Here is a 57,671-nt window from a genome sequence, read left to right as displayed (position 1 = left end):
CTTCGGCGGTCAGTTCGCCGGTGGCGCGCAGCAGTGCGCGCAGATGGGCACGCAGAGCGGCATCCACCGAGCAGTCTTCTGCGAGGATGTCCAGCGCCCCGTCCAGTGCATCGCGTGCGGTATCCACACCGGATTCTGCATTGACATAAGGTGCGGTCAGCTGTTCGGCGGACAGGTCTGTGCCTTTTTTGAGCGCTTCTGCAAGTGGTTCGAGTCCTTTTTCGCGCGCAATGGATGCGCGGGTGCGGCGTTTGGGACGAAAGGGGAGGTATAAATCTTCCACTTCGGTCAATGTCGCCGCTTTTTCAATGGCGGTGCGCAATGCACCGGTCAGTTTGCCCTGCTCCTCGATGGCACGCAGGACATCCTCCTTGCGTGTTTCCAGCCCGCGCAGATATGCGAGACGGTCGGCGAGCTGGCGGATGACCTGGTCATCCATTGTGCCGTGCATTTCCTTGCGGTAGCGCGCAATAAACGGCACGGTATTGCCCTCATCGAGCAGGGCAATGACATTTTGTACATGATTGACATTTAAATTCAGTTCCTGTGCAATTCGTTCGGGAATATTCATAGGGTGTCCTCTTCCGGCGGGGAATCAGAACAATCCTCCGCCTTTCGCAGAATAAATTTTGTTTTTCTAATGGAAATGGTAGGTTTTCTTTGGTAAAGTAGTTGATTTCCGCAATGGTTACTCTTTTTTTTGTTTCCTTGCGTGTGGAATTTGCCTATCGTCCGGCTGCTGCTTTTAGTATACTCAAATTTTGCGGGAAAGGGAACCCAAATCCGCATCAATGTAAATAAAATATCATATCTTCGGGGGAAACTAAGATGTTTGTAATAGATGGTTAAAATGTTTGTAAAATGCGCTGAATTTGCAAAAATGCAGTGATATACTGCGCTTGAATCGGTTCAGAATTGAAAAATGTGAGAAGAAAATCGAATTGTTTTTGGAACAGGAGTGACAGTTTTGAGCGTAAAGAAACAGATTGCCGCACTCGCGATGACTGGTGTCATGGCGGCAGGCTGTGCGGTTCCGTCCCTCGCGGCGGCAGCACCGGACGGACATACCAATGCAGCGGATACGGATGCGGGTGCAAATGGCGTATATGCACAGTGGCAGGAGCAGTGGGAGACCATAAAGAACGACTGGACTCAGGTATCCCTTTCTCCTGGTGCAGATCAGACAAAAATGAATTTTGCCTGGTACTCCAAGACACAGAACGTGGCATTCCGTGTTGCGGCTGATGAAGCGATGACGCAGTCCGTACAAGAAGTGACCATCGAGGGAACTGAGGGTCCGACGGATAAGGCGGGCACGCAGTATTATGTGTGCAAGGCGACGGCCTCTGACCTGACACCGGGCACCTATTATTACCAGATTGGCGATGCTGAGCCGGTGGCATTCGAGGTACAGGACAGCAGCGACGGATTTTCCTTTATCTATGTCGGCGATCCGCAGATCGGCTCGTCCAATGAGCTGAAGGGCACGGATACGGCGGAGTTCTATGAGGCACAGTCTGCATCTGTCTGCAACGACTCGTTCAACTGGAACAATACGCTGGAAAAGGCACTGGCACGCGACACGGATGCAAGCTTTGTCCTGTCCGCAGGTGACCAGATCCAGACGACCAAGAAAAAGGCACCGAACAAGGACGCAACCAACAGCGAAATCGAGTATACCGGTTATCTGTGCCCGGAAGTGCTGGATTCCACGCCGGTTGCCACAACGGTTGGCAACCATGATGCGGATAACCCGAATTATACCTATCATTTCAACACCGCAAACAACAGTGAGCTCGGCTCGAACGGCATTGCCGGCGGCGACTATTACTACACCTATGGCAATGCGCTGTTCCTCATGCTGAATACACAGAACACCAATGTTGCGGAGCACAAGCAGTTTATTGAGCAGGCTGTTGCGGCATGTCCGGATGCAAAGTGGCGCATTGTTACGCTCCATCAGGATATTTACGGTTCCGCAGAGCATTCCAATGAGCCGGAAATCACCAATCTGCGCTATCAGCTCGTCCCGTACTTCGAGGAAAATGACATTGACGTTGTCCTGACCGGTCATGACCACGCCTATTCCCGTTCTGAAATCCTCAAGGGCGGCGTGAAGACAACCGAGTATACCAACGATGAGTTCGGCGATATGCTGGATAAGGATATGGATGCGGGCGAAAATCCGGAAACGCGCACGGTTGCACCGGGCAATATCATCCCGACAACCACGGATCCGGCAGAGCAGGCATATCTTGCCTACCTCGATGCAGTCATGGACAAGGATGCTGTACAGGAAACCGAAGGCAATACGGCTGTCAATCCGGAAGGCATTCTGTATATGACGGCAAACTCCTCGTCCGGCAGTAAGTATTATGACCTTGTTCCGCGTATGCAGACCTATATTGCAAACCGCTGGCAGGAGGATGTTCCGACCTATTCGGTCATTGACATCGATGATGACAGCTTTACCATCAATACGTACCGCACCGATAACGACGAGGCAATTGACGACACGTTTACGATCGTCAAGACCGATGAGGATGCGATCCCGTTCACCGATGTCAGCAAGGATGCATGGTACTATGATGCCGTTGTAAATGCATACCAGAACAAGCTGTTCAGCGGTATGAGTGAGACCACCTTCGGTCCGGATATCACGATGTCCCGTGGAATGTTTGTACAGGTACTGTACAGCATGGCCGGCAAGCCGGAGGTCAGCGGCGAGATGGCATTCACCGATGTGAAGACGGATGACTGGTATTGTGATGCCGTCAAGTGGGCAGAGCAGAACGGCATTGCAGCCGGCACAGGCGACGGTAAATTCTCCCCGAATGCCAGCGTAACCCGTGAGCAGGCAGCTGCACTGATGAAGAAGGTTGCGGAGAAGATGGGCAAGGATACGTCTGCACGCGCAGACCTCAGCAAGTACACCGACGCAAACCGTGTATCTGACTGGGCGAAGGATGCTGTCAGCTGGGCGGCAGCCAGCGGCATTATGACTGGCACCGGCACGACTACGCTGTCGCCGCGGAGCAATGCGACGCGCGCACAGGTCGCACAGATTATGATGCGCTTTTGCGAAGCAGTAAAGTAAAATAACTCCTCTCTTACCGATAGATCAGAAAAAGCCGGAGAACTGCGGTTCTCCGGCAACTTTTTATGGAGCAAATATGAACAGTAGAAAAATACAAAAAGGATTTTGGAAGCGCCTGGCGGCGCTTGCCGTCATGGCCGTCGTTTGTATCGGGCTGTATACCGTTTCACTGGTGGACAGGCATCCGCTGATGGAGAACGAAGGGCGTGAATTTGTAAAGGCACGCGTGATCGAAGTCATCGAGGACAACCAGCAGTCAGGAGGCGTGTATATCGGCGATCAGACGGTTGAACTGGAACTTCTGTCGGGTGCGCATCAGGGAGAGCACATACAGGCGCAAAGCTCGTCCGCTTATCTGTACGGCACGCATTGTACGCCCAATCTGAAGGTTGTCGCCATTGTCAGTGAATCGGACGGTGAGCTCGTCGGATCGGTATACGGCTATTACCGTGAGCCCGCGCTGCTCGGCATGATTGCACTGTTTCTGCTGACGATTATTCTGATCGGCGGACGACGCGGCCTGTATTCCGTACTCGGACTGGCGTTTACGTTCCTGTGTATTTTCTGGTTTTTCCTGCCGATGGTCTATCGCGGCTATTCGCCGGTTATCGCGGCGATTGCTGTTGTCATTGCCACCACGCTGGTCACGATGTATCTGGTCGGCGGCTTTACAGTCAAGGCGACGGCATCTGTGCTCGGCACGGTGATGGGCGTGCTGGTAGCCGGTCTGCTGGCGTATCTCTTCGGCAAGCTTGCACGGGTCAGTGGGTACAATGTCTCCGATATCGAAAGCTTGATCTATATTCAGGAGCAGCTGGATATTCAGGTCGGACAGCTGATGTTTGCAGGCATCCTGATCGCCGCACTGGGAGCCGTCATGGATGTGAGTATGTCGATTGCGTCGACCTTACAGGAACTGCACGACAAAAACCCGCAGCTGGACACCAGGCAGCTGTTCCGCTCCGGCATGACGGTCGGACACGACATGATGGGTACGATGTCCAACACACTGATTCTGGCATTTACCGGCGGTTCCATCAACACAATTGTGCTGTTTTACGCCTATGGATATTCACGTATGCAGCTGATGAACATGTATGACATCGCCATTGAGATCATGCAGGGGATATCTGCGAGTATGGGTGTTGTGCTGACCGTTCCGTTTGTGTCGCTGATCGGTGCGTGGATGATTGTCCGGGCAGCGCGGAAAAGCAGCGCCGGGAATGGGAAAACACTGTAACAATTGCCCGAAACGTGGTATACTGTTATCAGTGAAAGGATGTGGACAGCCATGAATCCAACCTATGAAAAACTGATGAAATGCTATGACAGCCTGCGGACAGTGACGGACTTTCAGCCCCGGCTGGCACTGATGCTCGGCACAGGGCTGGGCAATTTTGCCGACCGCATCCGTGTGGTGCAGACGGTGGATTACAGTGCCATAGAGGGCTTCCCGACCTCGACGGTTGAAGGGCATAAGGGGCGCTATGTATTTGGCTATGTCGATGCAGTCCCTGTCGTTGTCATGCAGGGACGAGTGCATTACTATGAGGGCTATGACATCCCGGATGTCGTGCTGCCGATCCGCCTGATGAAGCTGATGGGAGCGGAAATCCTGATGGTGACCAATGCCTCCGGCGGAATCTGTGAGCACTTCCATGCGGGCGATCTGATGCTGATTTCCGACCAGATCTCCTCGTTTATTCCGTCACCACTGCGCGGTGCGAATATTGACGAGTTGGGGACGCGTTTCCCGGACATGACGGACGCCTATGATCCTGCCCTGCGCGCGATCATCCGCACGGTGGCGGTAAAGGAAGGCATTCCGCTTCAGGAGGGAGTGTATCTCCAGCTGCCAGGCCCCCAGTTTGAAACGCCTGCGGAGATCCGTATGGCACGCGCGCTCGGTGCAGATGCCGTCGGCATGAGCACGGCCTGCGAGGTCATTGCGGCGCGGCATATGGGCATGCGCGTGTGCGGCATTTCCTGTGTCTCCAACATGGCGGCGGGCATGACCGGCGGCCCGCTGCTGCACGAAGAGGTGCAGCAGAATGCAGATCTGGCTGCCCCGCGCTTTGAAGCGCTCGTCTGGAAATCCATTGTGGCGATTGCACAGAGTATATAAAAAGGGAAAGCGCATCTGTCCGGCCGGACAGATGCGCTTTTTTCGCGCGGGAGGGTTACCGCGCTGAGAAAGGGGGGCAAGGAACATATTGTTCCGGAGTAAACGATGTTATCTGGAAGAAACGGCTCTCCGAAGCTTGGCTCGAGTGGTAGCGGCAGTGCGCAGGAGGTTTCCTACGTTTTCCGCCTCGTCTGGAGACATGTTTTCCGTGAGTTGGGCACTGCATTTTCTGGAGAGTGAATCCAGTGCGAAAATCATGTTTGTAATTTCTTCCCGGTAAAAGCAGTCAAATACCTGCGACTGAACCTTTTGCTTGGCTGATGCAAGCGCCGTGCGCTTCATATAATCTTGATTGGAATTGGAAGCTTTTTTTATAATGCTGGCTTCCATTTCCGACAGGCATTGCAGGAGCATTTCAGATTCTGCCGGGGAAAGCGGAGCTTTCAATTGCAACATAAAAAACACCTCGATTCAGGAAAAAGTGAGACAGTGGTTCACCAACCATGCAAAGAAAAGGAGGGGGAGAGGAGAGCCTTTTCTTCGGGATTTACAGCGCATTTTTTCTTACCTAGATTGTAACATTACTCGAAAAGAAAAGCAATAATTTAACAGTTTTCATCCTGAACAAACTTTTTTTTGCACATTTGTTCAAAATGTTCAAAACATGTCTCAAAATAGACGGCAATATCATCAATTTAACCTGTGGGCAATGAGAGGGGAGACAGCGTTCCGGCGCGGCTTCACAGGTCGGAGGAAAAGGAGAGAAAAAACGTGAACTGGAGTGAGCAGAAAACGATATTTCTCGGTGACAGCATTACTGAGGGCTACGGCGTTTCCGATGGGGAATGCTGGGTGGACGCAATGCCCGGAAAGAACAGAAACCGCGGCATCAGCGGCGACACGACAGCGGGGATGCGCAGGCGGTTTTCCGCACATGTCCTGCGGGATGCGCCCGACCGTGTGGTCATCATGGGCGGCATCAATGATTTGAGCGAGGGCGGCACGCTGGCGGGCGTGGAGGAGAACTTATTTTACATGTATGAGCAGGCACAGCGCAGTGGCATTGTACTTGTGCCGGCGGTATGCGTGCAGCCGGATTTCAATGAATTGCTGAACAATGACTGGGCGGCGTTCCTTCCGGGACTGCATGGCCTGCCGGAAAAACTGGATGCGCTGGCGCAGTGGATTCGCGCCTATGCGCGCGATAACGGATGCATCTGTCTGGATTTTGCCCAGAAATTTCCGGAATATACACACGACGGCTATTGCCGGTATTTTTCTGACGGGGTACATCCCAACGCGCGCGGCCACGCAATTATGGCGGACATCGCGCGGAAGATCCTGTATCCGTGAGCAGCTGTACAATCATTTTACAAAGAGAGATGAAAATTTTACACAGAAGTGTGCAGGGAATTTACATCTCACTGATATGATACAGGCAGAGCAAAAGAGTGTTACGATACAAAAAAGGAGAATTTATCATGGAAAACACCCTTGATCGATATATCTGCTATGATGATGACGGTGAGATGAAGCTCAACCTGCCAACCACGCTGTTCGGGGGCTATGACCGCGATGAAACCTGTCGAATGGTGCGCCGTATGTCGGATTATTACCGCGGGCGCATCATGAATCTCATGGATCAGCTGTCGGAAAAGGACAGGGAAAATGAACGCCTGCGCAGCGGCGCAAAGGTATAATGAGTGTGTCTCACGGACATGACAAATGCAGACGGCAGAACGCATGGAGGAAACATTCCCTCTGTGCGTTTTTTTTGGACAAATACGCACATATGTCGAAAGACAGATTCTGAACGATTTGTAAAAAAACTGCGGCACATGAATAAATTGTAAAAATTAGCGCGGCGGCATTGTTTTTGAAAAAATCTGCGTGTAATATGAATTTGTACTGTATCTTGATGCAGTGATTTTTTGTGTCTATTTCCATGCAAAAACGCAAACAATAAAGCAAAACCATATAGGGAGTGAAGCGATGGAACGAAACAGAATCAAACAGGGTGTCATGGTTATCACCTATGCGGCACTGCTGGTGCTGCTTCTGGTATACTGTAAAGATATCCTGCATGGTGTGGCGGCGATTATTTCGCTGTTCAAGCCGTTTCTGATCGGCATTGCGATTGCATTTGTACTCAATCAACCGTATGGCTGGTTCAGGCGTATGTATACGGAAAAGCTGCATATGAAGGATAAGACGGCACATTATACCGCAGTCGCGTCCGCCTATCTTCTGGTTATCGCCATCCTGGCGGCAGTGATCGGCGTTGTGATTCCGCAGCTGGTCAGCAGCGTGCGTATGTTCGCAATGAATCTGGACAGCTATCTGGGAAATCTCCAGCAGGAGCTGAATGTGCTGGCGGGATACCTGCATATGGAAACGATTGACCTGAGCAGCATTGCGCAGCTGGTCAGTGACAGCATCGGCCAGATGGATGAAGTCGCGGGCGAAATTGTGCCGAAGGTTGTCTCTGCAACGGGAAGCATGGTCAGCTCGATTGCGAATCTGTTTATTGCGCTGGCATTTTCGGTTTATATGCTCGCCGGAAAGAAAAAAATCCTGTCGCAGTTTGACCGCATCCTGCGTGCTTACCTGCCGGAGCAGCATTACGATCATCTGCGCTATCTGATGGATGTCATCATTACTTCGTTTCAAAATTATATCATTGGACAGAGCACCGAAGCGGTCATTCTGGGCAGCCTGTGCTGTGTCGGAATGCTGATTTTGCGGTTGGATTATGCGGGCATGGTCAGTATGGTTGTGGGTGTGACGGCCCTCATCCCGATTCTCGGCGCATATATCGGCGGTGCAGTCGCTGTCATCCTGTTGTTCATGGTATCGCCGTTTAGGGCGCTGCTGTTCCTGATTTTCTTTGTCATTCTACAGCAGGTGGAAAATAATGTAATTTATCCGCGTGTGGTCGGTGGACGTCTCGGTCTGCCGGGCATCTGGGTGCTGTTGGCGATTACAGTCGGCGGAAAGCTCGGCGGCGTGATCGGCATGCTGTTTGGTGTCCCGACCACAACGGTGATTTATACGCTGGTAAAAAACAGCGTTCGCTCGCGTGAAAAAAGAAAGGAGCAATTGTCGTGCAAGAAGTAAAAGATCCAAAAAAACCGCTCATATACTATTCGTTGATCGTCATTGCCATTTTAGGCGTGCTCAACGGGCTCATTATGCCGTATCTTGCGGAAAGCAGGGTGCAGGAGGTAGATTACAGCACCTTCCTCCAGATGGTGGAGGACAAAGAGGTGGGGAAAGTCAATGTTTCCTCCTCACAGATTACGTTTACCAATAAGGACGATACACAGTGTTACAAGACCGGTGTTATGAATGACCCGGATCTGGTCAACCGCCTCGATGAATCCGGCGCACAGTTTACGACGGATATCGTCAAGGAAATGTCGCCGATGATGAGCCTGTTGATCGGCTATGTCATCCCGATCGTGATATTTATTGCGCTCGGCAATTACATGATGAAGAAGATACAGCAGAAAAACAGCGGCGGCAATTCCATGATGTTCGGCATGGGCAAGAGCAACGCAAAAATCTATGTCAAGTCGACGACCGGTATCCATTTTGACGATGTCGCAGGCGAAGATGAGGCAAAGGAACTGTTGCAGGAGATTGTCGATTTCCTGCACAATCCGCAGAAATATACGGAAATCGGTGCGTCCATGCCGAAGGGCGCCCTGCTCGTCGGCCCTCCGGGCACCGGCAAGACACTGCTTGCCAAGGCGGTCGCCGGTGAGGCAGATGTGCCGTTTTTCTCCATTTCCGGTTCGGAATTTGTTGAAATGTTCGTCGGCATGGGTGCGGCAAAGGTGCGCGACCTGTTCAAGCAGGCAGCCGAAAAGGCACCGTGCATTGTCTTCATTGACGAAATTGACGCAATTGGCAAAAAGCGTGACGGACAGATCGGCGGAAACGATGAGCGTGAACAGACGCTCAATCAGCTGCTGACCGAAATGGACGGCTTCGACGGCTCGAAGGGCGTTGTCATTCTCGCGGCAACCAACCGTCCGGAGTCGCTCGACCCGGCGTTGCTGCGACCGGGACGCTTTGACCGTCGTGTACCGGTTGAACTGCCGGATCTCAAAGGACGTGAGGAAATTCTCAAGGTACACGCGAGAAAAATCCGCACGTCTCCCAACATTGATTTCAATGCGGTGGCGCGTGCGGCATCCGGTGCCTCCGGCGCGGAGCTGGCAAATATCGTCAACGAGGCGGCGCTGCGCGCCGTGCGCGACGGCAGAAAAATGGCGTCGCAGGCAGATCTGGAAGAGAGCGTCGAGGTCGTTATCGCGGGTTATCAGAAGAAAAACCGCGTGCTTTCCAACAAGGAAAAGCTGATTGTATCGTATCATGAGATCGGACATGCGCTGGTTGCGGCCAAGCAGACCGACTCTGCCCCGGTACATAAGATCACAATCATTCCGCGCACTTCCGGCGCATTGGGCTATACGATGCAGGTCGAGCAGGATGAGCATTTCCTGATGAGCAAGCCGGAGATCGAGAATAAGATTGCGACGTTTACCGGTGGCCGCGCGGCGGAGGAATTGGTGTTTGACAGCGTCACAACGGGCGCCTCCAACGACATCGAGCAGGCGACCAAGCTGGCGCGCGCAATGATAACACGCTTTGGCATGAGCGATGAGTTCGGCATGGTTGCGATGGAAACCGTCAACAACCAGTATCTCGGCGGAGATACCTCGCTGGCATGCTCGGCAGAGACACAGACGATGATTGACAAAAAGGTCGTCGAGATTGTCCGCGAGCAGCATGACAAGGCGAAGCAGATTCTGCGGGACAATATGGGCAAGCTGCATGAGCTGTCTAAGTTCCTGTATGAAAACGAAACCATCACCGGAGAGGAGTTTATGCGCATCCTCGAAGGCGACAACTGGGCTGGCAGCTTCTGATATTTCTTTTAAGATGTGATAAAACAAGGCAGCGCCGCAGGGAGGAAAATCTCTGCGGCGCTGTTTTTGCGGTTATTTGTGTGTAAACGGCATCGTTCAGACAAAGGTAAGCTCATAGATATTCAAGTGCAGGCGTTTCCCGAATTTCGTGCCCGCATTGCGGATCTGTCCGCAATAGGAAAAGCCGAGCGTTTCATGCAGATGGATGCTGGCAGCGTTGTCGCTGGTGATAAGCGAAACGACGGTTTCGATGTCGTCGCGCTGCCGTGCATAGCGGAGCACGGCCTGCATCAGCTGCTCACCGATGTGCTGACCGCGGAAATCCGGGTGCAGATAAATCGAAAGCTCCACTGTTTGATTAAACGCAGCGCGCTCACGGTAACGGGAGAGCGAGACATAGCCCGCAATTTCTTTGCCGTCTGTCTCATATACCAACAATAGATAGCGTCCCTGATGTGCATCAAACCACGCACGGCGGTCGGCATCATCCTTCGGTTCGAGGTCAAAGGTTGCAGTCGTGTTGATGACAGCATCGTTGTAAATCGCTTTCAGCCGGTCGAGATCACATGCCTTTGCGCGGCGGATTGTGCCCATCAGTGGCACAGCCGGGGCTCATAGCCCAGTTCGCGCAGCATTGCCATATCGGTTTCGATTGTAATGCCGGAGGTGGTCAGCATGTCGCCGGAAATTGCCGCGTTTGCACCGGAACAGAAGCAGGCGCGGCCTTTGTCAGGCAGAAGACCGCGTCCGCCTGCCAAACGGATGGATGCGTCCGGGATCAGAAAACGGAACACGGCGACAATCCGGCACATGTCATCATTTGTCAGCCTTGGCAGTGTTTCATACGGTGTGCCGGGGATCGGGTTGAGCATGTTGACCGGAATGGAATGTACGCCCAGCTCACGCAGCTGGAGCACCATGTCGATGCGGTCTTCCATGGTTTCCCCCATGCCGACAATGCCGCCGGAGCAGACGCTCAGACCGGCTGCCTGTGCCGCACGGATTGCCGCACATTTTTCATCAAAGGTATGTGTTGTGCACACGCTGGGGAAAAACCGGCGGGAGCTTTCCAGATTGTTGTGTACGCGCGTCGCACCGGCTTCTTTCAGTTTGCGGTAGGATGCTTCGTCCAGCAGGCCGTTGGAAATACAGACCGCAATGCCGGTCTGCGCACGCACAGCGCGGATGCTGGCGCATTCCTGCTCAACCTCCGCCGGGGTCAGACGTTTGCCGGAGGTGACGAGAGAAAAGCGCAGTACACCCCGTTCATCATCGTGCTTTGCCTGCGTAACAATCGTATCGGTATCCAGCATTGGGTATTCCTCTGCGCCGGTGTGATAGTGCGCGGACTGTGCACAGAATTTGCAGTTTTCCGAGCATTTTCCACTTTTTGCATTGATAATTGTGCAGATATCAAACCCGTTCCCGCAAAAATGACTGCGCAGTGCATCTGCTGCCGTGCACAGCTCTGCGAGCGGCAGTTCGGCAAGTTCCAGTGCCTGCGCACGGCTGATGGTACCGCCCTGCCTGACATATTCTGTATATTCCTGTATGGTCATGGATCTGTTCCTCCTGTATTGTGTTCTGTCATATTGACACCTGCTCTATTGTACAGCAAATCACTAGGAATGTAAACTGAAAAAATAAAATGGTTGACAAACGCCCGCATAAAAATTTTTAACTGGCAGGATTGGGATTGGTCATTTTACCGGTATTTTTTCTGCTTCGATAGAAGCATATTGAAAAGTAGAATAGAAACACACGAAAGAAGTATGAACAGAGAAAAAATGTGCGTGTACACGTGGATTTCAGTAAATGGAGCGGAAAATGTGCGGGAGGGAATACGGTACAAAAGGTGGAAAAAAGAAGTATGAACTGCAAAAAATGTTGCGAAATCACACGGTATTTTGTGAAAAAAGCTGATTGCATCCCGGAGAAAAATCGCATACAATACATACAACAGATGAATTGAATCACAGACATTACAATGGCGTAATCAGATCCTTCGGGCGAGGGGTATGATTGCGCTTTTTTGTCGTTTTACGGAAAAGGAGCTTGTTGTTATGACGATCAACAAAAAAATGGCTGTACCGTTTCAGACTATGCTGAGAGATGTCCTGAACGAGTACATTGCAAATGGTGAGCTGAAGAAGGCCGCCAAATCCAGCTCGATGGCAATGCGTATGGTAGCGGCATATGTCCGCGGCGCACGTATCTTTGAAATCGATCCGACTTATCCGGAAATGGGTGAGCTGGACGGTGAGGTATTCCGCATGAGTGATGGCCCGTCCCTGATGACGGAGACCGATGACTATATTAAGGCATGGTTTCTGATGGAACTGATTTCCCGCGAGTTCGGCATTGAGGGCGCTGACCGCATTGAAATGCATATCAATGTGTCAAGCGAAAAGGCAAAGGCATATCCGCGTCTGATGCAGGAACTGGTCGATGCCATGAGCAATGCCTCCAAAACACATACCTGGAAGAAGTGCCGCTGTGTTGCACTGGATCATCTGGACTGGTTCGAGCATGTCGATCCGATTTTCATTTACTCTCTGACCAATCTCGACGGCTCGGTTCAGCGCCTGAGCACCCCGGCATAAAATGTTCTCCTGCGATACCTGTGACATAGTATTATTTTCCCCAAAAAGGACGCGGCCTGTGGGCTGCGTCCTTTTGCTGTCTTATTCTGCTGTGTTGTACTCATCCAGAAAGGTATGGCGTTCCGTTCCCTTATGCCAGCCGAGGATATCATCCACGTTGACATTTTTCACGCTGTTGAAAATATTTTTGGCAACCTGATCGTTGTCCTGTTCCAGTCGGGCAATGATCTGCTTGACCTCATAGCGCTTGGACGATTCGGGGCTGTTTTCCCGGCGGGCCTTGGCGGCAAATTCGCATGAGCAGGCGAGGAATGTCAGCCCGCAGGCATCGCGCCAGGCGAGGATATCGCGTTCACGCACGAGATACAGCGGGCGGATGACCTGCATGCCGGGGTAATTTTTGGCGTGCAGCTTGGGCAGCATGGTCTGCACCTGGCCGCCGTACAGCATGGAGAGCAGCGTGGTCTCGACCACATCGTCGAAGTGGTGGCCGAGTGCGATTTTGTTGCAGCCCAACTCCAGCGCCTTTTCATATAGGCTGCCACGCCGCAGGCGCGCGCACAGAAAACAGGGATTGTCGGTCTCCTGATTGACCGTCTCGAACAGGCGGGTGCTGTACCACTGCGTCTCCAGCCCGAGAGCCTGTATATTCTGCTCGATCTGCGCACGGCTCTCCGGTGTATATCCGGGGTCCATAGACAGTCCGGTCAGCGTGAACGGGATGTCGGATATTTTTTGCAGCATGGTCAGTGCACAGGCGAGCAGCATGGAGTCCTTGCCGCCTGAGATGCAGACAGCAATGTGGTCGCCCGGCTGGATCAGCTCATATTCCCGGATTGCTTTCCGGATGGGCTTATAGATTTTTCGGCTGAATGTTGTAGTAATCGCCCTCTGGGCGGGATTTGGTGCGGACATAAAAACAACCTCCCCGGTACATGCCTGAGGGTATCATAGCATGGAACGGGGAGGTGCGTCAAATATCAGAGCTTTTCAAATTTGCTGGCGGGCTGCTTGCAGACCGGGCAGCGGAAATCATCGGGCAGGGTGTCAGATTTGTGGACATAACCGCAGATGGTGCAGCGGTAGCCGTAATGCTCGTCCAGCGTGCGGTAAACCGGCGCATTGGCAGGAATGACCTTGCCGGCGTTCTTGAACATTTCAACGGTGAGCACGGCGCCGGGCAGAAGTACCTCAGCCTCAGTGACTTCCGCGATAAACATGACGTGGGAGCCGAGATCGACCTGTTGGGTGACGCGGAAGCTCATGCGTACTGCCATGCCTTCGGTGATGTACGGGCAGCCGGCTTCGTCGGTCTTGGTGTCATATTCTGCAAATTTGTCGGTGACGCGGCCGGATTTGTAGCCGAACAGCTTGATGATCGCTTCCGGGCAGTCTGCTGCAGCGACGGTGGCACAGAACGCGCCGGTCTGCTCGACAGCGGCTTCGGTCACATTGTATTTGTTGAGAGTCACGGCGAATTTCGCCGGCATGGAGGATGTGAGCTGCTGGAGCGAGTTGACTGCGCAGCCACGGAATGCGCCGTCGAGGCAGCTGCCGATGATGGCGATGGAATACGAAATGCTGTCAAAAGCTTTTCTGTCTAACATGTGGAGCCCTCCCTAAAATAAGAATCATTATTATTATAATACGGTAAAATCATCTGTTTGTCTACCATAAAATGTTACAAAAAGAAAGTGGAAATTTTGGACATCCTGTTCGGCATTTACGCACATTGACAGGAAAACGACGGCATGGTATACTGAGCCAGAACCGACCGGTCGGTCGGAAAAGAGACTTGCAATTCTGTATAGGAGAACAGTTATGTCAAAATTAAGCGTCAAAAAACCGTTTACGGTTTTGGTCGGTATCATACTTGTGCTCGTTCTGGGCGTGGTATCGTTTACCAAAATGACGACAGACCTGTTGCCGAATATGGATCTGCCATATATGGTTGTATATACGACAGATCCGGGTGCGGCACCGGAATCAGTGGAATCAGAGGTTACCAAGCCGATGGAATCGGCACTCGGTACGACGACGGGCATCAAGTCGGTCAGCTCGGTTTCCAATGAAAATGTCAGCGTTGTCATTCTGGAATTTGAGCAGGGCACCGACATGAATGCAGTCAGCATTGAGATGAGCAATACCATCGATCAGGTCAAGGGCTCGCTGCCGGATACCTGCGGCACGCCGGTCATGATGCAGATCACGCCGGATATGATGCCGGTTATGGTTGCCAGCGTCGATGTCGACGGCATGGAATCGGAAGAGGTGTCCGATTATGTCAATGATACGCTGCTCAGCCGTTTTGAGCGTCTGGACGGTGTCGCATCGGTAGACACCACCGGATTGATTGCATCCAAGGTCAAGGTCACGCTGGATCAGGACAAGATTGATGCACTCAATGACAAGGTGCTGGCTGCGGTCGACAGCAATCTGGCGGAGGCAAAAAAACAGCTGGATGACGGACAGGCACAGCTGGATGCAGCAAAGGCGAAAATCAGCAGCGGGAAGTCCAGCCTGAGCGGTTCGACGGATCAGCTGGCAGGACAGATGGCGGATGCGAGCGCGCAGGTCGATGCGGCAAACGCGCAGTTGAATGCCATCCTGAGTGAGGAGACAACGCTTCAGGCAAATCAGACAGCGTTTCAGACTGAGCTGGAACAGCTCCAGAAGTATGCGGATCAAAATGACCAGATCCATGCGCTGTCCGTTCTTATTGTCGCCTATAACATCACCGGATCCATTCCGGAGGTCAGTTTCCCGCTGACGGCGGAGGATATCAACAGCATCGCAGGAACTTCGGCACAGCTGCTGGAGGCACTCAAAGATCCGGCGACCTATATCGGGAACATGTCTGATGAAGCATTTGCCGAGGCAGTCACTGCGATTGCGAGTGCAATGCCGGATGGAGTCGACCTGTCACAGCTTTCGGGGGTTTCTCGCACAGACTTTGTTTCGCTGGCTACGGCAACGTCCTATGCATCGACCCGTGTCGACGAGATTCAGACCGAACTGCGCAACATCAGCACGCGGCTGGCAACCATCGGCGCAATGAAGCCGCAGCTGGAAGAGGCGCTGAAACAGGCACAGGACGCCTATGCAAAGCTGGAATCGAGCAAGATTCAGGCGACGCTCAACATCGCACAGGGCTCGACCCAGCTTGCGGTCGGCAGTGCATCGCTGGAGAGTGCGCAGCAGCAGCTGGATGAGGCAACCAAAGAATTTGAGGATGCGCGCGATGAGGCATACAAACAGGCGGACATCAGCGGCATTATCACGGCCGACATGATTAGCAATATCCTGATTGCAGAGAACTTTGAAATGCCTGCCGGCTATGTCAAGGACAGCAGCGACCAGTCCTATATCCTGAAGGTCGGCGAGACATATGATTCCGTCGATCAGCTGTCCGATATGATCCTGTTCCATATGGATATGGATGGCATCGGAGATATTCGTCTGAGCGATGTCGCTTCGGTTGCCTATACGGATGAGGCGGACAGCTCGACCTATGCAAAGGTAAACGGCAACGATGCGGTTGTGCTCAGCTTTTCCAAGCAGTCCACGGCGTCCACCTCTGCCGTTACTGATGCAATCAAAGAAGAAATAGAAGAGATTGCGGCGGAGGACGACCGGGTTCATGTCACGCCGCTGATGGATCAGGGCGATTATATCCACCTGATTGTTGAAAATGTGTTGTCCAACCTGATTTATGGCGGCATTCTCGCCATTTTGGTTCTGTTGATTTTCCTGCGCGATATCCGTCCGACGGTTATCATCGCGTTCAGCATCCCGCTCAGCGTGCTGTTTGCTGTCGTGCTGATGTACTTCAGCGATATGACGCTCAATCTGATCTCACTGTCGGGTCTTGCGCTCGGCGTCGGCATGCTGGTCGATAACTCGATTGTCGTCATTGAGAATATTTATCGCCTGCGCAGTCTGGGCGTGCCGCCGGCAAAGGCTGCTGTACAGGGCGCACGGCAGGTTGGCGGTGCCATCTTTGCCTCGACGCTGACAACGATCTGTGTCTTCCTGCCGATTGTATTCACGGAAGGCATTTCGCGCCAGCTGTTCACCGATATGGGTCTGACCATCGCTTATGCATTGTCTGCGTCGCTGATTGTCGCGCTGACGGTTGTCCCTGCAATGAGCTCGACCATGTTGAAGAAGGAAACGGCAAAATCACACAGCCGTTTTGACTGGCTGACCGGAAAATATGAAGGTTTCCTGCGCTGGTGCCTGTCGCACCGCGCATTGACGCTGGGGGCCGCGCTCGCACTGTTTCTGTTCGCGTGCGGCATGACCACGCGCATGGGCATGACATTCATTCCGGAAATGTCGTCCAATCAGATGAGTGCCACACTGACGCTGCCGGAGGACACCGACGATGTCACTGCGGACGCAACGATTGACAAGGCAATGGAAGTGATGCAGGGCATTGAAGGCGTGCAGACAGTCGGTGCCATGCGCAGCAGCGGCGGCATGATGTCGCTCGGTGCGGACAACAGTGATACCGCATCGTTTTACATCCTGCTGGATGAAAAGGCGGACAACGCGGCGATTGCAGACCAGATTATGGAACAGACGAAGGGCATCAACTGTGAGCTGTCTGTCTCGGAATCCACCATGGACATGAGTTCGCTCACCGGCTCCGGCGTACAGATTGACGTATACGGCGACGATCTGGACGAGTTGCAGGACACCTGCGAGGCGTTGGCCAAGGAACTGGAAAGCATTGAGGGACTGGAGGAAATCTCCGACGGCAACGAAGACCCGGATATGCAGAAGGTTATCACAGTCAACAAGGATGAGGCGATGCGCAAGGGCCTGACCGTGGCGCAGGTGTACAGCTCCCTCGCCTCCGATTTGACCAGCGAGGTCACATCCACCACACTCAAGGTTGGACAGGAAGAGCTTCCGGTGGTTGTCGTCAAGCCGTCGACGATAACGGCAGAAAATATCATGAAGCAGACGGTCACCTCGACCGATGCCACGACTGGGGAAAAGACCGAAGTTCCGTTGGATACCGTTGCGTCGCAGAGTGAAAGCCGTGCGCCGACGTCGATCAACCGCATCAACAATGAACGCACGATGTCGGTCACGGCGGCGGTCGACGAAGACCACAACATCACGCTGGTCAGCCGTGAGGTACAGGACATGCTGGACAACTATGACATGCCGGACGGCATCCGGGCGGAAATCACAGGCGAGAATCAGACCATCAACGACACAATGAAGGATCTTGTGCTCATGCTGCTGCTCGCAATTGTGTTTATTTACCTGATTATGGTTGCGCAGTTCCAGAGCCTGGTCAGCCCGTTTATCGTCATGTTTACTATGCCGCTTGCATTTACCGGCGGCCTGCTCGCGCTGCTGATTACGGGGCAGGAGATCTCCGTGCTTGCTATGCTCGGCTTTATCATTCTGGCAGGTGTTGTTGTCAACAACGGCATTGTATTTGTCAGCTGTGTCAATGACCTGCGGCTGGAGGGCATGCCCAAGCGCGAAGCGCTGGTAACGGCAGGAAAAATGCGTATCCGTCCGATTCTGATGACCGCGCTGACAACGATTCTCGCTATGTCCACCATGGCAATGGGCATCGGCACAGGCGGCGAAATGGGACAGGCGATGGCGATTGTCGTCATTGGCGGCCTGGCCTATGCGACCGTGCTCACGCTGATTGTCGTACCGATTATCTATGACCTGTTTAACCGCCGGGAAACCATGCGGAAGATCGATGTCGGAGAGGATGAACTGGATGGCTGAGACAGAGAAAAACTATTCCCCGAAAGAAATCGCTGCATTTCAGGGTTTGTTTGCCTTGGCGAAAGACGGCAGGCAGCTTTCCAGCATCAAGGTGCAGGATATCGCCACTGCCGCAGGCATGGGAAAGGGTACCCTCTACGAATATTTTTCCTCCAAAGAGGATATTTTATCCGGTGCGATTTTTTACGCGCTGGATGGAGTCATGAACCGGTTTGAACAGTCGGCGGATGAAACCCTGACGTTCCGGCAGACATTAGAGCACTTTTTCAGTGAGTTGGACAGTGATGTGCCGTTTGCCGCGCTGTCCATGCTGGTTGCTTCCATGGCGCCCGACCAGCGGGAGGAGATCCGGGTGCGCGGGCAGGACAATATGAAGCTGCTGTTCTCGCGTATGAAGCAGGCAGAGGCGCGCATTTTTTCCGCCGGGCGCCGCAGAGGGGAAATTGACCCCGGACTGGATGACGGCTTTTGTGAATATGTCATTGTATCCGCTCTGTTCGGGCAGGCGGCAGCACATATGTTTGCTTGTCAGGAATGCGGACACCAGCTTTCGTGGAGCAGGATGGTCGAGATGATTTGCCGGACACTGCGACCATAAACCGTACATTTGTCGGTTGCATTTGCGGATGGCTGTGCTATAATTACATTTAACAGAAATTTAACCGAGGAACAGCGCCGGAGCATACTCTGCGGCTGTCGGGAAAGGAAGAACGAATGCATGCAATCGGATAAAATCGCACTGATTACGGATTCCTGTGCAGACCTTTCGGCAGAATGGGCGCAGAGATATCCAATTTATACGGTTCCCTATACCATTACGTTTTCGGACGGATCGTTTCAGGACGGCGTGGATATTTTTGCCGATGAGGTTTATCGCAGACAGGTCACGGAGATGCCAAAAACCTCGCTGCCGTCCGGCGCCGTGCTCGCGGACACCTTCCGGAAAATCCAGGATGATGGCTATACCCATGCCATTGCCATTATGCTGTCCAGCGGCTTGAGCGGTTGCTATCAGATGACCCGCCTGATGGCACAGGATTGCGAAGGGCTGGAGGTCGCCGTGTTTGATTCCATGAGCGGCAGCCTGGGAGAGGGCGCGATGATCCTGACGCTGGCGCGCCTGATCGAAGAGGGGCGCAGCTGGGAGCAGCTGCTTGCGCTGACGCCGCGCATTATGAAAAATACCTATCCTTTTTTCACCGTGGATACACTGGAATATTTGCAGCGCGGCGGACGCATCGGCAAAATTACCGCGTTGGCAGGTACGGCACTCGGGATCAAGCCGATTCTCGCCTTCGACCCGGTCACGGGTGAGCTGACCAGCATCCATAAGGTGCGCGGACGCGCGGCGGCGATGAAAAAGCTGGTGCAGACCGCAGTTTCGCACCTCGAGCCGGGCAAGCGCTACAACATCATGTGGGCGCATGGCGGCACGCCGGAGGAAGGGCATAAGATTGCCGAAATGCTGCGTGCGGCAGCGCCGGATTTTGAAGGCGAGTTTTCCGGCGAAATTGACTGTACACTCGCGTCCTATGTCGGCCCGCACCTGCTGGGTGCAGCCGTACAGGTTTTGGACGACGATATGTGAGGAGACAGAATGAAATTTTTACATCTCAGCGATCTGCATCTGGGCAAGCGCGTGCATGCATTTTCCATGCTGGAGGATCAGCGCGTGATCCTGGAGCAGATCGCGCAGATGGCGCGGGCACAGTGTGTGGATGCTGTTGTCATCGCCGGTGATATTTATGATAAATCCATACCGCCCGGGGAAGCTGTCGGCCTGTTCGACAGCTTTTTTACGTCGCTGTGCGCCGCGGGCATTTCAGTGCTCGCCATCAGCGGCAACCACGACTCCGGCGAGCGGCTGAATTTCGGCCAGACCTTGCTCGCGCGGCAGGGCGTATACCTCGCCGGTACCTTTGGGGAAACCATGGAATCGGTGGAGCTGTGCGACGCGGACGGCTGCCGGGTGCAGTTTCATCTGCTGCCGTGGCTGCGTCCGATGGAGCTGCGCGAGCGGCTGTGGCTGGCGGAGAGCACACAGCAATACGCGGTACAGGCGGCGCTGGAGACAGCAGATTGGGATGACAGTGCACGGCATGTACTGCTTGCGCATGCGTTTGTCACGGCAGGCGGTGCGCTGCCGGAGCAGTCGGAATCGGAAATCATCCCGGTTGGCGGGCTGGATGCAGTCGATGCGGCGCTGTTTGACCGCTTTGATTATGTAGCGCTGGGACATCTGCACCGGGCACAGCGGTTGGGGCGTGACAGCGTGCGCTATGCAGGCTCGCCGCTCAAATATTCGTTCTCTGAGGCAAAATATCCCAAATCCGTCCCGCTGGTGACGCTGGGCGCACGCGGGGAAGCCACGGTTGAACTGCTCCCGCTGAGACCCAGACATGAGATGCGTGAGATTCGCGGCAAGCTCGCGGATGTTACGAGTGAACTAGTTGTGCATGCAGGCGATCCGGAGGATTATCTGCGCGTCATTCTGACCGATGAGGACGAGCTGTATGACCCACAGAGCGCGCTCAAGGAAGTTTATCCCAATCTCATGCGGTTGGATTTTGACAATGCGCGCACGCGCGCGGCGGATATCGATGGACTGTGCGAGGAGGACATCGCGCAGAAGCGGACACCCGCACAGCTGTTCGCGCAGTTTTTTGCGGAGCAGAATGGCAAAGAAATGAGCGAATGGCAGCAGCAGGTGATTGACCGCATCTGCCGCAGAATGGAGGACGCAGATGAAGCCAATTGAACTGACAGTCAGCGCCTTTGGGCCATATGCCGGCGAAGTGTCACTTTCGTTAGAGCAGCTCGGCAGTCACGGCCTGTTTCTCATCACGGGCGACACCGGCGCGGGCAAGACCAGCATCTTTGACGCAATCTGTTTTGCACTGTTCGGTGAAGTCAGCGGTTCACAGCGCGCCGCCGACCAGCTGCGCTCGGATTTTGCAAAGCCGCAGGCGGAGACCTTTGTACACCTGCGCTTCACGCATGCAGGAGAGGAATATATCATTCACCGCACACCGAAATATGAGCGCCCAAAAAAACGCGGCAGCGGTACAGTTACGCAGAATGCCAATGCTGTGCTGACGCGCCCGGATGGCGCGACGGTCGCAGGTGCAACGGCAGTCACCGAGGAGGTCGAACGCGTTCTCGGCGTCGGCTGCCAGTCATTCAAGCAGATTTCGATGATTGCGCAGGGCGAATTTATGAAGCTGCTGACAGCGGACAGCCGGACGCGCGCGGAAATTATCCGGCGCGTATTCCATACTGAGCCGTTGGTGCAGCTGCAAAAGCAGATCAAGGCAGAATTTTTGGAATATAACAAAAAGTGCGCCGATGCGCAGCGTGCGGCGGCACAATATGCCGAGGGCTTCCGGCTGGACGAAGGACTGCCGGAGGAGATGGAGCTTTCGTCACTGCTGGACGCGGTACGGCGGCAGAATATGGCGGACGAAGCACAGCTTGCCGCCGACAGGACACGGTTGGAGCAGTTGCGCACGGCACAGACGCGCGCCATCGAAGTGGTCGTGAAGGCGCAGCGCGACAATGAAATGCGCGAAAAATGGCGTGCGGCACAGGAACAGCGCGAAAAGCTGGAAGCACAGAAGCCGGAGGTGGAACAGCAGGCGCAGCGCCTTGCCTGCGCCCGGCGGGCGCACGACATCGTGTTGCCGAAATGGAACACATGGCAGGCGGAACAGACACGCGCACAGCAGCTGTGCGACAGCGTGGAGCGGCGCGGACAGGCGGTGCAGCAGCTGCAAGACAGGACGCCGCAGGTACAGCAGGCGTTTGCACAGGCAAAACAGTCTGAGCCGCGCATGGAGGAGCTGGAACGCGAGATCACCCGCCTGACCGACGCACAGGCACAGACAGCACGCTGGAAACAGGCGTGCGCACAGGCACAGCAGGCCGAAGAGCAGGTTCGGCAGCTGCAAAAGCAGGCGCAGGACCAGGCGGAACGGCGCGATGCAGGCAGCAAACGCATCGACCAGCTGCGCGCGCAGATCGAAGCCTTCCGGGAAGTACCTGCCGCACTGGTGCACACGCGTGCCGCATTTCAGCAGTCACAGGCGGCGGAAAAACAGCTCAGCGCTGCACTGACGCTGTTTGATACACAAGCGCAGTGTGCGGAGCAGCTGGCACAGGAGCAGAAAACATATTTGAAGCTGGAACGCGCATTTGTACGGGCAGAGCAGCAGTACCGTGACAGCGAGCTCGCCTGGAACCGCGGGCAGGCGGGGATTCTGGCACAATCGCTCCAAGTGGGCATGCCTTGTCCGGTCTGCGGCTCGACAGAGCACCCGTATCCGGCACAGCTGGAGTGTTCCGTGCCTACCGAACAGCAGCTCAAGCAGCTGCGGCAGGAGATGGAGCAGTGCCGGGAACGTTGTCAGGCGCAAAGTACGCGCTGCGGTGTGGCACGTTCAAAGGAGGAAGCGGCAGCGGAAGCGGTACAGCGTGCGCTGGAACAGCTGTTTGAGACCGAAGAGAAGACGCGCGCAGAGGTGGAATGTGCTTTGAAGCAGCAGCGCCGGACGACGGCAGAGCTGCTGGAGCAGGGCAAACAGCTTGCCGCGCGTGAAAAGCAGGGGGAAGCCCTGCGTAAAACACTTCAGGCAGCGCTGGACAGCCAGCCTGAACTGGAAACAGCGGCGCGGCAGGCGGAACAGGCGTGCCAGCAGGCACGCCAGCAGGCGGCCGGTGCTACGGCGTCCGCGCAGGAGCTGCGTGCCGCCATCCCGTTCGACGATATAGATGCGCTGCCCGCACAGCTCCACGCCCGCCAGACGGAACGAGACCGTTTGTCCCGTCAGATGGAAGACAGCAGGAAGGCGTGGGAAAGTCATCAGCGTGCACTCGCTGCCGCACAAGAGGCACAGAAAACAGAAACAGAGCAATACATGCAATGCGAGCAGGCGGCGCAGGCCGCTGCACAGGCGTGGAAGGCTGCGCTCACGCAGGCGGGCTTTGCCACCGGGCAGGCATATCAGGACGCGCTGCTGCCGTCGGAGGAACGGACAGCGCTGGAACAGCGCGTGCAGCGGTTTGAGCAGCAACTCGCCGCTGCGGTTTCGCTGGAATGTGAATATGAAGCAGCTGCGAAACAGATCGTACCTGCCGATTTGGAGCAGTTGATACAGATACGCACCCAGGCAGAGCAGGAATGCCGCGCCTGCGAGGGAGAAGTTCACAGCCGTGCTGAGCGCCTGCGGGCAAATACAGAGATTTTACAGCGCATGGGGCAGGTACAGGCGGAGCAGGCAGAGCTTGAGCGTCAGACTGCGGCGCTGCGCGAGCTGTCACAGACGGCAAACGGCGAGCTCGCGGGCAAACAGAAGCTGATGCTCGAGCAGTATGTGCAGGCGGCCTATTTTGAGCGCGTGTTGCAGCGCGCAAACCTGCGCCTGCGCGATATGACACAAGGGCGCTATGAGATGCAGCGGCGCCGCAGAGCGGAAAATAACCGCAGCCAGTCCGGCCTCGATATCGATGTCATGGATTATTACACGGGGAAAACCCGTTCGGTCAAGACACTGTCGGGCGGTGAATCGTTCCTTGGCGCACTGGCGCTGGCGCTCGGCATGTCGGATGTCATTCAGAGCTATGCAGGCGGTGTGCGCGTCGAGACCGTATTCATCGACGAGGGCTTCGGCTCACTCGACAGTTTGGCGCTGGAACAGGCAATTTCTGTGCTGGCGCGCCTGTCGGACGGCGACCGCCTGATTGGAATTATTTCACACGTAACCGAGCTGAAGGATCGTGTCAACCGGCAGATTGTGGTTGGGCGCGGTTCAACCGGCAGCACGGCAAAACTGATTGTGGGGTGATAGAATATGGAACATCAAATGAAAATAATTGCGCGGATCCACACGGATTTTCCGACCAAGTTTGGCATTCCACGTCAGAGCGGTATTGTTGACGCACTCCGGGCGTCCATCGTTTTTGAACCGGAATTCCGCAACCCGGATGCGCTGCGTGGGTTGGACGGCTTTTCCCATATCTGGCTGATCTGGCAGTTTTCCGAGGGCATCCGTGAGACATGGTCGCCAACAGTGCGCCCGCCCCGGCTGGGCGGCAATACGCGCATGGGTGTGTTTGCGACCCGTTCGCCGTTCCGCCCCAATCCCATCGGGTTGTCCAGCGTTCGGCTGGCGGGCATTGACCTGCATACACCGGATGGGCCGGTGCTGTATGTCTCCGGCGCGGATCTGATGGACGGCACGCCAATTTATGATATCAAGCCGTATCTTCCGTATGCGGACAGCCATCCGGAGGCATCAGAGGGGTTTGCACATCCGGTGCGCGACGCAGCACTGCATGTCAACATTCCGGCAGAGTGGCTGGATAAAATTCCGATGGAGCGGCAGGAGGCACTGCGCGGCGTGCTGGCGCATGATCCGCGTCCGTCTTATCAAAATGACCCGACGCGCATCTATGGCATGGCATTTGCCGGACTGGAAATCAAATTTCGTGTAGACGGTGATACACTGACTGTCTGCGGCGTGTGCGCACAGACATAGCCAAAAAAGGCATTTCCGCTGAGAACGGAAATGCCTTTTTGAATTTCAGATGATTACGCAAGAAGGGAGGAGCCGATCCCAATCAGATAGCTTCTCAGCATTGCCGCGCATTCCGCACGGGTTGCGGAGCCCTGCGGCACCAGGGTAGTTGAGGTACGTCCGCTGATGATGCCGTTGGCAACTGCCCACTGCATCGGTGTGACAGCATAAGAGGAAATCTTGGAAGCGTCCGTGTATTTGTTCAGATTTTGCAGGGAGGATGTGTCTACACCGTACCTGTTGGAGTAGCTGTACAGGATGGTTGCAATCTGCTCACGGGTGATGACATCGTTTACACCGAATGTGCCATTGGTATAGCCACTCATAATGCCGTTCTGGTATGCCCAGATGACAGCGTCGCTGTACCATGCGTCCGCCGAGACATCCTTGTAAACTGCGGAATAAGAAACTGGCGGTTTGCCGGACAGGCTGTACAGAATCTGTGCAGCCATCACACGGGTCAGTGCGACGTTGGGCGAGAAGGTCGAAGCAGAAGTGCCGGACATCAGATTATGGTCAACGACAAACGATACGGCCTCTGCATACCAGTTGCTCGAGAGCACGTCGGTGAAGCCCTTGACGGAATCGCCGGGATCTGGAACCAGATCTCCCTTGGTCAGATAGAAATTACAGTCGACATCGGTGTTGATGCCGCTGACCCTGCCGGTATCGGAATACTGCCACTGAGTATAGGCACCGGAATACGAGGTGCTGGTGGTATAGTGTGCCAGCCAGATCGATGCAATGTCCTCGACCTCATTGGCATTGATATTGTCAGTCAGGAAGCTCTTGTTTGCATACAGCATCGGCTGATAGCCGGCGTTGGAGATAGTTTCACAAAATGCAAGCGCATTTTTGGTCATTTCGGACTTGGACAGATGTGCCTGATACAGGCGTCCGCTGTTGCCACAGAATTCATAATCCATGACAATCGGAAGGGAGATCTGATATTCCTGGACGCGCTCGAGGACAAAATTTGCCTCAGCGGTCGCCTCTTCAACGGTCAGAGCCTGCGAATAGATGTAAACGCCGACCGGAATACCGGCATGGATGGCGCCTTCCATATATGTATCAAACATCGGGTCTTCGGACAGCGCACCGTTGCCTGTGCCGCGGTAACCGACGCGGATAATGGCGTAGTCAATCCCGGCATTTTTTACTTTGCTCCAGTTGATATCGTCTTCCCATTTGGATACATCAATGCCGTGGAATACATTGTAGCCTGAGGGAACCTGATAGGTTTCCCCGGTCAGGAAGCTGTACTGCGCAGTCTTACCGGCTGCCTTATCGCTGTTAAATTCCGGGGGCGTGTATTCAACCAAGTCTCCTTTTTTCTGGCTTGTGAGCGGATCCTCTGCCTCAGAGTATGCGGCAACCGTGTCTGGGTTTATGGGTTCCGTGCTTTCGATAGCCAGCGCGGTGAGCGCCGAGCCGCAGAAGGTGAAAGCAAGGAATGCTGCCAGCAGTCTTTTTTTCATTTCTTCCCTTCCTTTTGCGTTTTCATACGTTCCTTTTGATGTTACCGAATTGTAACGATACTAAATAAGTTATACCATAGGTTTCCGAATAATGCAAGAACTTTATCTTGGATCCAAAATATAGAAAATTCGCTATAAAGAGCACGTAAACAGCTGCCCGATTGACAACAGCAGGTCGGCGGTGTACAATCGTGTGAGGACAATGCGAACCGGCAGGCGGAATTTTTCGCACGCATTTCCTGTGAAAAGCCGGAAAAACAGACTGGAAAGGAAAGAAATATGCAGTCAGAAAAGTTATTGGATTTGTTCCGCCGCGCCGTTTCGGCAGGCATATGCATTGCCATCGGCGGCGTAGTGTTTCTGGGGTGTGACAACAAATATGTTGGTGCAGTTTTATTCTCAGTCGGCCTGTTTGCGGTTGTGACGCGCGGCATGGCGCTGTATACCGGCATGGTCGGCTATTTGCCGGACAACTGCAATCTGGATTATATCGGACGGCTGCTGGTCGTGATTGCAGGCAATCTGGTCGGTACCGGCATCATCGGTCTCGGTCTGCATTTGACACGGCAGACCGCCCTGTGTGAAAAGGCGGCGGAGATGTGTGCGGTCAAGACGGGGGATTCGCTGCTCAGTCTGCTTGTGCTCGGCATCGGCTGCGGCATCCTGATGTACATAGCGGTCGATGGCTATCGCAGATTCACCGATCCGCTGACAAAGATTCTCGGTGTATTCCTGTGTGTGCCGGTGTTTATCCTGTCCGGCATGGAACACTCCATTGCGGATATGTTCTATTTCTTCGCCGGGTCGGCGTGGTCGCTGCGCACGGTGATCTGTGTCGCAGTTATTATTCTCGGTAACGGTATCGGCGGCGTGCTCATCCCGCTGCTGCGCCCGGGAAAATAAAAACCGAAAAAACCCAAAACCGGTACTGCTTGTCAGTACCGGTTTTCGTCTATGCGGAAGGGGGAATTACTTCTGTTTTACTGCACGCAGTTCAATATAGCCGCGCTCTCCGCGCGGTTCCAGTTGGATGCGGGGAGATGTATCATCCCACACTCTGTACATAGACAGAGTTTCACCTCTTGACAGGTTTCAGTATACGCTGTTTGGAAAGAAGACGCTCGATGTTTTCTGCCCTTTTTCTGCACTGCGGCGTTCCCGAGCGTACAACAATAGAAAAGAAACTTCTGCCACCGGGCAGTTGCGGGATACTGGAGCAAAATTGTTGTAAAAGATTGATTATTAATTTAAGTAAGATGAAAAGAGTATGAAAACAGCCCTGTTTCTTGCGAAACAGGGCTGTTTATCTGGTCCGAGTGACAGGACTTGAACCTGCGGCTTCTTGACCCCCAGTCAAGCGCGCTACCAGCTGCGCTACACCCGGAAATAACTTGCTTATCTATAATAGCACACCGTACATCCAATTGCAAGGACAATTTGTGGAAAAGTCTGCCGCCAGGTTCAGCTTCTGCGTGCGGATCGATGCAAACCATCGGTCATTTTGACCGATGGTTTGCATTGCAACTGAAATATCAGAATTACCTGTCGGACAGATAGTCGTCATAGGAACGTGCGCTTTGCGACGAGTTGGAAAATCCGCACATGCGGTACATGCATTCTACCATATACTGGAGTTCATCCGTGTTGCCGTCGGATACATCATAGAAGATGTGAATGGTCATCAGGGTGTCGTCCGGGAAAAAAGCTCCGAGCTCATAGATTTCCGACGTATGCTCCTCGTTCCCATATCCGGTGACAATATAGCGGGCCGCGCCATCGGAGCAGCTTTCGTTATACAGAATTTTCTGTGGATCGTACAGGCTGTCGGAGGTATCCTCGTAAAATGATTTACAGTAAGACAGGCTGTCGGTGGCCTGTCTGCAATGAAATGTTGCTGTTGCATTGGTCTGCGTCGAGCTGAGCTCTACATCAAATGGATCCAGCAAATCAAATTCCTCGACATCATCGAACAGCTCTGCCGGATAGCTGAAGGAAAACCGGTCATCCAGCTCGGAAGCGGAGGAGACAGAGCTGTCATAGGTTTCATAGGTTGACAGATCCGTTACACTTTCGTATGGATTCTCACTTTCTTCGGAGCGTGTTTCTTCCTCTGTGCTGCCGGAGGTTTCCTCCAGGTCTGCACGGTCAGCCGGTTCTTCCTCCGAAGCATCTACGCCGAAGCTGTAGATTGCTCCTGTTTCCGGGTCATAAACATCAAAGGAACCCTGCTCAATATAACGGGACTGGAACAGATGCAGGTCGCAGGCAGTTCCATCCGGGTTATACATGGACAGCAGGTAATAAACATAATGGTCACAGTCCCAGTTTTCCGTTTCATAATCGCAATAATTGTAATCCAATACCGCTTTGTCAGAAGACAGCTCAAACAATCTGACATTGTTATAATACTGATAATCACTCGCATCCAATCCAAATTCAATGGAATCGTCATCGGAATCATATTGAATCCATGCGTCAGAGTCCAGATCATACCATTTGCCGTAGGCATAACCAAGGAGATAATCCGGATCACATTCTGTGCCGGAGGTTCCGACATCGGAGGTGCCGCCTCCGGTCGGCGTATACCCGGACTCACTGGATACCGGTACATCTGCATAGGCATAGGTATACAGAGCTTCGGTTGTATAGAGAACGGCAGAGGCGGTAGCCGCCGCACCACAGCCGAAGAGGATCAGAGCACCGTACAGGGTAGAACTGGGCGGACAGTTTTTGATGCACAAAAGAATCAGCCATGAGAGGATAGTCATCGGCACGGACAGCAGGAGACCGGCTGCGACATGCCGTGTCAGCAACAGACCGGTAAACTGGCTCCCTGTGCACGCCAGCAGCAGCACAATCCACACGAGAAAGAATGCCAGATTGAGTGCAAAGAGCAAGGGCAGCTGTTTTCCAGTGGCTGTCTGTCCGCCTTTTTGTTTGTCGCGCAGCAGACAGAGTGTACCGCTGGAGGCGAAAGCAAGCAGCAACAGAACGACTGCCGTCGGGGAAAAGAGAATATTTCCCGCAGTCTGCAACACGGCAGTTACGGCATGGACAATTGTTGTCACAATTGCAACGATTGCAAATATGATGACAAGTACGGTACCTCCTACGATTGCGCCGCAAAAGCCGTTGCTCTCAGCGGCAGATGATACCACAGAGGCAGCGGAAAGCTGCCCGCTGCGCCGGCTCGCGTGTGGCTTCGGAGCGGCAGACGGTGATGCGGTTGTTTTGGCTCCGGCGTTTGGCCCGCGGTAACCATCTATATGGCCTACATACGTACTGTTCTGATAGATATAACCTTCCTCTGTAATCAGTCCTATATAGCTTCCGTGGAGATAGATGTAACCGTTGCTGCGGATGACACCCTGATAGCTTCCGGTGTCGTCATAAATGCTTCCGTCTGACCGGATGCTTCCGAGATAGGTTCCGCTACTGTCGTACATATATCCGTTTTCATCGACAGATCCCAGATAGATTCCTCTGTCGTCATAGATATTTGACATGATAATTCCCTCATTTGCCTGTATAAAAATTATGATACAACATTATACCGCATTCTGATGAAAGTGTGGAGAGAACTGACAGAAACAGGCAGGAAAATGTAATAATCAGTCAGACAGCGGACCGAATGCCCGTAAAAAAGCGAGATCGGGCAGTTCTCCCGACCTCGCTGCATGATTTATGTTCTATCCGGTCTTCCGTGGCAGAGGGTATGGTACAAACTTATGCCTTGTATGCGGTACCGATTTTGTCCGCTTCCATGATTGCGGCATAAACCTCATCCGCCGTGATATCCTTGCGCAGGTTCTTGGTGGACTGGGTCGGAACGCAGGCAGCTTCAGCAACCTTGCGGATTTCATCTTCCTTGACATCGGTGATACCGAGGTCAGCCAGCGTCATCGGCAGACCGACATCCTTCATGAATGCGAGAACCTGATTCATTTCGTCTTCAGATGCCTTCTCCAGCACCAGCTGTGCCAGTGTGCCGAAGGCAACCTTTTCGCCGTGGTACATGCCGTGTGCCTGCGGGACATAGGCAAAGCCGTCATTGATTGCATGTGCCGCTGCCAGGCCGCCGCTCTCAAAGCCGACGCCGCTCAGATAAATGCATGCCTCAACAACATTGTCCAGTGCATCGTTCGGCTCCTTGGCCTCGAGTGCTTCGAGTGCCTTTGCGCCGTCGCGGATCAGGATGTCATAGCACAGCTTGCTCATCATCAGTGCGGTGTTGGAGCACAGGCCGCGTGCCATGGTCTTGGCACCGGAATTTTTGCATGCGCGCGCCTCAAACCAGGTTGCCAGCGCATCGCCCATACCCGCTACCAACAGGCGCTTCGGGGATTTTGCAATGACTGCGGTATCGACCAGGACGAGATCCGGGTTGCGCTTCATCAGCAGTGCCTTGATGACAACACCTTCCTCGTTATAAATAACAGCGACGCCGCTGCACGGGGAGTCGTTGGATGCAACGGTCGGGATAATGATAAGCGGATAGCCGCCGAGGTTGGTGACAACAGCCTTTGCCGTGTCGATGACCTTGCCGCCGCCGACGCCAATGACGACATCACAGCCGGTTTCTGTGACAACCTCCATCACGCGGGAAATTTCCGCCTTGGAGCATTCGCCGTTAAACTCGCAGAAAACAACTTCCTTCTCAACCGATTTCAGGCTTTCCTCAATTGCGTCGCCGACACGCTTCTTGTTGTTTGCAGAACAGAGGACGAGGAATTTTTCACCCATCTTCTTGGCGTTGCGGCCCAGATTGGCAAGCTCTCCATTGCCCTGTACATATTTTGCAGGGGATTTGATACCGTAAGACATAATAATATGACTCCTTTCCTATTTCCTGAGGGGAATCGGCACAATAAAAACCAGCATTCTCCCTTCTCTTACCCATAAGTGTATCAAAATCCTCTGCTGTTGTAAAGAACAAACAAAACAATACGGAAAATAATTCGAGAGCTTTATGGTATATGCTGACAAAAACAGCTGCCCTGGGAAGGCAGGGCAGCTGTGATTCAGAATTCAGTTTACTGCGCTCCGGTCCACGGTTGCGGGCGGGAGTTCTATGTCGGAATTGGTGTAGATGCTTTCATATATAAAGGTAAGCAGAGCATCGGACGCCTCACGAAGGTCATAGACGTAACACCATGCACCGCTGGAGGACATAATGCCGCCCCATGCGTCGACTGAATCACCGGGCAGTGCGAACTGCTCCAGTTTGAGATCTTTTTGCAGCAAAATCTGGGAGAACGACAGGATTTCGGTGTAATCCAGAGAGGTGGTGCACAGACTCAGGCATTCGCGGATGAGTGTCGGGTATTGCGTGGCAGACATATCGCGCGCCTTGCGGAACAGGCATGCCATGATTTCGCGCTGGCGGCTGGTGCGCGCGTTGTCGTTGTCGATTTTGCGGATACGCGAATAGAAAACAGCCTGTTTTCCGTTCAGCGTGATGTTTTCTCCGACAGAGAGACTGTCGTTATCCGGCAGCTGTTCGCGTTCCGCCTCGGTCAGATCGACCTCGACGCCGCCGACCAAATCGATAATTTCCGCCATTTCGCTGAAATTAACGGCAACATAATCGGTGATATTGGTGTTGAAGTTGGTGTTCAGCGTCTTGACTGCGAGCTGTGCGCCCCCATAAGCATAGGCGTGTGTAAATTTTTCGGTGACATCTTTGTCCGGGATGTAAACCAGCGTGTCGCGCGCGATAGAGGACAGCTTGATTTTATTGTGTTCGTAGTCGACGGACAGGATCATGGTTGCGTCTGAACGGCCTTTGTCACTATCCTGACTGTCAATGCCGAAAATTGCGATGTTGACAATGTTGGCGTTTTCCAGATCTGTCTCGTCGTTGACGGCAAGGCGGTCAGCCTGATTGGCGGCGATCTCTGCAAAGGCCTTGTCCTGTGTCAGTCCGCCGAAGAAATATCGGTATGCACCGAACAGAATACCTGCGAGAACGACTAAAATAATACAAATATATAGGATAATCGACTTGATTTTCATAACATGCCTCCTTCATGGTATTCAGTATACACGCGCCATGGCGAAAAAGCAAGAAACAGAAGGGCAACAAAAAGGAGAAGGAAATGTAACCGGGACAGTCCAGACATGTGTGCGGGCACGCAGAGGAATGACGGGATATATGAGCAAAACATACCCGAAAGTCAAATAAAAAGTAACCGTGCAGTTTAACGTGATAAAGGGATGCAATTGTCGGGTTAACAGAAAATTGGTGGACATATGGGGTATACAGAAGAAAAAGATGGAAAAAATCACGAAAAATTTTGTGGGAAATGGTACAAAAATTTGTAAGATGTGCTATAATATCCTCATGTGATACAAGAGAAATCGATGTGACAATGTAAGAGATGCAAAATAAAACAGGAGGAAAGTATATGAAAAAATGGGTTTATGAGTTCCATGAAGGCAATGCGGACATGCGCCCGCTTCTGGGAGGCAAGGGCGCAAACCTGGCGGAGATGACCAATCTCGGCCTTCCAATTCCGAATGGATTTACGGTGACGACGGAAGCATGCACCGATTATTATAAGCAGGGCAAGCAGATTTCGCAGGAGATTCAGGATCAGATTTTCGCGGCACTCGGCGTGCTCGAGCAGCAGCGCGGCAAGAAGTTTGGCGATGAGTCCGATCCGCTGCTGGTTTCTGTTCGCTCCGGCGCACGCGCGTCCATGCCGGGCATGATGGATACCATCCTGAACCTCGGCTTGAATGACGTATCGGTTGAGGGCTTTGCACGGAAGACCGGCAATCCGCGCTTTGCCTATGACTCCTACCGCCGTTTTATCCAGATGTTCTCCGATGTCGTCATGGAAATGAGTAAATCGTTCTTTGAAGGCATCCTGACTGAGCTGAAGGAATCGCGCGGTGTCAAATATGACACGGAACTGACGGCAGACGACCTCAAGGAGCTGATTGGCCGCTATAAGGCGATTTATAAGGAAAAGATGGGCGCGGAATTTCCGCAGGATCCGAAGGTGCAGCTGATGGAGGCGGTCAAGGCGGTATTCCGTTCGTGGGATAACCCGCGCGCTATCGTCTACCGCCGCATGAACGACATTCCGGGCGACTGGGGCACCGCAGTCAACGTACAGTCGATGGTATTCGGCAATATGGGCGATACCTCCGGCACAGGTGTTGCGTTCACCCGCAACCCGTCCACCGGTGAAAAGGGTATTTTTGGCGAGTACCTGATTAACGCACAGGGCGAGGACGTCGTCGCGGGCATCCGCACTCCGCAGCCGATTACCCGCCTCGCGGAAGACCTGCCGGAGTGCTATGCACAGTTTATGGATATTGCAAACCGCCTGGAAGATCATTATCGCGACATGCAGGACATGGAATTCACGATTCAGGAGGGCAATCTGTTCTTCCTCCAGACCAGAAACGGCAAGCGCACGGCGGCTGCGGCAATGAAGATCGCATGTGACCTCGTCGATGAGGGCCGCATTACGCCGGAGGAAGCGGTTCTGCGCATCGAAGCCAAGTCGCTCGACCAGCTGCTGCATCCGACCTTTGATGCGTACGGCCTGAAGAACGGTGAGGAAATCGGACAGGCGCTTCCGGCATCCCCCGGTGCGGCGGCAGGTAAAATTTATTTTACCGCAGAGGAAGCCAAGGCAGCGCATGAAGAGCGCGGCGAAAAGGTCATTCTTGTCCGTCTGGAGACCTCGCCGGAGGATATCGAAGGCATGCACGCATCTGAGGGCATTCTGACCGTCCGCGGCGGCATGACCTCGCATGCGGCGGTTGTTGCACGCGGTATGGGTACCTGCTGTGTTTCCGGCTGCGGTGAAATCCAGATCGACGAAGAGGCAAAGGTATTTACGCTTGGCGGCTATACGTTCCACGAAGGCGATGAAATTTCGCTCGACGGCACGACCGGCAAGATTTATAAGGGTATGATCCCGACGGTTGACGCATCGGTCAGCGGCGACTTCGGTCGTATCATGGCGTGGGCGGACAGCTTCCGCAAGCTGCGCGTGCGCACCAACGCGGACACTCCGGCGGACACCGCGAACGCAGTTCGTCTGGGCGCGGAAGGCATCGGCCTGTGCCGCACCGAGCACATGTTCTTCGAGCCGGAGCGCATCCCGAAGATCCGCAAGATGATCCTGTCTGACACGGCAGAGCAGCGCGAAGCAGCACTCGCAGAACTGCTGCCGTTCCAGAAGGGCGACTTCAAGGCGATGTATGAGGCGCTCGAAGGCCGCCCGATGACCGTGCGCTATCTCGATCCCCCGCTACATGAGTTTGTTCCGACCGATCCGGCGGACATCGAAGCGCTGGCGAAGGACATGGGCATGACGCCGGAGGAGGTGCAGCAGAAGTGTGACGAGCTGCACGAGTTCAACCCGATGATGGGACACCGCGGCTGCCGTCTGGCTGTCACGTATCCGGAGATCGCACGCATGCAGACCCGCGCTGTCATGGAAGCTGCGATTGAGGTCAAGGCTGAAAAGGGCTACGATATCGTTCCGGAAATCATGATCCCGCTGGTTGGCGACCGCAAGGAGCTGAAATTTGTCAAGGACATCGTCGTCGAGGTCGCGGAGCAGGTCAAGGCCGAGAAGGGCTCTGATATGCAGTACCATATCGGCACGATGATTGAAATCCCGCGCGCGGCACTGCTGGCAGGTGAAATTGCCGAGGAGGCAGAGTTCTTCTCCTTCGGTACGAACGACCTGACCCAGATGACATTCGGCTTCTCGCGCGACGATGCAGGTAAGTTCCTTACCTCTTATTATGGCGCCAAGATTTACGAATCCGACCCGTTTGCACGTCTCGACCAGAGCGGCGTTGGTCAGCTGATCGAGCTGGCGGCAAAGAATGGCCGTGCAACCCGCCCGGATATCAAGATGGGTATCTGTGGTGAGCACGGCGGCGACCCGTCCTCGGTTGCGTTCTGCCACAAGGTTGGCCTGAATTATGTCTCCTGTTCGCCGTTCCGCGTGCCGATTGCACGACTCGCGGCAGCACAGGCAGCTATTGCAAATAGGTAGGAGTTCTCTTTCCTTTGAATTGCCGCTTAGTTTCGAGCAGGCAGCAGCCTATCGAAAGGCTAACGGACAGTATGTAAGGAAAAATCAGTGGAGAGATACCACTGTAAGGGTATTCATAGACCTTGATTAACAGTTAAATATGATAAGCGTATCATTAGAAATAGTGGTACGCTTATTTTTTTGTCCCCAGAGAAGCATCGAAAATATTGCCTATTTCCCTTATAGTAAACTGACCACTGCTTGTTTTTAAGTGGGCAGTTTACTATTGACTTTCTATATACAAATCGCATATAATATAGTAAAGTACCCAACCAATAAACAAATTTGAGGCAATTAAATAGAGGTGGACAAATGCTTCGTGAAAACGATATTAAAAATGTGAGAAAGCTATTCAATCGGCATCACTATGTAATGACTACTGCCGAGCTTCTTGAAGCTAAGCTATACTATGCAGACATTAAACAACTTTTAGATGAGGGTTTTATTGAAAGAATAAGACGAGGTTATTATCACTGGATTGAAAACTGCGAAGTCAAAGAAATAGTTATCATTAATAGTTTGTTTCCCGATGCTGTTCTTTGTATGGAAACTGCTCTATTCTATTATGAATACAGCGATAGAAACCCCGCTGAGTGGAATTTTGCCATAGACAGGAATGTTTCAAAATTACGAACAAATATAGAGTACCCATTCATTAAAGCATATCGCCTTGAGTCCGATTTGGTTACGCTTGGTGAAACAACAGGTGAGATTGATTTTACAAAAGTGCGAATTTATGACCGTGACCGAACAATTTGTGATGTTCTGAAAAATATGAGTAAAATGGATAAAGAAATTTTCAATAAAGCAATACAAGGGTATGTTAATGACCCGAAAAAGAATATACCAAACCTTATGATGTATGCAAAAAAACTGCGTGTGCAGAAAAAGGTTAAAGAATTGATTGGAGTGTGGTTGTAATGGCAGATATTGCAGCTTCCGTTCTGGCAAAGCTGAGAAATAAAGCAAAAGCTTCTGGTATCAGCTACCAGCAATGCTTGCAGCTTTTTGTGCAGGAAGAATTTTTGAGAAAGCTATCAAAATCTGGGTGTGAGGATACGCTAATACTCAAAGGTGGATTGTTCATTTATACTTTAACTAATTTTGAAAGTAGAGCAACAATTGATGTCGATTTCCTGCTTCGAGGATACTCTAATACAATAGATGATGTAAAAGAGTTGATTTGTAAAATCATCGCCACACCGACTGGTAACGATTATATAGAAATGCGAGCAAAAGGCTTTGAAGAGATTTCTCCGCAAAGAAAATATCACGGTATCAGTACACAGATTATTGCTCAAATAAAAAATGTGCGTGTGCCGTTCAATGTTGATATAGGCGTGGGCGATATTATAGTCCCCCGTGCCGAAGAACGCACAATCAACACTCAGCTTCCAGACTTTGAAGCGCCTGTAATCAAAACTTATTCCCTTGAAAGCACCATTGCCGAGAAGTTTGATGCCATACTGCAACGCTTTGAGCTGACAGGCAGAATGAAAGATTTTTATGACATCTATTATCTTTCAAGGACATTCGATTTTGAGGGTGCAAAATTGCAGGCAGCTATATTCGAAACCTTACAGCGGCGTGGTACTCCCTATGACAGAGATAGTTTTAAGCGTGTTGTTGCACTTGCCGATGATGAAGATATGCAGAAGCGTTGGAAATTCTTTTTGAAAACCATAAAAGATAACACACTTGAGTTTCCATTCGTCATCGAAGAAATCCAGACTTTCCTTGAGCCTGTGTTTGATGCGATTGTGAATGAGAAAGAATGGCAAGAACAGTGGAACTTTATTATGAAATGGAAAAAAATGAAAGGAGTCCCAAATTATGAGTAGTGTACTTACTGTTGAGCAGCGTGAGCAAGCAGGTTCTGACTCCTATGATAGATTTGAATATCAAGTGCATTGGATTGTATGCCATATAATAGGTAAACTTCAAGAAGATGCAGAGTGTATTGTTTTTTGTGAATTTCACGATGATATGGCAGAATTTTCTCCCAATAATCAGCAGTATCAGTTTTTTCAAATAAAGACAAAAGAAGATTCTTCTGACTGGACTATTGCGGAAATGTCTAAAAGGGAAAAGAAAAAAAGTGGTAGCTATAAAAAATCTTTTTTAGGTTTTATTTTCTACAACTATTTGACATTTGGTGCTGAATGTTCGCATTGCCATTTTGTATCAAATAATGATTTCGATAAAGAGGTTTTGTTATGGCAGTCATATATTGAAGACGGGAAAAGGCTTCAGACAGAAAATATTGCGTTATATGAAAAAATCAAAGACAGGATTAAAAATGAATTTTTAGATGATATGCCGAGCAATTTTGATTCTGTCTTTGAGGAGTTTATTCAGAATACTTTTGTCCATAAATCGGAACTACAACTAACAACTTATGAATCTCAAACTATGGGTAAATTTTTCAACCACTTGGCAGATAAAAATATTCCGTCCAATACTGCCAATCTTATTTTTCAGCAATTGCTAAATGATGTAAGAAAAAAGAGTAAAGAAAAAATCAAAGTACCTATTAGTATGAAAAGTTTAGTTGAGAAAAAAGGTGTGGATATTGCTCAAATAGGCAAGAAAATTGATGGCAACATAAAGAACAGCGGAAATTATGATGCATTTCACGATTACTTGATTACCCAATCATTGTCGGACAAGGATATTAATCGTATAGAATCAGCAAAAACGCTCCACGATACAAGGTGGCTTGATGTTAATGATGTTAAATATCAAGAAATTGTTGTTGTGTTGCGAAAAACAATTTCTACATATTGTGAATCATGTGAGACAAATGGGTTTAATAATGACCTGAAAAGATTATGCATTCAAGAATTACAAAAGCATAATCTCCTATCGGATTCTCTTGATAAATCGTTAGTTGAGGTGTTGTATTATGAGCAAAAATTCAGTTGAAAAAGTTAAACAAGAGCAAAAGTACAAAATTTTAATTAGAAATTTACGAAAACAGCAGGAGGAAAAAGATAATGAAAAGGCTAACGATAAAAAAACTGATAGTAATCAGTCAAAGTGAGTCTCGGTCGTTAGAGGTTCCTTTTGAAAATGGGCTTAATATTATTTTGGGAGGAAATAAAACAGGTAAATCTTCAATTATCAAAAGTATATTTACTACTTTGGGATGTGAATGCAAAAGAATTGAAACTGATTGGAAAAAACTAATTTCCGCTTATTTGTTGTTCTTTAAATATGGGGAAAAGCAGTTTTGTGTTGTTCGCCAAGGCAAAAAATTTCAGATTTTTGAGAATAATGAGGATTCCTATTCTTGCATTATTGAAACGGAAGCTTTTCACGAATATAGTAACTGTTTAATGGATATTTTAGAAATCAAAATGCCCTGCATTTCAAAAGATGGTAAGCAATTCAATGTAACACCGCCATTACTCTTTAGATTTCAATATATTGACCAAGATGAAGGATGGAGCAGAATAGCTGATTCTTTCAGTAATGTTGCGTATATTAAAGATTGGAAACCAAATACAAATAAATATGTATGCGGTTACCTTGATGATACGTATTATGAACTTCAAGCACAAAAAGCAGAACATATACTTGAAAAAGATGATAAGAAAAAAGAATTGAATTATAATCAAAGCTTTGTCTCCCGTATCACATCTACACTAACGCAAATTGAGAATATTGAATCCGTTGAAGAGGTCACAACAGATATTGAATCTTTGCTTGCTAAGGCGGAAGAATTAAGGAAAATGCAATTTTCTTATAATGCAGAGATGACAGTTTTGGAAAATGATATATATGTCAATCAACACAAATTGCACGTTGTGGAACACAACCTCATAGAAACAAAAAAGGACATTGAATTTGCAATGACTCAAGAAGATGAGTTGGTCTGCCCAATTTGTGGTACTATTTATTCAAACGGATTAGGGGAACAATTAAATATAACTTCAGATTATGCTCATTGTGAAAAGCTTATTACAGAACTGAGAAATAGCATATCTATTGCTACAGAAGAATTAAAAGAACTTAAGGAGAAATATAACGGTGTCTCTTTAGAAATCCAGTCTATTGAACAAAAAGTTCGAAATTCTCAAGAACTTTTATCCTATTCTTCTTTTTATAAAAACAAGGGACAGTATGAGATATATGAATCCTGCAAGAGGCAATTGGAAGTTCTACAAGGAGAAATAGATTCATATGTTTCTAAAATAGCAATAATTGATGAGAAAATAAACGAAAAGAAATCCAAAGAGCGTTCTAAAGATATAAGAGAAGATATAGAAGGATATTGCCGCACCTTAGCAGATGCGATAAATCTTCCTAAAACATTCATCAAACTAAGGGATTTTGTGCAAATAATAGACCGTACTGGAAGCGAAACTCCACGATTAGTTTATATGTATCAGTCGGCGCTGTATCTATATAATTTATATAGAACAAATAGCCCTTTCAATTTTTATGTGGTTGACACTCCTAATCAGCAAGGTCAAGATGCCGAAAACTTAGGGAGCATATTCAAATCATTAGAATTATTTTTGTCTGACGAGGGGCAGGTCATTGTTGGAACTGAACGAGAAACTGGGATGGAAGGAAAAGCGAGCAATGTAATAAAGCTTACAGAAAAACGTAGATGTCTTAACAATATTAATTACAGCAAACATCTTGAACTGTTAGAAGAATTGCAAAAAACTGCAATTAGTTGGGTTGCATTCAACCACAAAGCACAAAATGAAAAGTAGCGGTGGAGTGGAACAATTCCGAAGCCATCGCCCAGAGAAGTATCGGAATTGTACCACATAGATAAATCGGCTGAAAATCCCCATTTTGACGGATTTTTGTTACATACCTTAAAAACCACGGACAAGGTGTTGAGGTATGGAGAAAACAACCAAGTTGACTTTTATGAGCATACAGTGTGGAGATGTACGCTCAATCAACATCTACGCCGCTATTCCCGATGTAGCATAGGACAAGCCTATTACACATTGGAGCTTATCTCTACTCCACTATATAATATAGGTACAAGGAGGTTGTGACAATGAAAGATAAAACCAATCATCTGTATTTAGATAGCCACGAAAGAAAACTTTTAATACATAGTCTTGTAGAGTTGAAAAACCAGCTCATTCAGCAAGGCAGATATACAGACTGCATTGACGAGCTTATTTTTAAGGTCATAAATGCACCGACCAAGAGAATGAAAATTGAATATGTCTAAGGCAAATTACAAAGCCGCTTATTCTTATTGATTTTAAGAATAGGCGGCTTTTTTGCGTTCTCTGGTACTGTTTACATAGCCACCTTGACAAAGTGGCTAAATCTATGCGAAAGGAGGACGCATCTATGTCAAATTGCAAAGTGATTGCTCTGACTAACCAGAAAGGCGGTGTCGGAAAAACAACCACAGCAGTCAATCTGGGTGTAAGTCTGGTGCAACAGGGTAAAAAAGTCCTGCTGATTGATGCCGATGCACAGGCAAATCTCACGATGGCTTTGGGCTACAACAGACCAGACGATATTCCCATAACGCTTTCTACTGTGATGCAGAACATCATAGACGATAAAACGCTTGATGTTTCACAGGGTATTATTCACCATGGCGAGGGCGTTGACCTGCTTCCGTCAAACATTGAGATGTCGGGCTTTGAGGTAAGGCTAATCAATGCAATGAGCCGTGAGCGTGTGCTGAAAACCTATGTCAATGAGGTTAAAAAGAATTACGACTATGTGCTTATTGATTGTATGCCGAGTTTAGGTATGATAACCATCAATGCTCTGGCGGCGGCTGACAGTGTAATTATCCCGACACAGCCCCACTATCTCTCGGCTAAAGGTCTGGAGCTTTTGCTTCGCTCCGTATCAATGGTCAAGCGGCAAATCAACCCAAAGCTGCGGATAGACGGTATCTTAATGACTATGGTAATGCCCCGTACCAACATTTCTAAGGAGATTACGGCAACAGTTAAAAGTGCATACGGTCAGAAAATCAAGGTATTTGATACCGAAATACCACATTCTATCCGTGCGGTGGAAGCTACCGCAGAAGGCAAAAGTATTTTTGCCTACGACAAAAGCGGCAAGGTTGCCGCAGCCTATGAGCAGTTAGGAAAGGAGGTGGCAGAGATTGGCGAGAAGCAGAGAAACCAAAATCGAGCTGACCGCATACGATGACCTTTTTCAGACGGACGAAAGCCGTGAGGAAGCAAAGCTCTCTAAGATAAGGGATATTCCCATATCGGAGATTGACGAGTTTCCAGACCACCCGTTCAAGGTTTTAATGGACGAGGATATGGAACAGCTTGTTGAGAGTATCAAGCGAAACGGTGTAATGACCCCTGCGACAGTTCGCTTAAAAGAGGACGGACGGTATGAGCTTATCAGTGGTCACAGGCGGAAAAAGGCTTGTGAACTTGCGGGGCTTGAAACGCTGAAATGCGAGGTTAAAGAGCTTACCCGTGACGAAGCCATTATTGTTATGGTGGAAAGTAATCTCCAACGCTCTGTTATTTTACCAAGCGAAAAAGCCTTTGCTTATAAAATGCGGTTGGAAGCTATGAAACGACAAGGTGAAAGAAGTGATTTAACTTCGTCCCCAATGGGGACAAAGTTGAGGAGTGATGCTGAACTTGCAGAAAAGGTTGGAGAAAGCCGCAATCAAATCCAGAGGTATATCCGTTTAACAGAGCTTGTTCCCGAAATCCTGCAAATGGTAGATGAACGGCAGATTGCTTTCCGTCCTGCGGTTGAAATTTCCTATCTGACCGAGGAACAGCAATACACCTTGCTTGAAGCAATGGAGTACAACGATGCTACCCCGTCATTGGCACAGGCTATCAAAATGAAGAAGTTTAACCAAGACGGCAAGCTCGCTTCCGAGGTTATCCAGTCCATTATGGAGGAAGAAAAGCCCAACCAGAAGGAAAAACCCGCTTTCCGTGACGAGAGGATAACCAAGCTCATTCCCAAGACTGTTCCCAGAGGACAGGAAACGGATTTTGTTGTCAAAGCGTTGGAGTTTTATAACCGACACTTGCAACGGAACAAGGCTCACGAGAGATAGCCACACACCGAGGGCGAGGTCTGCCCATTTGAGTGGATAGCCATTATTTTGGTTTCCCCCTCTCCACACCTCACCCCCTAACTACTGCCAGTAACTATCCGAGAAAAGAAATACTTTAAGCTGTCCATAACGGGCAGCTTTTTTCGGTCAGTAAGGTAAAATATTCAATCCAAATTACAGGAGGTAACTATGAAAATCCCTAAATTATTCAAAAAGGCTGCGGCTTTTGTAATGGCTGCGGTCACGGCATTATCCATAATGCCTGCGACGGCGTTTGCTGCGGGTGACATCGGGACGATTTCCTTTTCCCACACCTATGACAGCAACGGTAATGCGATGAGGTACAATTCCAGTGCGAATATCGGCGGTTATACCGCAGGCGGAACGGGAAATTACAAGTACCGTATGTTTGTGGACGGTGAGAATGCGTTTTGTATTCAGCCGGGAGTACCGCTGAAAACAGGAAACACCTTGAAAAAGGCTTCCTCTGATACTTGGAACGCCCTTTCAGCCAATCAGAAAAAGGTGGTTGGGCTTGCCCTGCTCTATGGGTATCAGGGCAACCGAAATAATCTGTCGGGAAGTGATGATGAAAAATGGCTTGCCACGCAGACCCTCGTATGGGAGTTTGTCACAGGCTACCGTGAAGCCACAGGCTCATATAACCAGACAAGCACCACCGTTTACAGCCTGCACTTCGGTTCAAATTATGCCAACAGCGGAGCAAGGGCAGTGTATGACCAGATTGTTGCGATGCTGCGTGAGCATAACACCATTCCGAGCTTTATGTCGGGTGGTAAGAATGACATCACAAAGGAGCTTGCCTACAAGGACGGAAAGTATAGCATCACATTGACAGACAGCAACGGCGTCCTTTCTGATTACAGCTTTTCAAGCTCTGACAGCAATGTGAGTGTATCGAAGTCTGGAAATAAGCTGACAATCAGCTCTACCGTAGCTATCAGCGGTTCTGTCCGCATTACGGCAAAGAGGAACAATGTGCCGACGGTCAGCAGCAGTGCAAAGCTCATTGCCTATGGCGACCCGAACTTGCAGGACTTGGTAACAGGTGTGGAGAATGCTGATACCGTGTTTGCATATATCAATATCGAAACGCCGACAGGCACGATTGCCCTCAAAAAGACTTCGGAGGACGGAGTTGTGGAGGGCATCTCTTTTACAATCAAAGGCGATAACTTCAACAAAACAGTTAAGACAGGAAAGGACGGGTCTGTCTCCGTGGAGGGATTATTCCCTGGCACTTATACGGTCACAGAACAGTCCATTGACCGTTATGAGCCGCAGAAAACCCAGACCGTCACCCTTATTGGAGGAAAAACCTCTACTGTGACCTTCAGCAACACTTTGAAGCGTGGCAGTCTGGAAATCGTCAAGACTTCCGAGGACAATCTGGTGGAGGGAATGAAATTCCACCTTTACGGCACATCTTTAAGCGGCTTGCCTGTTGACGAGTATGCCGTGACTGATAAAAACGGTCTGGCTAAGTTTGAAAATGTCCTTATCAGCGGCGATACCCCGTATGTAGTTGAGGAAGTGGATACCGCAGTCCGCTATGTCGTTCCCGCTTCTCAGACAGCTCCGATTGAATGGAACAAGGTCACAAAACGCAGCTTTGATAATGTATTGAAGAAATTCCAAGTGACTGTGACAAAGACCGATGCAGAAACAGGTTCTCCGCAGGGCGATGCTTCCCTTGCAGGTGCGGTTTACGGCATCTATAAGGGTGAGGAACTGATTGACACCTACACGACTGATGAAAACGGTCAGTTTACGACCAAGTATTATATCTGTGACAATGATTGGACTGTCCGAGAAATCAGTCCGTCCGAGGGGTATCTTCTGGATACCGCAATCCACAAGGTAGGTGCAGAACCAGAGCTTTACACGGTAGAGCTGAACAGTACCTCAAACGCTGTGAATGAACAGGTCATCAAAGGCAATATCGCAATCATCAAGCATACGGATAACGGGGAAACCCAGATTGAAACACCCGAAGAAGGTGCGGTATTTGAAGTGTTCCTCAAATCCGCAGGCAGCTATGAAAATGCAAAGGAAACCGAGCGTGATGTGCTGACCTGTGACGAGAATGGCTTTGCCCAGACAAAGGATATGCCGTATGGCATTTATACCGTCCGTCAGACCTCTGGTTGGGAGGGGCGTGAGCTGATGAAAGACTTTGATGTGTTTATCAGCAAGGACGGTCAGACTTACCGCTACCTTATCAACAACGCTAACTTTGAGAGCTATATCAAAATTGTAAAGAAAGATGCGGAAACAGGCAATACAATCCCGTATGCAGGTGCAGGCTTCCAGATTTACGACCCGAATGGAAACCTTGTGACTATGACTTTCACTTATCCCGAAGTGACGACCATTGACACCTTCTATACTACGGCAGACGGCGACCTTATCACACCGCAGACGCTGGAATACGGCAAAGGCTATTCCCTTGTGGAAGTGCAAGCCCCGTATGGATATGTCTTAAATTCCGAGCCTGTTTATTTTGATGTGGTACAGGAAAACTCCGAGGAAGAAAGCGGCATTACCGTTATTGAGGTAGTACGCTCCAATATGGCACAGAAAGGTACAATTACCGTAGAAAAGTCTGGTGAGGTATTCAGCTCCGTGGCAGGCGATAAGGGATTGTATCAGCCGATTTTCTCTGTCAGCGGTCTTGAGGGTGCAGTCTATGAGATTACCGCAGCCGAGGATATTGTCACTTTGGACGGAACGGTCAGAGCAAACAAGGGCGAGGTTGTGGATACCGTTACTACAGGAAAGGACGGTACAGCAAAATCCAAAGAACTGTATCTCGGAAGATATGAGGTTAAGGAAATCACAGCTCCGTATGGAATGGTGCTGAATGAGGAAGTCCATTCTGTTGAGCTTGTGTATGCAGGACAGAATGTTGATGTAACGGAAACGGGTACTTCTTTCTATAATGAAAGACAGCGTGTTGAAATCGACCCTATCAAGAGCCTTGCCATTGATGAAGCCTACGGCATTGGCAAGAACGGGGAAATCTTTGATGTGACTTTTGGCTTGTATGCCGCAAAGGAACTCACAGCCGCAGACGGAAAGACCATTCCTGCGGACGGTCTGATTGAGGTCATTTCCCTTGATGAAAGCGGTCACGGGAAAGCAATCAGCGACCTGCCGATGGGCAGCTATTATGTGCAGGAAATCTCGACCAATTCAGCATATATTGTCAGCGATGCAAAATACCCTGTTATTTTTGAATATGCAGGACAGGATACCACAACCGTCCACATCACAGCCAACGAGGGCGAAGCTATCACAAATGACATTATTTACGGCTCTGTAAGCGGTAAGAAATCTGATGAGGACGGAAAGGCTCTGGGCGGTGCAGTTATCGGTATCTTCAAGACAGGAACTACCGAGTTTACAAAGGAAAATGCGATTGCAGCTACCACATCAAAAGATGATGGTAGTTTTTCTTTTGCCAAAGTGCCGTATGGAACTTGGATAATCCGTGAAATCGAAAGCCCGAAGGGATATGTACTCTCCGAGGAAGAAATCGCTGTGACTATCGGCAAGGTGGACGAAGTTATGGAAATCGAACTTGTCAACAACTTCATTAAGGGCAATATCGCTTTGACAAAGGTTGATGAGGATTATCCCGACAACAAGCTGTCTGGTGCGGTATTTGAGGTTTACTCCGATATAAACGGCGATGGGAAACTGGATAAGGACGATACGCTGCTTGGCGAAATGAAAGAACTTGACGGCGGCGTATACCAGATGAGCGAACTCCGCTACGGCAAATATCTGGTAAAGGAAACCAAAGCTCCGACAGGCTTTGTGCTTGATGAAAATGTGTATACCATATCCATCGAAGAGAACGGCAAGACCTACACCGTGGAAAATAAGGCGGGTATGGGCTTTATCAATGCAGCACAGAAAGGCTCTCTTAAAATCGTAAAGACTTCCTCTGATGGTAAGGTGGAGGGCTTCTCTTTCCGTGTGACAGGCGTGGACTATGACCAGACCTTTAAGACAGATAAGAACGGAGAAATCGTGATTGAGGGCTTGCGGATTGGCGACTATACCGTATCCGAAGTAAGTGACAAGGCTTCCGCAGGATATATCCTGCCTGCCGATAAACAGGCAACGGTCAAGGTGGACGCTACGACTATCGTGCAGATGCACAATGAGTTCAGGGATACCCCGAAAACAGGCGATGACTTCAATCTGGGCTTATGGGTAAGCCTTGCGGCTCTGTCTGTTGTCGGTGCGGGCGTTCTCGGATTTGTCGGCTATAAGAACAGAAAGAAGAAAAAGGAGGACTAATTGATGGACGCAAAAACCATTATCGCAATCGTGCTTGTCGTGTTCATTGTGGGTGCGGCGGTATGGCTGAATATCCGTAACAGAAAGAATAAGTAAGTGGTTTGGGCGGCTGAAAAATGCCGCCCTTTCCTTTATGGAGGTAACAATGAAAAACCTTAAAACCATTGAAAAGAAAGTCAGGGCTGTTTTGGAAAAGAATGAAGATGCCAGAAATGACGATATGGTGCTGTATCTTGCACTTTGTAATGTCTGTCTGAAGGATGCAGGGGCAATGCCGCTTGCAGAGATAATGACGCAGCACAAATATCTCGGTCTGCCGAGCTTTGAGAGCGTCAGCAGGACACGCCGCAAGCTGCAGGCAGGGTATCCAGAGCTTGCAGGGAGCCGCCCTGTGCAAAAAATTAGAGCCACGGGCGAGAAAGCCTATCGGCGTTATGCCAAAGAATAGAGAGGTGCTTATGGACGAAGAAAAACGCTCCAATCAAAACTATGAAATCATTGAGAGCTGTACTATCGGGAGTACAGAGCTTGTCATCGGTCACAATCCCAACGCTCCCAACCCTTATGTGTGTTGGTACTGCAAGGGCGGCTCAAATTATTTCTGGGGTTATTACACGAATGAGCTTGATGATGCACGGCAAAAGCTGAATGAACGATACCAGTCAGAGTGCCGTATGCCCTATAATCAACCTGCCCAGAAGCAGAAAAACGGTGATGACCGTGAGCGATAAAATAAAATATGACTGCACGACCTGTCCTTATCCCCGATATAAGGATGGGTCAGTTATTTTCTGCGATGTCTGTATCCGCAAGATTTTAGACGAGCAGAAAGAGAAAAAGGAAAGAAAGGAGCAGCCGAATGAGTAAAGAAAAAAGAATGCTCGGTAATTACGAGATTACCCAGAGTATCTATATCGGAGATAAAGAGGTCGTGTTCGGTGTTGATACAAAAGACCCGCATCCCTTTAAGGTCTGCTATTGCGACTACCACAACCCTCTGTCAGCAGCGTGGCCGACAGAGGGTGTTGCTTCGGACGATTATCTGGAAGCAATGCAGATTTTTGTTGACCGAGTGCAGTCACAGATTGACCGCACCAAAGAGGAATTATCCAAGTTCCCATTTGATAAGACCGTGTTTACAAAAGAGCATTGTATCCCCGATGACGGTATGCGTAACATCGTGGGTAAAGTGGTAGTTATCAATTCCGAGCCGAAGCGATATGAATATCAGCACCCCGCTTATCAGCTTATATTGGCAGACGGCGGACACGGAGCAACAGGCGGCAGAGGTCAGGCGGTGTTCGGAACTTGTCTTGCCACAGGCGAAAGAGCCAGATGGGAAAGGTATGATGTGCTTGGCGAAATCAAGCCCGAATGTATGCCCGATTGGGCAAAGGAAGCCCTTGCGAAAATAAAGCAGCAGGAAAAAGAAAAAAAGCAACGAAATCGGGAGGAACGCTGATATGGATATACGACCTTTAACCCCGACAGAACAGAAATACACCTATGCCCAGAGTATGCAGCTTGAGGGGCAGACAGTCACTATCGGGCATCTGCGTGGTGACTTTGCCACGACGGGCTATGGCTTTTACACCACTTGGTTTGATACCAGCCCCCAATGGAAATCTGACGAATTTAAGGCAGACCTTGATACGGTCATCAATGCTTTACGGGAGGATAAAGAGCTTTTGCATAACCGCTATGATATGAGTGCGTTTGCAAGGCATTTTCCCGAAAGTGCTATTAAGGGCAACTATTGTACGGAGTACGGTTTTCGTGTAGATACGGAGAAACACGCTTTTCTTCTTCGGTGCAATCCCACCAAAGGCGACTATAATTTTTACTGCTATTGCTATGTGAAGGAATGGCTTGATAAGCATATCCAGAAAGCGGAACAAGGTATCCGCTTTATTGACCCTCAATATAAAGAACTGTTCCGTATCCCAGACGGAGGAAAGGTCATTGTCACGACTTCTTGGGGAGAGAAACGGGAGTATCCCTGCCGCTTCATTGATGAATACCATACCGAAGTCGGCAGCAATCTGTACCACATCTGCGAGTTTGCCGAGCGTATGCAGAAAAACGGGGCGACCTATGAGCCGAAACCTTCGGAACAAACGCCGCAGAAAACACCGAAGCACAAGGATTTAGAACGATAAGGAGGATTTAGAATATGGCTGTTAATCAGAAAGCCGTCAAGGTCTTGAATAAGGTCTTGGAAGCAGGCTTTACCGATGAAAAAGCGATTGCCGCTATGACTATGGACGATATTCTTTCTATGCAGGGCATCACGGTTGCGGATATTACCCTCATCAATGACCTGCAAAAGAGCATTAAATCGAACAAGGTCATTTCTTTTCTTGGCGGTGGTGCGGAGTGAGTAAACAGAAATATTTGAAACAGAAACGATAAGGAGGTGTAGGTTGAATGGCTGCGAAGTATCAGCTAATCACAGAGCTGTATCGGCGTACAGGCGTTGCGGTTGCAAAAAATCCGCAGGCGTGGCAGGGCTTTCTGTCCTCTGCCTGCCGCAACTATAAATGCCGTTTTGACGAACAGCTTTTAATATACGCCCAACGCCCCGATGCTGTCGCCGTTGCGAAGCTCGAAACTTGGAACAGGCAGTTCAAGCGTTGGGTCAATAAGGACAGCAAGGGTATTGCCGTATTTGACCCGAAAGGTCGCAGGAATACGCTGAAATACTATTTTGATGTGTCCGACACACACGAGGGCTATTATGGCAGCCGCCCTGTTCCGATATGGCAGATGGATGAGCGATACGAGCAGGCTGTTATGGAAAGGCTCTCGGACAGGTTTGGAGATGTGGAAAGCACTGACCTTGCTTCTGCCTTAATGGAAACGGCAAAGAACGCCGTGGAGGACAATCTGCAAGACTATTTTTCTCAGTTAAAGGACTGCACGAAAGACAGCTTTTTGGAAGAACTGGACGACTTTAATATAGAAGTCATTTACAGGCGGCTGGCAGCAAACAGCGTTGCTTTTATGCTGATCAGCCGCTGCGGTCTGGATACGAATGAGTTTTTTGACCGAGATGATTTTGCGTATATTGTAAATTTCAATACCCCTGCAACGATAAACGCCATCGGCATTGCCACGAGCGATATTGCGGAAATGGCGTTACGGGAAATCTCACAGTCTATCCGAAATGTGCAAATGGCAGAAAAAGACCAGAATCGCACCTTTGCACAAAGAACGCAGGCTCAGTATGATAAAGGCAGACAACAACCCGAAAGGAGCGAATACAATGAGCGAAATCACTTACAGCAGACAGGGGGATTATCTTATTCCCGACCTAACATTACCGACAGAGCCAGAGCTTCCGCTTGGCAGGTACGCTTTGATGCACAGGGATTATCTGGAGAAGCACAAGCGAGTGACCTATCTCAACCTGCTGACATCGGGCAGGCTGAACGGGCATCTGCACGAGGTAGAGCAGACAGCACTCCAGAGGTTGGAGCTTCTGACGAAGCAGCTATCAGCCGAGCAGGGCGTGACAGAGGAACTGAAAGAGAAAGCACCGATGCAGTGGGTCGGACTGATGAACAACATCCGCAGCCAAGCGGAGGAAGTAATACTGACCGAACTGATTTACAAGTAAGCGTTGCCAAGGATGATGAGGTCAGGGTCAATCTTCCAACCGTAGATGAACAAATCGAAATGATAGCCGAAGCAGAGGACGAAAAAGCCTCTGCTTTTGCTATTTCCAAAGAAGATATTGACTCCGTGCTTCAGAAAGGAAGTGGCGTTGCGGACGGAAAATACCGCATCTACCGCCAATTCCAAAAGGGCGAGGACAGACAGAAAAATATTGAGTTCCTTAAAAAAGAGTATGAAACGGGCGGCGGTACGCACATCTTCCCCGATGGTTTCAGCGGTCACTCTTGGTATGACAGCAAAGGTCTTGCCATTGACCGAAACGGCACTTATACCAATCACGACCTTGTGTTGAAATGGTCGGAGGTTGAAAAGCGTCTGCGTGAGCTGATTAAGGATAACCGCTATCTCAATCCGAAAGAAAAAGCCCATTATGCCGATTATCTTGAGAGCGTGTCAGCTCCCCAATATGAGGTTGACACCCAGAGGAAAATAGCAAGGCAGCGTTTTATCGACGCCCACCGTGACCTGCCGCCTGCCAACAAACGGGATACCCTTGCTTTGCGGCTATCTGACTTTATCCGTGACTTGGACAGGTACGAAAAAGACCTGTTATCTGTTGTGGAACGAAGCGACCTTGCAGATGTTACCGCCGAGCAAATGGAACAGCACCTGTCCGACCCCTCAACCGTTCAACAGCTCATAGACTTTCTTGCACAGGTACAATGGAAAACGACCTCAGTTTTCAGCCGCAGTAATGGGTGGAAGTTTACCGAGGAATTAAGGGAGCTGCACCCACTCCGCTACCTCTACGATGAGGGCGATGTGGTGTATATCGGTGCGGATAAATATGAGATTGCAACACTTACCGAGGAAAAGGTCTATCTGCAAAATGCCGAGTTCCCTATCTTGGGGCAGGAATACAGCCGAGCCGACTTTGAAGAAAAGCTAACGGAAAATCCTGCAAACGACCATCTGAAGGTGGTCGTAACCGAGAAACAGAGAACAGAAACGCCGTCCGAGAAAAAGCAGGACGGAATACAGTTTTCTATCGGTTTTTCTGAACACCCTGCGTTTTATGACAGACAGCTTAATGACCGCTATACGGATTTGAGCTTTGCTCTGGGTAATAAGCTGCTTGGTATTTTGGACGAGAAACAGCACCGTGAGCGTGAGGGCGATAAAAATATCGGGTGGTATCACAAGACAGATTTTGTTATCAAGGCTGTTATCGGCGGCGAGGAATTTAACTATGAAGGGCGGTTTGATATTGGCGATGGTGAGGGCGATTTAATTGCCCACATTAAGAATTTTTACGATTATGCCTTATCGCCAAAGGGCGAACAGCTATATGGAGATGACCGAGAAAGCCTGCTCCGTGGCAGAGATGAGTTTATCCCATTCTTGGAACAGCACACCGAGCTGACCCCAGAGGACGAGAGGCTGCTTGATGAGATTATGGCTACCGAAAATGATTGGTACAGGACAGCCGAGGAAGCCGAAGAAAAACCACAGGCGTATGCCGATAAAGTGAATGGCTCAGAAACTCCTGCCGTTGATATGGAGCAAGCCACAGACGACCTCATAGGCAGGGAAATCATCATAGATAACCGTGAATATCTCATTGAGAGCATCGGGAAAATCAGCGGCGATGTATCCCTGCGTGACATCACATTCCAGAACAATGTGGGTTTTCCGATAAACCGAGTGGAGAAAATCGGCTATATCCAAAAGCTATTGGAACAGGAAAAAACCGAATTACCGCCCGAAGAAAAAACGGAAGCTCCTGCCGTTCCTGTTACTGACCGTCATAATTTCCGTATTACCGATGACGCCATCGGTGTCGGCGGGGCAAAAGAAAAGTTCCGTAACAATATGGCGGCAATCAATCTGCTGCACGAGCTTGAAATTGAAAACCGCCTTGCCACACCCGAAGAACAGGAAGTCCTATCTCGGTATGTCGGTTGGGGCGGTCTTTCTATGGCATTTGATGAACACAATGCGGCGTGGGCGGAGGAATTTAAGGAACTATATGCCAGCCTATCCCCAGAGGAATACCGTGCCGCTATGGAGTCAACGCTGACCGCTTTTTATACGCCGCCTGTTGTTATCAAGGCGATGTATGACGCACTTGACCGCCTGGGCTTTTCACAGGGCAATATCTTGGAGCCGTCCTGCGGTACAGGCAATTTCTTTGGTCTGCTTCCCGAAAGTATGCAAAACAGCAAGCTCCACGGCGTGGAAATCGACTCTCTCACAGGCAGGATTGCAAAGCAGCTCTACCAAAAAGCGAACATTGCTATTGAGGGCTTTGAAAAAACGAATCTCCCAGACGACCATTTTGATGTAGTCCTCGGCAATGTGCCTTTTGGGGAGATAAGGGTCAATGACAGCCGCTACAACGCTCAGAAATTTCTCATACACGACTACTTTTTCGCAAAGGCTCTGGATAAAGTCCGTGCCGGCGGCGTTGTGATGTTCATTACCTCAAAGGGTACGATGGATAAAGCAAGCCCAGAGGTACGCAAGTATATTGCCCAGAGAGCCGAGCTTTTAGGTGCTATCCGTCTGCCAGACAACACCTTTAAAGCAAACGCAGGCACGGAGGTCACGAGCGATATTCTTATCCTGCAAAAGCGTGACCGAGTGATGGATATAGAGCCAGACTGGGTACACCTTGATACGGACGAAAACGGTGTTACAATGAACAGCTATTTTGTCGAACACCCCGAAATGGTGTTGGGCGAAATAAAGATGGAAAGCACACGCTTTGGTACTTTTGAGCCTGTTTGTAAAGCCCGTAAGGATATACCACTTTCCGAGCTTCTGTCCAACGCAGTGCAGAGGATAAACGGCGAAATCCCAGAGCTTAATAATGGGGTTGATGAAATCTCCGATGAGCAGGAGCTTTCCGTTCCTGCTGACCCGAATGTGCGTAACTTCTCTTTTACTCTGGTGGACGGCAGGGTTTATTTCCGAGAGAATGACCGTATGCACCCTGCTTCTGTGTCGATGACCGCAGAAAACCGTATTAAGGGACTTATCCAAATCCGTGACTGTGTGCGTAAGCTCATAGAGTATCAGACCGAAGATTACCCAGAGGAAATGATACGCACCGAGCAGGAAAACCTCAACCGTCTGTATGATGCCTATACCGCAAAATACGGTCTAATCAACAGCCGAGGAAACTATCTTGCTTTTGCTTCAGACGAGAGCTACTTCCTTTTATGTTCTCTGGAAGTGCTTGATGATGAGGGCAACTTCAAACGGAAGGCAGATATGTTCACGAAGCGGACTATCAAGCCCCACCGAGAAGTAACTTCGGTTGAAACAGCAAGTGAAGCCCTTGCCCTCTCTATCGGGGAGAAAGCCCGTGTTGATTTGCCTTATATGGAGCAGCTCACAGGCAAAACGCAGGTTGAGCTTGTGCAGGATTTACAAGGTGTTATCTACAAAGTACCGAACTCCGAGCCTGTTTCCTATGTAGCCGCAGATGAGTATCTGTCGGGAAATGTCCGAATAAGCTGACGGTTGCGGAGCTTGCTGCGAAGAATGACCCAGAGCTTGCAGTTAATGTGGAAGCTTTGAAAAAGGTCATTCCCAAAGACCTCTCGGCGGCGGAAATCTCTGTCCGTCTGGGTGCGACTTGGATACCGCAGGAAGATATACAGCGGTTTGTGATGGAGCTTTTAACTCCGTCAAGCTATGCCGCAGGCAGATTAAAGGTACGATACACCCCGATAAACGGAGACTGGTTCATAGAGAATAAAAGCTCCGATATGGGGAATGTAAAGGCGGACAGCACCTATGGTACGAAAAGGGCTTCCGCCTATCGTATTATTGAGGACACCTTAAACCTGCGTGACACCCGTATCTTTGATTATGTGTATGATGAACACGGCAATAAAAAAGCGGTGTTCAATGCAAAGGAAACTACGGCGGCACAGGCGAAGCAGGAAGTCATCAAGCAGGCATTTCAGGATTGGATATGGAAAGACCCAGAACGGCGAAACCGCCTTGTCCGTTATTACAACGACACTTTTAACTCTGTGCGACCCCGTGAGTATGACGGAAGCCATATCACTTTCGGAGGTATCAGTCCAGAAATCACACTAAGACCCCATCAAGTCAACGCCATCGCCCATATCCTTTATGGCGGCAATACGCTCCTTGCCCATAAGGTGGGAGCAGGCAAAACCTTTGAAATGGTAGCCGCCGCACAGGAAAGCAAACGGCTCGGTTTATGTCAGAAATCTATGTTTGTTGTGCCGAATCATCTTGTCGGTCAGTGGGCTTCTGAGTATCTGCGGCTCTATCCGAGTGCAAATATCCTTGTTACAACAAAGCAGGATTTTGAAACAGGAAACCGCAAGAAGTTCTGCGGCAGGATTGCCACGGGCGACTATGATGCAGTCATTATTGGGCATTCGCAGTTTGAAAAAATCCCGATGAGCATAGAACGCCAGAGGGAGCAGTTGGAAAAGCAGCTTGATGATATTGAGCGTGGCATTGACGATGTGCAGGCTTCCAAAGGTGAGCAGTTCACGGTCAAACAGCTAATGAAAACCCGAAAGGCAATCAAGACGAAGCTCGAAAAACTCAACGACACCAAGCGTAAGGATACGGTTATCGACTTTGAACAGCTCGGCGTTGACAGGCTTTTCATTGATGAGAGCCATTTTTATAAGAATTTGTACCTCTACACCAAGATGCGAAATGTAGGCGGTATCGCCCAGACCGAAGCCCAGAAATCAAGCGACCTCTTTATGAAATGCCGCTATCTGGACGAAATCACGGGCAACCGTGGCACGGTTTTCGCAACGGGTACGCCTGTCAGCAATTCAATGGTTGAGCTGTACTCCGTTCAGAGGTACTTGCAGTATGACACCCTTGCACAGAACGGTTTGCAGCATTTTGATAGTTGGGCTTCTACCTTTGGAGAAACGGTTACAGCTCTGGAATTAGCACCCGAAGGCACGAATTACCGAGCCAAGACGAGGTTTGCCAAGTTCTATAACCTGCCAGAGCTGATGCAGATGTTCCGTGAGGTGGCGGATATTCAGACCGCCGATATGCTAAAGCTCCCCGTGCCAAAGGTCAATTATCACAATATTAAGACCAAGCCGAGCGAGATACAGACCGAGATGGTAGCTTCCCTTGCGAAGCGAGCTGAGAAAGTCAGGGCAAGGCTTGTCGAACCGAACATCGACAATATGCTCAAGATAACCAATGACGGGCGGAAACTGGCTCTTGACCAGAGAATGATTGACCCGATGCTGCCAGATGACCCAGACAGTAAAGTCAATGCCTGCGTGGATAATGTGTACCGTATCTGGGAGGAACACGCCGATACCAAAGCGACACAGCTTGTGTTCTGCGACCTGTCCACCCCGAAAAATGACGGTACTTTCAATGTTTATGACGATATGAGGGAGAAGCTGATAGCCCGTGGTATCCCTGCGGAGCAGGTACGCTTTATTCACGAAGCGACCACCGATGCACAGAAAAAGGAGTTGTTCGGCAAGGTCAGAAGTGGAGAAGTCCGTGTGCTGTTCGGCTCTACTCCGAAGATGGGAGCAGGTACGAATGTGCAGGACAGGCTCATAGCAATCCATAACCTTGATTGTCCGTGGCGTCCTTCCGACCTTGAACAAAGGCAGGGGCGTATCGAAAGGCAGGGTAATATGTTTCCAGAGGTGGAGGTTTACCGCTATGTGACCGAGCAGACTTTTGATGCCTACCTCTATCAGTTGGTGGAGAGCAAGCAGAAATTTATCAGCCAGATAATGACGAGCAAAAGCCCTGTCCGTTCTGCCGAAGATGTGGACGAGGTTGCCCTGTCCTTTGCGGAGGTTAAAATGCTCGCCACAGGCGATGCCCGTTTTAAGGAAAAGATGGATTTGGATATACAGGTATCCAAGCTCCGAGTGTTAAAGCAGAGTTATCTTTCCGAGCATTACGACCTTGAGGACAGAGTGCTGAAGTATTATCCCCAGACCATTAAGGAGTATGAGGAACGCATTGCAGGCTATGAAAATGATACAGCTCTTGCCGAGCAGCACAAGCCGAAGGGAGAGGATAAGTTCTGCCCGATGACATTAAAAGGTGTGACCTACACCGAAAAGGCAGACTCAGGCGAAATGCTCCTTGCAATCTGCAAGGATTATCCGATGTCCGCACCTACCGAAATCGGCAGCTACCGAGGTTTCCGAATGGAGATTTATTATGACACCGTCAACGCCCATTACTGTATGAACCTTTGTGGAAAGACAAAGCATAAGGTGGATTTAGGTGCTGATGCCCTCGGCAATCTGACCCGAATTGAAAACGAACTGTCAAAGCTCCCTGCCAGACTGGAAGCTGCTAAGACTAAAAAGGTGGAAACTATCGCACAGCTTGAAACCGCAAAGGAGGAAATCAAGAAGCCTTTTGCTTTTGAAGATGAGCTGAAAGAAAAAACGGAACGGCTGAACGCTCTTAACATTGAGCTGAATCTGAATGAAAAAGACACTTCCGTTATGGATACCGAGCCAGAGCAGACAGAAGAACAGCCCGAAAGAAAATGTGCAAGTCGGGAGAGATAATGCGGTTTGCATATTTGTATTGCTGATTTCTGGGAAGTATAATAGGTGTAGATTAGTAAATTTCGGAGGTGAAAGGTGTGCTTGATAATTTCAGATTTGAAACCTTTGTTGATGTGCATAGCAACATCTTTGCTGAATATCTAAGCTCCGTTATCGCAAAGCTGCCCAAAGAAAATCCAGAATACCGCTCTGTAGAGGAAAGAATTGAGGAACTTTACAAGGAGTATCCAAAAGTGATGGAGGCTCTGGATACGGAAAAGCCGAGCGATTTGTCCGAGCAGGAGTGTAAGGCTCTGATAGAAGTTTTGGAGCTTAGGAACAGGCTCAGCGATATACAGCAGGAAGCAATCTATTTCAGAGGGTGCTATGACAGCGTTGGGTATCTCAAAAAAGCAGGAATTTTATAACCAAGAACGGCGGCATTGGCGTTGAGCTGATGCCAC

41 protein-coding genes, 1 tRNA gene and 2 pseudogenes (1 of these 44 running past the window's edge) are annotated in these 57,671 nt (G+C 50.3%); 33 read left to right on the top strand and 11 right to left on the bottom strand.

All coding sequences use genetic code 11. The features are described from left to right. Positions 1-571: the 5' end (the start) of a Tex family protein gene (locus ACLM7Z_RS00220; RefSeq protein ID WP_087017195.1), read on the bottom strand. 1,580 nt of this gene lie to the left of the window's left edge; 571 of the gene's 2,151 nt are visible here — the first part of the coding sequence; the start codon lies at positions 569-571; its stop codon lies beyond the left edge, outside the window. A 396-nt stretch (positions 572-967) separates the two neighbouring features. Between ACLM7Z_RS00220 and ACLM7Z_RS00215 the strand changes: the two genes are divergently transcribed. From ACLM7Z_RS00215 to ACLM7Z_RS00205, 3 genes are all read left to right on the top strand, one after another. Next, complete coding sequence (locus ACLM7Z_RS00215) at positions 968-3,097, top strand: S-layer homology domain-containing protein (RefSeq protein WP_087017198.1); 2,130 nt, start codon at positions 968-970, stop codon at positions 3,095-3,097. A gap of 76 nt (positions 3,098-3,173) precedes the next feature. Continuing rightward, the gene (locus ACLM7Z_RS00210; RefSeq protein ID WP_273350126.1) at positions 3,174-4,337 is read left to right on the top strand and encodes a YibE/F family protein; all 1,164 of its coding nucleotides are present in this window, start codon (positions 3,174-3,176) and stop codon (positions 4,335-4,337) included. Between the two features lie 51 nt (positions 4,338-4,388). After that, positions 4,389-5,222 (top strand): purine-nucleoside phosphorylase, encoded by an 834-nt coding sequence (locus ACLM7Z_RS00205; RefSeq protein WP_087017201.1) that lies wholly within the window; start codon positions 4,389-4,391, stop codon positions 5,220-5,222. 108 nt (positions 5,223-5,330) lie between these two features. On the opposite strand, the gene ACLM7Z_RS00200 is transcribed toward ACLM7Z_RS00205, so the two are convergent. Continuing rightward, a complete protein-coding gene (locus ACLM7Z_RS00200; RefSeq protein ID WP_087017203.1) occupies positions 5,331-5,678 on the bottom strand; it encodes a hypothetical protein in 348 nt (115 codons plus the stop codon). 315 nt (positions 5,679-5,993) lie between these two features. Here ACLM7Z_RS00200 and ACLM7Z_RS00195 point away from each other — a divergent pair, with 315 nt between their 5' ends. From ACLM7Z_RS00195 to ftsH, 4 genes are all read left to right on the top strand, one after another. After that, positions 5,994-6,575, top strand: coding sequence for a GDSL-type esterase/lipase family protein (locus tag ACLM7Z_RS00195; protein ID WP_165761012.1), 582 nt, complete (start codon positions 5,994-5,996; stop codon positions 6,573-6,575). Between the two features lie 128 nt (positions 6,576-6,703). After that, entirely contained in the window at positions 6,704-6,922 is a 219-nt protein-coding gene (locus tag ACLM7Z_RS00190) for a hypothetical protein (protein WP_087017207.1), read from the top strand. A 292-nt stretch (positions 6,923-7,214) separates the two neighbouring features. Continuing rightward, entirely contained in the window at positions 7,215-8,339 is a 1,125-nt protein-coding gene (locus ACLM7Z_RS00185) for an AI-2E family transporter (RefSeq protein ID WP_435645446.1), read from the top strand. Next, positions 8,327-10,159 (top strand): ATP-dependent zinc metalloprotease FtsH, encoded by a 1,833-nt coding sequence (gene ftsH / locus ACLM7Z_RS00180; RefSeq protein ID WP_087017211.1) that lies wholly within the window; start codon positions 8,327-8,329, stop codon positions 10,157-10,159. The genes ACLM7Z_RS00185 and ftsH overlap by 13 nt, the downstream gene beginning before the upstream one ends. A gap of 96 nt (positions 10,160-10,255) precedes the next feature. On the opposite strand, the gene ACLM7Z_RS00175 is transcribed toward ftsH, so the two are convergent. Together ACLM7Z_RS00175 and bioB are read right to left on the bottom strand one after the other, a co-directional pair. Beyond that, entirely contained in the window at positions 10,256-10,753 is a 498-nt protein-coding gene (locus ACLM7Z_RS00175) for a GNAT family N-acetyltransferase (protein ID WP_087017213.1), read from the bottom strand. Further along, positions 10,753-11,718 carry a biotin synthase BioB gene (gene bioB / locus ACLM7Z_RS00170; RefSeq protein WP_087017215.1) on the bottom strand — a complete coding sequence of 322 codons (966 nt, stop codon included), beginning with the start codon at positions 11,716-11,718 and terminating at the stop codon, positions 10,753-10,755. Before bioB ends, ACLM7Z_RS00175 begins: the two co-directional genes overlap by 1 nt. A gap of 504 nt (positions 11,719-12,222) precedes the next feature. Here bioB and ACLM7Z_RS00165 point away from each other — a divergent pair. After that, positions 12,223-12,762, top strand: a complete 540-nt coding sequence (locus ACLM7Z_RS00165; protein ID WP_087017217.1) for a hypothetical protein — start codon at positions 12,223-12,225, stop codon at positions 12,760-12,762. Positions 12,763-12,843: 81 nt separating this feature from the next. Here the strand turns inward: ACLM7Z_RS00165 and ACLM7Z_RS00160 are convergent, their stop codons facing one another. After that, positions 12,844-13,677, bottom strand: coding sequence for a tRNA 2-thiocytidine biosynthesis TtcA family protein (locus ACLM7Z_RS00160; protein ID WP_087017219.1), 834 nt, complete (start codon positions 13,675-13,677; stop codon positions 12,844-12,846). A 65-nt stretch (positions 13,678-13,742) separates the two neighbouring features. Continuing rightward, positions 13,743-14,369 carry a flavin reductase gene (locus ACLM7Z_RS00155; RefSeq protein ID WP_087017222.1) on the bottom strand — a complete coding sequence of 209 codons (627 nt, stop codon included), beginning with the start codon at positions 14,367-14,369 and terminating at the stop codon, positions 13,743-13,745. A 214-nt stretch (positions 14,370-14,583) separates the two neighbouring features. On the opposite strand from ACLM7Z_RS00155, the gene ACLM7Z_RS00150 reads away from it, so the two are divergent. From ACLM7Z_RS00150 to tsaA, 6 genes are all read left to right on the top strand, one after another. Further along, positions 14,584-18,528 carry an efflux RND transporter permease subunit gene (locus ACLM7Z_RS00150; RefSeq protein ID WP_435645445.1) on the top strand — a complete coding sequence of 1,315 codons (3,945 nt, stop codon included), beginning with the start codon at positions 14,584-14,586 and terminating at the stop codon, positions 18,526-18,528. Further along, positions 18,521-19,126 (top strand): TetR/AcrR family transcriptional regulator, encoded by a 606-nt coding sequence (locus ACLM7Z_RS00145; RefSeq protein WP_435645444.1) that lies wholly within the window; start codon positions 18,521-18,523, stop codon positions 19,124-19,126. Before ACLM7Z_RS00150 ends, ACLM7Z_RS00145 begins: the two co-directional genes overlap by 8 nt. A 120-nt stretch (positions 19,127-19,246) precedes the next feature. After that, positions 19,247-20,116, top strand: coding sequence for a DegV family protein (locus ACLM7Z_RS00140; protein ID WP_087017227.1), 870 nt, complete (start codon positions 19,247-19,249; stop codon positions 20,114-20,116). Positions 20,117-20,125: 9 nt separating this feature from the next. Further along, complete coding sequence (locus ACLM7Z_RS00135; RefSeq protein ID WP_087017228.1) at positions 20,126-21,286, top strand: exonuclease SbcCD subunit D; 1,161 nt, start codon at positions 20,126-20,128, stop codon at positions 21,284-21,286. Next, positions 21,273-24,368 (top strand): AAA family ATPase, encoded by a 3,096-nt coding sequence (locus tag ACLM7Z_RS00130; protein ID WP_435645443.1) that lies wholly within the window; start codon positions 21,273-21,275, stop codon positions 24,366-24,368. The genes ACLM7Z_RS00135 and ACLM7Z_RS00130 overlap by 14 nt, the downstream gene beginning before the upstream one ends. Before the next feature lie 6 nt (positions 24,369-24,374). Continuing rightward, positions 24,375-25,061 carry a tRNA (N6-threonylcarbamoyladenosine(37)-N6)-methyltransferase TrmO gene (gene tsaA, locus ACLM7Z_RS00125; protein WP_087017232.1) on the top strand — a complete coding sequence of 229 codons (687 nt, stop codon included), beginning with the start codon at positions 24,375-24,377 and terminating at the stop codon, positions 25,059-25,061. A gap of 53 nt (positions 25,062-25,114) precedes the next feature. Here the strand turns inward: tsaA and ACLM7Z_RS00120 are convergent, their stop codons facing one another. Continuing rightward, positions 25,115-26,578 carry a GH25 family lysozyme gene (locus tag ACLM7Z_RS00120; RefSeq protein WP_087017234.1) on the bottom strand — a complete coding sequence of 488 codons (1,464 nt, stop codon included), beginning with the start codon at positions 26,576-26,578 and terminating at the stop codon, positions 25,115-25,117. Positions 26,579-26,857: 279 nt separating this feature from the next. On the opposite strand from ACLM7Z_RS00120, the gene ACLM7Z_RS00115 reads away from it, so the two are divergent. Further along, on the top strand, positions 26,858-27,481 hold the full coding sequence (locus ACLM7Z_RS00115; protein WP_087017236.1) for a formate/nitrite transporter family protein: 624 nt from the start codon (positions 26,858-26,860) through the stop codon (positions 27,479-27,481). Between the two features lie 405 nt (positions 27,482-27,886). Here the strand turns inward: ACLM7Z_RS00115 and ACLM7Z_RS00110 are convergent. From ACLM7Z_RS00110 to ACLM7Z_RS00095, 4 genes are all read right to left on the bottom strand, one after another. Then, positions 27,887-27,962, bottom strand: a tRNA-Pro gene (locus ACLM7Z_RS00110). A 154-nt stretch (positions 27,963-28,116) separates the two neighbouring features. Beyond that, positions 28,117-30,084: a hypothetical protein gene (locus ACLM7Z_RS00105; RefSeq protein WP_435645442.1), complete on the bottom strand. Its 1,968-nt coding sequence runs from the start codon at positions 30,082-30,084 to the stop codon at positions 28,117-28,119. A gap of 220 nt (positions 30,085-30,304) precedes the next feature. Further along, complete coding sequence (locus ACLM7Z_RS00100) at positions 30,305-31,402, bottom strand: glycerol dehydrogenase (RefSeq protein WP_087017245.1); 1,098 nt, start codon at positions 31,400-31,402, stop codon at positions 30,305-30,307. 204 nt (positions 31,403-31,606) lie between these two features. Further along, positions 31,607-32,593 carry an LCP family protein gene (locus tag ACLM7Z_RS00095; protein ID WP_087017247.1) on the bottom strand — a complete coding sequence of 329 codons (987 nt, stop codon included), beginning with the start codon at positions 32,591-32,593 and terminating at the stop codon, positions 31,607-31,609. A 392-nt stretch (positions 32,594-32,985) separates the two neighbouring features. On the opposite strand from ACLM7Z_RS00095, the gene ppdK reads away from it, so the two are divergent. From ppdK to ACLM7Z_RS00005, 18 genes and pseudogenes are all read left to right on the top strand, one after another. Beyond that, complete coding sequence (ppdK, locus tag ACLM7Z_RS00090) at positions 32,986-35,610, top strand: pyruvate, phosphate dikinase (RefSeq protein ID WP_435645441.1); 2,625 nt, start codon at positions 32,986-32,988, stop codon at positions 35,608-35,610. 351 nt (positions 35,611-35,961) lie between these two features. Next, positions 35,962-36,570 carry a type IV toxin-antitoxin system AbiEi family antitoxin domain-containing protein gene (locus ACLM7Z_RS00085; protein ID WP_435645440.1) on the top strand — a complete coding sequence of 203 codons (609 nt, stop codon included), beginning with the start codon at positions 35,962-35,964 and terminating at the stop codon, positions 36,568-36,570. Further along, positions 36,570-37,490 (top strand): nucleotidyl transferase AbiEii/AbiGii toxin family protein, encoded by a 921-nt coding sequence (locus ACLM7Z_RS00080; protein WP_435645439.1) that lies wholly within the window; start codon positions 36,570-36,572, stop codon positions 37,488-37,490. Before ACLM7Z_RS00085 ends, ACLM7Z_RS00080 begins: the two co-directional genes overlap by 1 nt. Further along, the gene (locus ACLM7Z_RS00075; protein ID WP_435645438.1) at positions 37,483-38,574 is read left to right on the top strand and encodes a dsDNA nuclease domain-containing protein; all 1,092 of its coding nucleotides are present in this window, start codon (positions 37,483-37,485) and stop codon (positions 38,572-38,574) included. The genes ACLM7Z_RS00080 and ACLM7Z_RS00075 overlap by 8 nt, the downstream gene beginning before the upstream one ends. Before the next feature lie 71 nt (positions 38,575-38,645). After that, positions 38,646-40,376 (top strand): hypothetical protein, encoded by a 1,731-nt coding sequence (locus ACLM7Z_RS00070; protein WP_435645437.1) that lies wholly within the window; start codon positions 38,646-38,648, stop codon positions 40,374-40,376. Between the two features lie 299 nt (positions 40,377-40,675). Next, positions 40,676-40,855: a hypothetical protein gene (locus ACLM7Z_RS00065; protein ID WP_435645436.1), complete on the top strand. Its 180-nt coding sequence runs from the start codon at positions 40,676-40,678 to the stop codon at positions 40,853-40,855. 125 nt (positions 40,856-40,980) lie between these two features. Continuing rightward, positions 40,981-41,808: a ParA family protein gene (locus ACLM7Z_RS00060; protein WP_435645435.1), complete on the top strand. Its 828-nt coding sequence runs from the start codon at positions 40,981-40,983 to the stop codon at positions 41,806-41,808. Next, positions 41,762-42,697, top strand: coding sequence for a ParB/RepB/Spo0J family partition protein (locus ACLM7Z_RS00055; RefSeq protein WP_435645434.1), 936 nt, complete (start codon positions 41,762-41,764; stop codon positions 42,695-42,697). The genes ACLM7Z_RS00060 and ACLM7Z_RS00055 overlap by 47 nt, the downstream gene beginning before the upstream one ends. 189 nt (positions 42,698-42,886) lie before the next feature. Continuing rightward, positions 42,887-47,029 (top strand): SpaA isopeptide-forming pilin-related protein, encoded by a 4,143-nt coding sequence (locus tag ACLM7Z_RS00050; protein WP_435645433.1) that lies wholly within the window; start codon positions 42,887-42,889, stop codon positions 47,027-47,029. Between the two features lie 145 nt (positions 47,030-47,174). Further along, the gene (locus ACLM7Z_RS00045) at positions 47,175-47,477 is read left to right on the top strand and encodes a hypothetical protein (protein WP_435645432.1); all 303 of its coding nucleotides are present in this window, start codon (positions 47,175-47,177) and stop codon (positions 47,475-47,477) included. A 10-nt stretch (positions 47,478-47,487) separates the two neighbouring features. Beyond that, positions 47,488-47,760, top strand: a complete 273-nt coding sequence (locus ACLM7Z_RS00040; protein WP_015522620.1) for a hypothetical protein — start codon at positions 47,488-47,490, stop codon at positions 47,758-47,760. A 128-nt stretch (positions 47,761-47,888) separates the two neighbouring features. Beyond that, positions 47,889-48,491: a hypothetical protein gene (locus tag ACLM7Z_RS00035; protein WP_435645431.1), complete on the top strand. Its 603-nt coding sequence runs from the start codon at positions 47,889-47,891 to the stop codon at positions 48,489-48,491. Between the two features lies 1 nt (position 48,492). Further along, a complete protein-coding gene (locus ACLM7Z_RS00030) occupies positions 48,493-49,188 on the top strand; it encodes a hypothetical protein (protein WP_435645430.1) in 696 nt (231 codons plus the stop codon). 14 nt (positions 49,189-49,202) lie between these two features. Next, complete coding sequence (locus ACLM7Z_RS00025; RefSeq protein WP_006857236.1) at positions 49,203-49,409, top strand: hypothetical protein; 207 nt, start codon at positions 49,203-49,205, stop codon at positions 49,407-49,409. 786 nt (positions 49,410-50,195) lie between these two features. Next, positions 50,196-50,648, top strand: a complete 453-nt coding sequence (locus ACLM7Z_RS00020) for a TnpV protein (RefSeq protein ID WP_435645429.1) — start codon at positions 50,196-50,198, stop codon at positions 50,646-50,648. Positions 50,649-50,707: 59 nt separating this feature from the next. Then, a pseudogene (locus tag ACLM7Z_RS00015) lies at positions 50,708-51,913 on the top strand (LPD25 domain-containing protein); the annotation flags it as partial. 543 nt (positions 51,914-52,456) lie between these two features. Further along, a pseudogene (locus ACLM7Z_RS00010) lies at positions 52,457-57,228 on the top strand (N-6 DNA methylase); the annotation flags it as partial. A 77-nt stretch (positions 57,229-57,305) separates the two neighbouring features. Continuing rightward, positions 57,306-57,635 carry a DUF6664 family protein gene (locus ACLM7Z_RS00005; RefSeq protein ID WP_435645428.1) on the top strand — a complete coding sequence of 110 codons (330 nt, stop codon included), beginning with the start codon at positions 57,306-57,308 and terminating at the stop codon, positions 57,633-57,635. Positions 57,636-57,671 lie beyond the last annotated feature (36 nt).

The sequence above is a fragment of the Butyricicoccus porcorum genome (assembly GCF_051246315.1).
Taxonomy (GTDB): domain Bacteria; phylum Bacillota; class Clostridia; order Oscillospirales; family Butyricicoccaceae; genus Butyricicoccus_A; species Butyricicoccus_A porcorum.
The sequence above is the reverse complement of the archived record's forward strand: the minus strand, read 5'-3'. Positions and strand labels throughout refer to the sequence as shown.

What these genes read in the sequence shown, in the direction of transcription:
- bioB (WP_087017215.1), bottom strand. Translation starts at nt 11,718, where the DNA reads ATGACCATACAGGAATATACAGAATATGTCAGGCAGGGCGGTACCATC.
- ACLM7Z_RS00105 (WP_435645442.1), bottom strand. Translation starts at nt 30,084, where the DNA reads ATGTCAAATATCTATGACGACAGAGGAATCTATCTGGGATCTGTCGAT.
- ACLM7Z_RS00085 (WP_435645440.1), top strand. Translation starts at nt 35,962, where the DNA reads ATGCTTCGTGAAAACGATATTAAAAATGTGAGAAAGCTATTCAATCGG.
- ACLM7Z_RS00095 (WP_087017247.1), bottom strand. Translation starts at nt 32,593, where the DNA reads ATGAAAATCAAGTCGATTATCCTATATATTTGTATTATTTTAGTCGTT.
- ACLM7Z_RS00040 (WP_015522620.1), top strand. Translation starts at nt 47,488, where the DNA reads ATGGACGAAGAAAAACGCTCCAATCAAAACTATGAAATCATTGAGAGC.
- ACLM7Z_RS00060 (WP_435645435.1), top strand. Translation starts at nt 40,981, where the DNA reads ATGTCAAATTGCAAAGTGATTGCTCTGACTAACCAGAAAGGCGGTGTC.
- ACLM7Z_RS00075 (WP_435645438.1), top strand. Translation starts at nt 37,483, where the DNA reads ATGAGTAGTGTACTTACTGTTGAGCAGCGTGAGCAAGCAGGTTCTGAC.
- ACLM7Z_RS00025 (WP_006857236.1), top strand. Translation starts at nt 49,203, where the DNA reads ATGGCTGTTAATCAGAAAGCCGTCAAGGTCTTGAATAAGGTCTTGGAA.
- ACLM7Z_RS00185 (WP_435645446.1), top strand. Translation starts at nt 7,215, where the DNA reads ATGGAACGAAACAGAATCAAACAGGGTGTCATGGTTATCACCTATGCG.
- ACLM7Z_RS00165 (WP_087017217.1), top strand. Translation starts at nt 12,223, where the DNA reads ATGACGATCAACAAAAAAATGGCTGTACCGTTTCAGACTATGCTGAGA.
- ACLM7Z_RS00050 (WP_435645433.1), top strand. Translation starts at nt 42,887, where the DNA reads ATGAAAATCCCTAAATTATTCAAAAAGGCTGCGGCTTTTGTAATGGCT.
- ACLM7Z_RS00150 (WP_435645445.1), top strand. Translation starts at nt 14,584, where the DNA reads ATGTCAAAATTAAGCGTCAAAAAACCGTTTACGGTTTTGGTCGGTATC.
- ACLM7Z_RS00135 (WP_087017228.1), top strand. Translation starts at nt 20,126, where the DNA reads ATGAAATTTTTACATCTCAGCGATCTGCATCTGGGCAAGCGCGTGCAT.
- ACLM7Z_RS00205 (WP_087017201.1), top strand. Translation starts at nt 4,389, where the DNA reads ATGAATCCAACCTATGAAAAACTGATGAAATGCTATGACAGCCTGCGG.
- ACLM7Z_RS00175 (WP_087017213.1), bottom strand. Translation starts at nt 10,753, where the DNA reads ATGGGCACAATCCGCCGCGCAAAGGCATGTGATCTCGACCGGCTGAAA.
- ACLM7Z_RS00070 (WP_435645437.1), top strand. Translation starts at nt 38,646, where the DNA reads ATGAAAAGGCTAACGATAAAAAAACTGATAGTAATCAGTCAAAGTGAG.
- ppdK (WP_435645441.1), top strand. Translation starts at nt 32,986, where the DNA reads ATGAAAAAATGGGTTTATGAGTTCCATGAAGGCAATGCGGACATGCGC.
- tsaA (WP_087017232.1), top strand. Translation starts at nt 24,375, where the DNA reads ATGGAACATCAAATGAAAATAATTGCGCGGATCCACACGGATTTTCCG.
- ACLM7Z_RS00120 (WP_087017234.1), bottom strand. Translation starts at nt 26,578, where the DNA reads ATGAAAAAAAGACTGCTGGCAGCATTCCTTGCTTTCACCTTCTGCGGC.
- ACLM7Z_RS00145 (WP_435645444.1), top strand. Translation starts at nt 18,521, where the DNA reads ATGGCTGAGACAGAGAAAAACTATTCCCCGAAAGAAATCGCTGCATTT.
- ACLM7Z_RS00190 (WP_087017207.1), top strand. Translation starts at nt 6,704, where the DNA reads ATGGAAAACACCCTTGATCGATATATCTGCTATGATGATGACGGTGAG.
- ACLM7Z_RS00200 (WP_087017203.1), bottom strand. Translation starts at nt 5,678, where the DNA reads ATGTTGCAATTGAAAGCTCCGCTTTCCCCGGCAGAATCTGAAATGCTC.
- ACLM7Z_RS00160 (WP_087017219.1), bottom strand. Translation starts at nt 13,677, where the DNA reads ATGTCCGCACCAAATCCCGCCCAGAGGGCGATTACTACAACATTCAGC.
- ACLM7Z_RS00030 (WP_435645430.1), top strand. Translation starts at nt 48,493, where the DNA reads ATGGATATACGACCTTTAACCCCGACAGAACAGAAATACACCTATGCC.
- ACLM7Z_RS00045 (WP_435645432.1), top strand. Translation starts at nt 47,175, where the DNA reads ATGAAAAACCTTAAAACCATTGAAAAGAAAGTCAGGGCTGTTTTGGAA.
- ACLM7Z_RS00100 (WP_087017245.1), bottom strand. Translation starts at nt 31,402, where the DNA reads ATGTCTTACGGTATCAAATCCCCTGCAAAATATGTACAGGGCAATGGA.
- ACLM7Z_RS00155 (WP_087017222.1), bottom strand. Translation starts at nt 14,369, where the DNA reads ATGTTAGACAGAAAAGCTTTTGACAGCATTTCGTATTCCATCGCCATC.
- ACLM7Z_RS00035 (WP_435645431.1), top strand. Translation starts at nt 47,889, where the DNA reads ATGAGTAAAGAAAAAAGAATGCTCGGTAATTACGAGATTACCCAGAGT.
- ACLM7Z_RS00065 (WP_435645436.1), top strand. Translation starts at nt 40,676, where the DNA reads ATGAAAGATAAAACCAATCATCTGTATTTAGATAGCCACGAAAGAAAA.
- ACLM7Z_RS00140 (WP_087017227.1), top strand. Translation starts at nt 19,247, where the DNA reads ATGCAATCGGATAAAATCGCACTGATTACGGATTCCTGTGCAGACCTT.
- ACLM7Z_RS00210 (WP_273350126.1), top strand. Translation starts at nt 3,174, where the DNA reads ATGAACAGTAGAAAAATACAAAAAGGATTTTGGAAGCGCCTGGCGGCG.
- ACLM7Z_RS00130 (WP_435645443.1), top strand. Translation starts at nt 21,273, where the DNA reads ATGAAGCCAATTGAACTGACAGTCAGCGCCTTTGGGCCATATGCCGGC.
- ACLM7Z_RS00115 (WP_087017236.1), top strand. Translation starts at nt 26,858, where the DNA reads ATGCAGTCAGAAAAGTTATTGGATTTGTTCCGCCGCGCCGTTTCGGCA.
- ACLM7Z_RS00080 (WP_435645439.1), top strand. Translation starts at nt 36,570, where the DNA reads ATGGCAGATATTGCAGCTTCCGTTCTGGCAAAGCTGAGAAATAAAGCA.
- ACLM7Z_RS00020 (WP_435645429.1), top strand. Translation starts at nt 50,196, where the DNA reads ATGTGCAAATGGCAGAAAAAGACCAGAATCGCACCTTTGCACAAAGAA.